Origin of the sequence: Flavobacterium notoginsengisoli (assembly GCF_014207905.1) — a bacterium.
In the GTDB taxonomy this organism is placed as follows: domain Bacteria; phylum Bacteroidota; class Bacteroidia; order Flavobacteriales; family Flavobacteriaceae; genus Flavobacterium; species Flavobacterium notoginsengisoli_A.
Genome location: NZ_JACHLB010000001.1, coordinates 752,347 through 810,017, shown reverse-complemented (window position 1 = coordinate 810,017; position 57,671 = coordinate 752,347). Strand labels below are relative to the sequence as shown.

The following is a 57,671-nucleotide window of genomic DNA, read 5'->3' as shown; positions in this document are numbered from 1 at the left end:
TCTTTTTTGGAAAAAGCTTAGGAAAAACAGTTTCTGGTGCAATCGGAACTATTGCCGTAGCGATTTCTTTTGTAGTTTCTCTTTTACTTTTTAATCAAATAACTTCAACTGGAAAAGGAATTGAAGTTACTTTATTTGATTGGATTCAAATTAGCAACTTAAAAATCAATCTTGGATTTTTATTAGATCAATTATCTGTTCTTTGGCTACTTTTTGTAACTGGAATTGGATCTTTGATTCACTTATACTCTATCAGTTACATGCATGATGATGAAAACATGCACAAATTCTTCTCTTACCTGAATTTGTTCGTTTTCTTTATGATTACACTTGTAATTGGAAGCAACTTATTAGTTCTTTTCATCGGATGGGAAGGTGTTGGACTTTGTTCTTACCTATTAATTGGATTCTGGCATAAAAACCAGGATTACAATGATGCTGCGAAGAAAGCTTTCATTATGAACAGAATTGGAGATTTAGGTTTATTAATCGGAATGTTTATCATTGGTTCAATGTTTTCAACATTAGATTATGCAACGTTAAAAACTGCAATTGCTGGAGCTTCTAACTTAAATTTACCATTACTTTCTTTAGCTGCTTTATGTTTGTTCATTGGAGCTTGTGGTAAATCTGCTCAAATTCCGTTATACACTTGGTTACCTGATGCGATGGCTGGACCAACTCCAGTTTCTGCATTAATCCACGCAGCTACGATGGTTACTGCTGGTATCTTTATGGTAACAAGATTAAACTTTGTTTTTGACCTTGCAACAGATGTACAATCTGTAATCGCAATTATTGGAGCAATCACTTCATTAGTTGCTGCTACAATTGGATTAGTTCAAAACGATATCAAAAAAGTATTGGCTTATTCTACAGTTTCACAATTAGGTTTAATGTTTTTAGCATTAGGATTTGGAGCTTATGAAGTAGCTGTCTTTCACGTAATAACTCACGCTTTCTTTAAAGCTTGTTTATTCTTAGGATCAGGATCTGTTATCCACGGATTACACGGAGAGCAAGATATGCGTAACATGGGAGGATTGCGTAAAGCGATGCCAATCACGTTCTGGACTATGTTGATTTCTTCATTAGCAATCTCAGGAGTTCCATTTTTCTCAGGATTCTTTTCTAAAGATGAAATTTTATTGACTGCTTTCCACCACAGTATCCCATTATATGTTGTTGGATCTGTTGCTTCAATCATGACAGCTTTTTATATGTTTCGTTTAATGTTCTTAACTTTCTTCAAAGAATTTAGAGGAACTGAAGAGCAAAAACACCATTTACACGAAAGTGGTTCATTAATTACTATTCCACTTATCATTTTAGCTATTTTAGCAACTTTTGGCGGATTAATTAGTTTACCTGGAAACAGCTGGTTAAATGAATACCTTGCTCCTCTTTTCACAAAAGTAGCTGGCGAAGAACACCATTTAGGCACAACTGAATACACTTTAATGGGTGTTGCAGTTCTAGGTGGATTATTAGGAATTTTAATTGCTTACGTAAAATACTTTAAACAAGATAATGTTCCAGAAGCTGATGAAAACATTACTGGTTTAAGCAAAGTGTTATACAACAAATATTATGTAGACGAAGTTTACGATGCTGTATTTGTAGCACCAGTTAACAGCTTATCTAAATTCTTTAGAGATTATATCGAAACAGGATTATCTGCTCTTGTATTTGGATTAGGCAAAATAGCAAACGAAATTGCTTTCCAAGGAAAAAAATTACAAACCGGAAGTATAGGATTATATCTATTTGTTTTTGTTTTAGGACTTTGTGCAATTGTTTCCTATATATTTTTAGCTCAATAATATTATTACTATGAACGTTTCTACTATATTAATTATACTTTTAATTGGTGCATTTGCCACTTATTTTTCTGGTGACAAACTAGCTTCAAAAGTTGCTTTACTTTTTAGTTTAGCGGCTTTAGGATGTTCAATTGTATTATTGAATAACTATTCAGCTGGCGAAAATATCAGCGTAATCAACAGCTGGATTACACAGCCAAAAATTTCTTTCGCTTTAAACGCAGACGGACTTGGACTTGCTATGGTTTTACTTACTGCAGCTTTAACTCCGATTATCATTTTTTCTTCTTTCGGAAATGAATACAAAAATGCCAAAGCTTTTTACGGACTAATCTTGTTTATGGCTTTTGCTATGACAGGAACTTTCTTAGCTGCTGATGGTTTATTATATTACATTTTCTGGGAGTTAGCGCTTATTCCAATTTACTTTATCGCTTTAATCTGGGGTAATGGCGATGCTGAAGAACGCAGAAAAGCTGTGGTTAAATTCTTTATTTACACACTTGCTGGTTCGTTATTCATGTTAACTGCCTTTATTTATTTATATACAAAAGCAGATTCTTTCTTAATTGAAGATTTATACAAATTAGATTTATCGGCTTGCGAACAATTATGGATTTTCTTGGCTTTCTTTTTAGCTTACGCTATTAAAATTCCAATTATTCCTTTCCATACTTGGCAGGCAAATGTGTACCAAAAAGCCCCAACGGTTGGAACAATGCTTTTATCTGGTATCATGCTGAAAATGGGATTATACAGTGTACTTCGTTGGCAGTTGCCAATTGCACCACTTGCTGCAAAAGAATACATGAATATCTTTATTGCTTTAGGAATTGCTGGAGTTATCTACGGATCAATTGTGGCATTGAGACAAAAAGATCTTAAAAAATTATTAGCATATTCTTCTCTTGCGCACGTTGGATTAATCGCTGCAGGTTCTTATACTTTAACTCTTGATGGTTTAAGAGGTGCTGTTATGCAAATGATTGCTCACGGTTTTGTTGTAGTGGGATTATTCTTTGCTGCTGAAGTAATTTTTAGAAGATTTGAAACTAGAGAAATTGATGCATTGGGAGGAATTCGTACTCAATCTCCAAAATTCACTTCGATGTTTTTAATCTTAGTTTTGGCTTCTGTTGCTTTACCAAGTACATTTAACTTTGTTGGAGAATTCACCGTATTATACAGTTTATCTCATGTAAACATCTGGTTTGCAATTCTAGGTGGAACTACTATTATTTTAGGAGCTTACTATATGCTGAGAATGTTCCAGCATGTAATGTTAGGCGAAACAAATTCGAAAACTTTTGCAGATGTTTCTCTTAACGAAGGAATTTCATTTGTGGTAATTATCGCTGTTTTATTGTTCTTTGGATTCTATCCAAAACCAATTACAGATTTGATTACACCAAGCTTGGAAAACATTTTACAAGTTATCAATAAGAACTAATATTTTAAACAAAAAATAAATTAGGGTTACATTCTTAAAATTGCAATCCTAACTCAAAAAGACAAAAATGAATACATTAATAGCTATAACAGGATTGGGTATTTTCTGCCTATTGTTTGAAATTCTTAATTTAAGAAAGGCAATCATTCCTATTACCATTTTGGGTTTAATAGGTGTATTGGCAATTAATTTCTGTGAATTTGGAACAGAACAAAGTTATTACAACAATATGATAGCAGTATCAAAGTTTTCTACAGCTTTTTCATCATTGTTTATCGTTTTGACAATCTTTCTTGTAGCATTAAGCCATAATTTTTATCAAAATCATCAAACAAAAATTTCAGATTACGTTGCTATTAAAGTCTTTTTACTTGCGGGAGCTGTAGCTATGGTTTCTTTCGGAAATTTAGCTATGTTCTTTTTAGGAATCGAAATTTTATCTATTGCTCTATATGTTTTAGCGGCAAGTGATCGTTTGAATATCAAAAGTAACGAGGCGGGAATGAAATATTTCTTAATGGGATCTTTTGCTTCTGGAATTATCTTATTCGGAATCTGTTTGATTTACGGAGCGATGGGAACTTTTGATATTAGTGAAATTCACGAAAGTGCTTTATCAGCAGAATTACCAATCTGGTTTCCTATTGGATTGATTTTAATGATTATCGGAATGTTATTTAAAGTTGCGGCAGTCCCTTTCCACTTCTGGGCTCCAGACGTTTATGAAGGTTCTCCTGCTCTAACAACAGCTTTAATGAGCACATTAGCAAAAGTTGTAGCTATTGCAACTCTTTTTAAGCTGATTTCTGGTATGAATGTAATTTCTTCTCTAGAAAATCAAGATCTTTTACACACGTTCGAAGTAATTGTTGTTATTATTTCGATAGCTTCAATGTGTGTTGGTAATATTATGGCATTAAGACAAGTAAATGTAAAACGTATGCTTGCTTTCTCTGGAATTTCTCATGCAGGTTTCATGTTAATGACATTATTAACGGTTTCTGCTTCAGCTGGCGTTCTTTTATATTACACAACAGCCTATGCATTGTCTGGAATTGCTGCTTTTAGTGTTATTTTGTATGTATGTAGAGATCAAGAAAATGAAGACATTACAAACTTCCACGGATTAGGAAAAACAAATCCATTGTTGGCTGCAATTCTTACAGCATCTTTATTGTCAATGGCAGGAATTCCAATTTTCTCTGGATTCTTTGCTAAATTATTTTTATTCAATCAAACGATTCAGGCAGGATATATTGGCTTAGTGATTGTAGCAGTAATCAACTCTATTATTAGTGTTGGCTATTACTTCAAATTAATTATCGCAATGTATTCTAAAGAACCAAATCAGGAAAGAACAGGAAAACCATTCCTTATTTATGCCGCGGCAGTAATTTCTATCGCATTAAACATTGCTTTAGGTTTATTCCCTTCATTGGTTTTAGATTTATTACAATAAAATAAAGACATATACTTATATATGAAAATCCATCAAATCAAGTTTGATGGATTTTTTTATGGCAAATAAGGAAGAGAAATTCATGTTAAAAAATTCTATCAAACAATTGCACTTCAAAAAAACTCCATATATTTGAGTTCAATTAAATGTAAAGATTATGAACTTTAATTCAAAAAATCCATTCTTAAACAGTAAGCGTTTTTCATCTAATGCTGAACCAAGAACCGAAGTACACCAAGCTCAGATCATTGATTACAATCAAGAAATGACGGTATCAGGAACAATTAACAAAACAGCTATTTTATTTCTAATTTTATGTGGTGCGGCTATGGTAACATGGTGGATGGCATTCAATGAAATAAATCCGATGTTACCAACTATTGGAGGCGCTATTATAGCTTTTATTCTTGTAATTATCTCTGCATTTAAACCTCAAGCTTCTCCTTATTTAGCTCCTGGATATGCCTTATTTGAAGGACTATTTATCGGAGGAATTTCTGCCATATTTGAATTAAAATTTCCAGGAATTGTAATTAATGCAGTTGGAGCAACTTTGGTTACTTTTTTAGTTTGCCTTGGATTATATAAATTCAAGGTTGTAAAAGTTACTGAACAATTTAAATCTGTTGTGGTAGCAGCAACATTGGCAATTGCAACTTATTATTTATTTTCATGGCTAGCTTCATTGATCTTCAATTTTCAGCCTATTCACTATGGAAATTCTACTATAAGTATTGGTATTAGCGTTTTTGTAATTGTAATTGCTGCTCTTAACTTATTCTTAGATTTTGATTTAATTGAAAAAGGAGCAAGAGAAAAAATGCCAAAATTCATGGAATGGTATGGGGCAATGGGGCTAATGATTACATTAGTTTGGTTGTATATCGAATTCCTTAGACTTCTACTAAAACTGTCAAGTAAAGATTAACAATCTACTTTATAAATAAAAAAAGCCTTTTTGAATAAATCGAAAAGGCTTTTTTTATTGCTTAATTCTAAATTTTGGATTGCTACAATATTTATTTTTTTCAGAATATTCTTTTTTAAAAAACACAAAAAGAATACATTTCCTACAAAAATTAAAATGTAATTTATGTAATTAAAAAATATTGTCATTTTGACAAAATAGACTTAAACATTTAATCGAATTATCAAAAGCCAACGAGTATAAGGATTTTTAAAACATTTTAATTATGTAATAAATTACAATTAGTGCAATTAATTACATTTTAATCAAATTAAAAGCTTTTTAAATAAATTATTCTCTAAAAATTTAGATTAAAATTATAATAATAAAAATTATTATATAATTTTGTGTAATCGATTACAATTAAACCACTTGTAATTGAAAGTAAAGCCACTTACTTATTATTAACTATCTTAAACAAACACTTATGAAAAAAAACCTACTTTTCGTAGCGGTCTTTCTCATGACCGTACAATTATGGGCACAAACCATTCAAATCAATGAAGCATCTGGTTGGCTCGAAACGGCATTTGTAAAATGGCAACCTGTGAGCGGAGCACAAACTTACAATGTTTATTATACTGGTAACGGATTTACCGACAAGAAAATAGACGATCAGCTTATTAGAAGTTATGGCTCGTATTTGCGTGCAGACATTCCTGGCCTTAAAGCAGGATCTTACACTGTGAAGGTAAAACCAGTTGTAAATGGAACAGAAGGCACAGGTGCTACAACAGGAACTTTAACCGTTTCTGCCCATGACAGAAACGGATTTGCTTTTGAAGGCGGACGTGTTCCTGGCGGATATAAATTAGACGGAACTCCAAAGGACAATGCCGTTATACTTTACATTACTCAAAACACCAAAAACACCATTTCTATGAATATTACTGGTGCAAGTTCAAATCCTTGTATCGGTCTGCAAAATATTCTTTATGCAATCAAAAAGGGAAAAGATACACGTCCTTTTATTATTCGTTTAATTGGAAATATAACCGATATGACCGTTATGGAAGGTGGCGATGTTGTTATTGAAAATTCAAACAATGCTTCAAGTTATGTTACTTTTGAAGGAATTGGAAATGATGCTGTAGCAAACGGTTGGGGAGTACGTCTAAAATCTGCTTCAAATATTGAAGTGAGCAACATAGGATTTATGAATTGTGATAGTACTGCTGGAGACAATGTAGGAATGCAGCAAGATAATGATCATATTTGGGTTCATAATTGTGACCTTTTCTACGGAAACGCTGGAAGCGATGCTGATCAGATAAAAGGTGATGGCGCTTTAGACAATAAAACTTCAACTTACATTACATTATCTTATAATCATTTTTGGGATAATGGTAAAGCAAGTTTATTAGGCTTAAGTGAAGGAACAACTTCTGGATTATATATTACGTATCATCACAACTGGTTTGATCATTCCGATTCTCGCCATCCACGTGTTCGTTATTATTCAGCACATATTTACAATAATTATTATGATGGTGTTGCCAAATACGGAGCAGGATCTACAATGGGCTCTTCTCTTTTTGTCGAAGGGAATTATTTTAGAAATAGTAAACATCCGATGCTAACATCGCTTCAAGGTTCTGATATTTGGGACGAAAGCAATCAAGTGAATAACGCCGGAACAATGGGAACTTTTTCTGGTGAAGCTGGAGGAAGCATCAAAGCATTCAATAATACTTTTGACGCTTCAAACGGAACAAATAATATGCGATTTGTAGCTTATAATGATCCGAATCCTTTATACAATATCTCGGGAAAAATTAGTTCTACAACAGATTTCGATGCTTATGTTGCCACAACAAGAGGAGAAACTGTAAGCAATACTGTAAAATCTAAATCTGGCGCAAACACTTATAACAATTTTGATACTGACGCTACATTATATGTAAAAAATTTAGTAATCGATCAGCCTGCTACAGCTAAAACCAAAACCATGCAATATGCTGGGCGAGTTTCTGGTGGAGATTTACAATGGACTTTCAATAACGCAACTGATGATACTTCTTCACTGGTTATTACAGCACTAAAATCGGCACTTACCAATTATACAGGAACTTTAGTTGCCGTACAAGGAGAAGGAAATCCTCCAGCCGGAACTCAAACATTAACTTTAACTTCTTCTTCAAACAATAATCAAACAGTTGTAAGTGGCACTGCAATTAGTTCAATCGTGTTTACATGGGGAGGAGATGCAACAGATGCAACTGTAACAGGATTACCCGCTTCAGGATTGACTTTTGTAAAAAATACTACCGCAAAAACTATAACTATTTCAGGTACGCCTACAGCAACCGTTTCTTATTCTGTTGCCACTTCTGGAACTAGTGGTTCCCCTGCCACTGGTTCAGGAACTGTGACGGTTACCGCGGCAGGTAATCAGACTTTAACTTCTACAGGAAATAATAATCAGAACGTTTCTTCTGGAACTGCAATTGCATCAATTGTATTTACTTGGGGCGGAAATGCAACTGACGCAACTGTAACAGGATTACCAGCTTCTGGATTAACTGTTGTAAAGAATTCAGCTTCTAAAACAGTAACAATTTCGGGTACTCCAACAGCAAATGTTTCTTATTCTATTACAACTTCAGGAACTGCAGGTTCTCCAGCAACAGCTTCAGGAACTATAACAGTAACAACTGGTTCTGGCGGAGGAAATGAAATTCATAATTTTACAACTTCTGGCAAAACGAGTAGCTTCTACTCTATCACTGGGAATATGAATTCTACTCCAGGATCTGTAACTTATAATGGATTGACGTTAACCGAACGCTTAAAAATTGAATCAAGTACAACAATCACGTATACAACAACAAGTTCATCGACGCTAACTTTAGTTTTCGATTCTAATTTTACAGGAACTATAAAAGTCGATAACGTCTCTTACACTGCTTCAGCTGGCATCGTTACCGCATCTATTGCAGCTGGATCTCACACTATAACTAAAGGTTCTGTTGCTAATCTATTTTATATCAGCACAGCTTACAGCGGAGGAACAACATTAAAAGTTGCTCCAGTAACCGATTCTGTAGTGATTGAAAACACTAAAATAGTATTGTATCCAAATCCTTTTTCAGATATTTTGTATCTCTCAGACGCCAATCAAAAAGTAGAAAAAGTACTTATTTACAACATTTCTGGAAACTTAGTAATGACTTCTGGAAAATCTGAAAGCATTGATACGAGCAGTTTAATTTCTGGAACTTACTTAGCCAAAATTTACACAGCAGACGGAACAATTAATCAAACACTTATTAAAAAATAAAACTAACTTAACTAAAAAAGGCTTCCAAAATTGGAAGCCTTTTTTCTTATAATTTAAATTTATAAATCAAATTTAATTCCCTGAGCCAAAGGAAGATTCGTTGTATAATTAATTGTATTGGTTTGACGTCTCATATAAATTTTCCATGCATCAGAACCAGACTCGCGTCCGCCTCCTGTTTCTTTTTCTCCTCCAAAAGCACCTCCAATTTCCGCTCCAGAAGTTCCAATGTTTACGTTTGCAATTCCGCAGTCAGAACCCGTTGCAGATAAAAATCTTTCAGCCTCACGCAAATTATTGGTCATAATTGCAGAAGATAAACCTTGTGCAACACCATTTTGAATTTCGATTGCATTTTCAACTTCTCCAGTATATTTAAGTAGATATAAAACCGGTGCAAAAGTTTCATGCTGTACAATTGCAAATGAATTTTCAGCCTCTGCAATAGCAGGCTTTACATAACAGCCACTTTCGTAACCTTGGCCAGAAAGCACACCGCCCTCAACCAAAATTTTTCCACCTTCGGCAACTACTTTATTCAAAGCTGCCGCATACATTTCAACGGCGTGTTTATCAATTAGAGGGCCGACATGATTGTTTTCGTCAAGCGGATTTCCTATTCGTAATTGCTTATATGCAGCCACTAAAGCGTCTTTTACTTTATCATAAATACTTTCGTGAATAATCAATCTCCTTGTTGATGTACATCTTTGACCAGCCGTACCAACTGCTCCAAAAACAGCTCCAATAACAGTCATTTTTATATCGGCATCTGGAGTTACAATAATTGCATTGTTACCTCCAAGTTCTAAAAGTGATTTTCCAAGTCTTCCTGCCACCGTTTGTGCTACGATTTTTCCCATACGTGTTGAGCCAGTTGCAGAAATTAGCGGAATTCGAGTATCTGTAGTCAATAATTCTCCAATTTTATAATCTCCATTTATAAGACATGAAATTCCTTCCGGAAGATTATTCTCTTTAATTACCTGAGCAATTATATTCTGGCAAGCAATACCGCAAAGTGGTGTTTTCTCAGAAGGTTTCCAAACACAAACGTCTCCAGAAATCCAAGCTAAAGCTGTGTTCCACGACCAAACTGCAACTGGAAAATTAAATGCCGAAATAATTCCGACAATTCCTAATGGATGATATTGCTCGTACATACGATGCCCCGGTCTTTCAGAATGCATCGTTAAGCCGTGAAGCTGACGAGATAAACCAACAGCAAAATCACAGATATCAATCATTTCTTGAACTTCTCCAAAACCTTCTTGCAATGATTTTCCCATTTCATAAGAAACCAATTTACCAAGCGCCTCTTTGTTTTGTCTCAATTTTTCTCCAAACTGACGTACAATTTCACCACGCTGTGGAGCAGGAATTAATCTAAATGATTTAAAAGCTTCTGCAGCAGTTTGAATCGTTTTTTCGTAATCTTCTGCAGTCGACATTTTTACCGAAGCTATTAATTTCCCATCAACTGGAGAATAACTTTCTAAGATTTCTCCAGAAGAAAAATTATTTATTCCTGTTGACGTTCCTTCATTTATTGCTTTGATGCCCAATTTTTCAAGAGCTTCCGTCATTCCAAATTGCGATGCTATTGTTGTCATTGTAACTTTTTTAGTTAAAATTGTTATATTATTAATGTAAAGATATTATTTCGAATCGAAATTTGATTCATTACCGCTTTTAAAAATTCTTTTATTTTTGAAAAATACTAGAATAAGCAGAAAAATCAGAATAAAATTCAATGCTGATAAAACATATATGATCATATCTTTTCTTTTCAATTTTTCTTCAAATGAATTTTTGACTAAATCGATTTGATATTGAATATTATTCTGAAATTGAATGATTTGTATTCCGTTTCTATTTTTTCTAGACTTTCTATATAATTCGTCTAATAATTTTAGTTCGTCACTTTGAATGTTTTGCAACAGATTCGTTCTTGAACATATAGAGCAACCCAAAGAGTTATGGTCTTTTTTTGCATAAATTAAATATTCTTTCCCATTTTCGAAATAATAGTCGCAAGAACCCATGTTAACTCCTAGAATTGTCCTAAAATATTGTTCTTTAAAAACTTCATCTTTATAAGTTTTCGATATTTTGACTGTATAAGAGTACATTTTTTGACCATATTCGGAATATAAAGAACTATCAATCTTAATTACTTTTCCAATAAAAACCTGACTAGCTAGCTCCCAATTCTCTTTTATTGATGGTTTTTCCGAACAATCGCAACAGTACACCCCAGAACTTATTAACATCAAAAACAGTATAAAAAGTACTTTTCTAGCCATGCAGTTTATTTTTAGTGAAATGTAAATTTAGGATTAATTAATATGATTTTTTTCAAAATTGCGTGCTTTATTTCTCTTTTATTCATGAAATTTGCATCTCTAATTTTTTTGATTATGAATAATTTCAACCGCTTTTTTCTTTGCCTTCTTTTAATTTCATCAAATGTTTTTTCTCAAAAAGAAAAATCATCATTTCAGGTAGTTCCATTAGGAGTTAAAGGCGGAATTAACGAAAAAAATCTTTCAGCTTATTTACTTGCTCCAATAAATACAAACGATTATATCTGTTTAGATGCAGGAACTATAAATGCCGGAATTGAAAAAGCCATCGAAAAGAAAACTTTTAAAGTTTCAACCAGCGAGGTTTTAAAAAAATATATAAAAGGATATTTGATTTCTCATGCACACTTAGATCATGTTTCGGGTTTAATTATCAATTCTCCTGCAGATTCTTCAAAGACGGTTTATGCAACTAGTAAATGTATGGAAATGATGGAAAATCATTATTTCAACGATCAAACATGGGCTAATTTTGGAGATGCAGGCCCAGGTTTTCCTTTAAAAAAATACCATTTTCAAACTCTGAATTTAGGAGAAGAAATTCCACTAACAAATACAAAAATGACGGTTAAAGCATTTCCGCTAAGTCATGTTAACCCTTTTGAAAGTACTGCTTTTTTAGTTAAAAACGAAAACAACTATGCTTTGTATTTGGGAGATACAGGACCAGATGACGTAGAAAAAAGCAATAATCTTCGTGATTTATGGACGGCAATTGCGCCATTAGTTAGAGAAAAACAATTAAAGGGAATTTTTATTGAAGTTTCATTTCCAAACGAACAGCCGGATAAGTTTTTGTTCGGACATTTAACGCCAAATTACTTAATGAAAGAGCTTCATGTTTTGGAAGATTTGGCAGGAAAAGGTTCTTTGGAAAACTTCAAAATCATCATTACGCATTTAAAACCTCCTGCAAAAAATATTGCAAAAATTAAAGGGCAACTAAAAGCTCAAAACGATTTAGGGCTGAAGATTATTTATCCTGAACAGGGAAAAAAGTTCGAGTTATAGAAATTATTTTGTAAGTTATTTTTTATATTTTTACCAGATAATCTAAACTTTATAATGAGAATTGTTTGGTCAAAAAAAGCGAATTATACATTTTATAACATTCAATATTATTTAGAACAATATTGGACTTTAGCGATATTACAAAAATTCATAAAGGATTCTTTGCATATTATCAATCTACTCGAAAATAATCCTGAATTGGGCAAATACAATGCAGAACTGGAATGCCGGGAAATTGTTCTTTCAAAACAGGTTAAATTATATTATGAAATAAACGAAGATGACATAATATTAATAGCTTTCTCAAATAATCGTCAAAAGCCTTTGAGTTTTTTAAATCTGCAAAATTTTAGATAAGATTCTTACTTTTTAATTCTGCAAGCATTTCTTCATGAGTTATATAATCTCCATTTATATAATCAAGTTTCCCCTGTGCAATGTCGGCTTTTAATTGTATTTTAAAATTTTCCTCTGGAGAAAGAATTTTTGCAATTGAAAGCATTTCATCAGGAGTAAATGAATGTGTTTTCAATTTTCTATAAAACGTTGGACTCGAAATACCAACTTTTTCAATAATATAGTTTCTCTTATAAGTTGATTTATCAATTAGACTCTCAATATTTTCAACTATATTTTTGTATGCGATAATTTCTTGTATCATTTGTGTTACTTTTTAATAACATTTATGACACAAATATATATCAAAAATGATACAAAATTCTCTCTTTTAACATAAAAAGTAAACCCGACAGGTTTTAAAAACTTGTCGGGTTCGATACTGTTATTAATCAATATATTACTTTTTAGCCACAAACCTTGGATCAGTTTCCATAACTGTTCCGCATTTATCGCAGGTTCTTAATTCTTCAGAATTATAAAAATGTTCGAAGTGCGGAAGAAAGTCTTTCTCTATATTATGCAATTCAAAATAGACTTCGTAAAGTTTATGATTGCAGTTGTCGCAATGCCAAAGCAAGCCATCTGTAAAACCTTGTCCTGCACGTTTTCTTTCAATTACTAATCCTATAGAACCTTCGGAACGAACAGGAGAATGAGGCACTTTGGCTGGATGTAAATACATATCGCCTGCATTGAGTTCCATTTCTTTACGTTCGCCATCTTCTTGAATGACTACTTTTATGCTGCCTTCTAACTGATAAAAAAGCTCTTCTGTTTCATTATAATGGTAATCTTTTCTCGCGTTTGGTCCTGCTACAATCATTACAATATAATCTCCAGAATCTACATACAGATTTTTATTTCCAACAGGCGGTTTTAATAAATGACGGTTTTCGTCAATCCATTTCGTCAGGTTAAAAGGTTTTGCTATAGCCATTTTTTTAATTCTAAATTGTGAAAAGCTAAGTTAATAAAAAGTACTCAGTCACAGTGACAGTTTTCAGTTTTACTGAGAACAAAAACTATCACTGAAAACTGCGACCGCGACTGAAAACTAATTAAAGTTCTTTTATCAAATAAATATAAACCGGAAGATGATCGCTAAAACCTGCTTCCGTAAGAGTATTTCGTAACGGATAACCTTTATATTTTCCTGAATTTTGAATGAGATAGGGCTTGTTGAAAATTCCTGCTTTCCAAAATTGATAACTTGAAAAATCAGATTTAATGAAAGAAGATGTCATTATAATTTGATCAAAAACATTCCAGGAATCACGATACGCAATTGTCCCAAATCCTTTATTTTCCAGTTCTTCAAACGGGTTAAAAAGATCAAATTCTTTCAATTCTGTTTTTTTGCTTTTTGCTTCTAATGCCAATTTGATGCTATTATTTAAAGGTCCGTCATTAAAATCTCCCATTGTTAAAACCTTTGCTTTTGGATTAATTTGTTGCAAAGAATCGATAATTTTCCTGTTCAATTTTCCGGCAGCTTCCCGAAACAAACTAGTCGCTTTTTCTCCACTGGATCTAGATGGCCAATGGTTGACTATAATATGTATTTCTTCATCTTCTAAAAATCCCGAAACCAAAAGCTGATCTCTCGTAAAAATACGATTATAATTTTCTTTTTTTATTTCTATTTCATCATCTTCAACTTCCAATTGTTCTTCCTTCTTTGGAATATTCTTTTTGTAAATAATCAACGGAATATTTGAAAAAGAAGTCGGACGAAAATATTTTTTCTGATAAAGCAATGCTACATCGATGCCACGTTTATCGGGTGAATCAAAATGAATAATTCCTAAATCTAGTTCTTGCAGTTTTGGTTCTTTTATCAAATCTTCCAAAACCCCACGATTTTCTATTTCAGCACCGCCAATTAAAACTGGTGCATTTGTGTTTTCTGGAGTTCCAATTTCAGATAAAACTCTCGCCAGATTTTTTAGCTTTTGCTGATATTTTTCGGCTGTCCAATGTTGCGCTCCATTTGGTGTCCATTCGTCATCATTTGTAAAAGCATCATCTACAGTATCATATAGATTTTCGAAATTATAAAAGGCAACAGTATGAATTTTATATTTTTTGGATTGAGAATGAACTTGAAATGAAAAAAGTATTGCAAACAAAAAACAGATTCTAGAAAACGGCATATATCTTAATTTAAAAACATTTTCAATATTATAACTTTTTTAAGTTATTTGTAAGAAATTTCAAATAATTTTAAAATCAAAAATGTCTATATTTGTTTTCCACACAAAATGAAAAAGAAGCAATAACGACTATGAAAACCAGTTTCAACATTAACAAACACATTATTCTTTATAAATTCCTATTTCTTATTTTTGCTTTACAATCATTCAACTGTCATTCTCAACAAATCATGATAACACCGCCTTATTTACAAAAAGGAGATACCGTTGCACTTTTAGCAACAGCTCGAAAAAATATCGACGACAACTTAAAACCAACAATTGATTTATTGCACAGCTGGGGTTTAGAAGCCGTTATAGGATCTACAATCGGATTAGATTATCATCAATTGGCAGGAACAGACGAACAAAGAGCAGCAGATTTTCAAAAACAATTGGACAACCCCAATATTAAAGCTATTTGGTGCGTTCGCGGTGGTTATGGAACTGTTAGAATGTTGGATTTATTGGATTTTACCAAATTCAAACAGCATCCAAAATGGGTTATTGGTTTTAGCGACGTTACCGTTTTACACAATCATTTAAATACTATGGGTTATAAATCACTTCATGGAATTATGCCTGTAACGGTTCCGAGAGCAACTCCAGATGCCGTTAGTTCTTTAAAAGCAAGTTTATTTGGAGAACCTGTTTCTTATTCTATTAGTCCAACTCCAATGAATCGTTTAGGAACTGCAACTGGAGAATTAGTTGGGGGAAATTTATCTATTCTTTATAGTTTATTAGGCTCGCCTTCTGCAATTGACTGCAGAGATAAAATTTTATTTATCGAAGATTTGGATGAATATCTTTATCATATTGATCGTATGATGATGAATCTAAAACGAAACGGATGCATCGAAAACCTAAAAGGAATTATTATTGGAGGAATGACGAGCATGAAAGATAATGAAGTTCCTTGGGGAAAAAATGCCTTAGAAATTATTGATGATGTAACTAAAAAATATAATATTCCTGTAATTTTTAATTTTCCAGCTGGTCACATTAGAGACAACAGAGCTTTAATTATGGGGAATACCGTTACGATGGAAGTTACTGCTACAGGAAGCACGCTTACTTTCAAAAAATAAAACTGTAATATTCCTTTATAAGGAAACTAAAAATACCACATAAAATCTCGCAAAGACGCGAAGTCGCAAAGTTTTAAGCACACTTTGTGACTTCGCGTCTTTGCGTACAAAAAACATAAAACCTGAAACTTGAAACTTGAAACTTGAAACAAAACAACAAAACCCATGGCTGAACATAATGATTTAGGAAAATTAGGAGAAGATCTCGCTGTAGCACATCTGGAAAAAAATGGATACACTATTCGAGATCGCAATTATGTTTTTCAAAAAGCAGAAATTGATATAATTGCTCAAAAAGATTCCATTTTAGCCATTATCGAAGTAAAAACACGTTCGAGTTTAGATTTTGGTTCTCCACAAGATTTTGTCAAGCCAAAAAAAATTCAATTACTCATTAAAGCAGTAAATGCCTACATAAACGATAGGGAAAAGGATTTTGAAGATGATTTAGAAATCCGTTTTGACATCATTGGCATCCATAAAAACGGCGAATCATTTGCAATTGAACATCTTACCGATGCTTTTTATCACTTTTAACATAATTTTTTATTGTTATAATTGTAACAATTTGTTTTTTTATTTATATTTGCAAAGAATTATAACATCGTAATGTTAAATTAACAACCAACCGAATTACAAAAAAAAAAAAAGAATTATGAAAACTGTGTCTTCTATTGTAGAAAACTACATTAAAACAAAACCATTTTTATTAAATGCCCTCTCGCTCGGAATTATTAATCTAACTTCACTTTCGCGAAATATTATGACCGAATTAGAAAGTGAGTTTGGAAAAGAAGTAAAACAGGGCGCTGTAGTGATGTCTTTAAAAAGACTGACAGAAGAACTAGATTTTAAATTGAACCACAAAATCAATAAAGTAATTAAAAATATAGGTGAAATTACCGTTCGTTCTGAACTTACAGATTACACTTTTGCAGCTTCAGAAACTGTTTTAAACAAACAGGCCGACTTAATTTCTGATATCAACGCTTTATCTGATATTTTTTATACCTCATCTCGTGGTGTAAATGAAACTAATATTGTCGTTAGTAGTAGTGTGAATCACTTAGTTGAGAAGCACTTTATGAGAGAGAAATTAATTCAGAAATTAGATAATTTAGCTTCAATTACTGTAAAATTACCTAAAGAAAACATCGTTGTTCCTGGTATTTACTACTTCATTTTCCAACGTTTAGCTTGGGAAGGAATTATCATCAACGAAGTTATTTCTACATCAAATGAATTTACCATTTTAGTTGGAGAAGATCAGGTTGATGTTGCTTTTAAAGTAATTAAAGACTTGAAAAACTAATCCAAAAATTAGAGTTATATAACGAAATCCTTTTGTTCTTTTTTAAGAAGACAAAAGGATTTTTTTTGGAATATACTCAGCGTAAATTTTCATTTCCTATTTCGTACATAAGAATATTCTCAAAAGTCAAATTCAAAATAAAAATTTATTTAGCAAAAGCGTCAATATGACACTTACTTGTAACAAAGCCACTTTAGGATGCATTTTATATCTTTCTCTAAAAAACTAACAAAAAATCCGAAATAAGTTTTTTTATATATGATTTGTTGCGAATATTATTTTTATATATTTGCCAAGAAGTCAAACACCAGACCTCTATTTTGATAGTTTAATACCATTAGAATTAAATAAAGCGAATTAAATTGTTAGAAGCAGCAAACCATAGTGAAAAATTATTGGTGAGTGAACTCAAAAATGGTAACGAAAAAGCTTTTCGACAACTTTTTGATTTATACCATCAAGATATTTATGGTTACAGCATTAGTCTTTTAAAATCAAAAGAGGCGGCAGAAGAGAATGTGCAGGATGTTTTTATGAAGGTTTGGCTCAACCGCGAAAGTTTAGATATAGAACAATCATTTAAAGCCTATATTTTTACAATTGCAAGAAATCAGGCTTTTAATGTTTTGAATAGAGCAGCAAATGAAGTTATTTTAAAAGAAGCTGTTTTTTACGAAAGTCAGAAATCACATGAATACGGAGATTATTCCATTCGGGAAGCCGATTGCAAAAAACTCCAAAAACAAGCTATAAAACAGCTTCCTCCTAAACGACGGCAGATTTTTAAGATGTCTCGGAAAAAAGGAATGAGCTATGAAGAAATAAGTCAGGAACTAGGTATTTCGATAAATACCGTCCGGAACCAGATGAGTAAAGCGCTCGAATCGATGCGCGGTTTTTTTCAACTTCACGATGAAATTATCTAACCAAAACCACAATAATGCCATTAAAATCACTCTTCGGAGTGATTTTTTTTTGATTATAATTCATAGCCTTTTTTAAAGCCACAGATTAGAAGATTCCCACAGATTGAAATCCTTTTAATTTGTTTAATCTGTGGCAAAAAATAAAAATCAATTGCCTCCAGTTTTAACTGGAGGTTCAAAAAGAAAGCTAGGCAGGGGCTTTAGCCAAATTAGTTGTTTGGCTAAAGCCTTTTCTAATGTAACATTTTATGACCTCCAGTTAAAACTGGAGGCAACTGAAGAGAAAATTTAATTTTTTACTTCAAAACAAAATAGAGTAACTCTCTTATAATCAGAAACATAAAAATATATAAATGTTAAAATTTAAAAATTTATAACGTTTGAGTAGTACTTAAATTATTCTCAGCTGTATTATATCAAGAACACAGATATAAAATCAATTCGTAATGAATTCAAATCCTGAAATAAAAAGTCTTTTACAAAAGTTTGTTTTAAACCAATGCACGCCCGAAGAAATAAACGAGGTAATTGCTTATTACAAAAAAAATCAGCTTACAGATGATTTTCCGACTGTTGAAGACGTTCAAAATCTTTTGGATGAAATGCCAAAAATGGATCAGCAAAAAGCCGACGCTATTTTCAATAATATTTTAACAGCTTCAAAAGAAGAAGAAACTGTTATTGAAATGCCAGCAAGAAAATCAAATTATAGAAAATACATTGCGATTGCTGCTTCTGTTGTTGTTTTATTAGGAATTGGATTTTTCTACAAACAGAATATGACACAAAACGTTGTGGAACAAAAATTTGATTTTAAAAGTTCCGACATCGTTTTACAATTAGAAAATGGTGAAACCCAAATTATCTCCGAACAGAATTCTTCTCAAGTAAAAGATTCTAAAGGTAATATTGTCGGAAATCAAAATGGAGATAAATTGGTTTATGAAAACAGTTCAGATCCTGAAAAATTGGTTTACAACACGATTAAAATTCCTTATGGTAAAAAATTCCGTCTTCAGTTATCTGATGGAACATTTGTTCACCTAAACTCTGGAACAACTTTAAAATATCCTGTAAAATTTATTGCTGGCGAAAACAGACAAGTGTTTCTTGACGGTGAAGCTTTTTTTGACGTCGCAAAAGATAAAAAACATCCTTTTATCGTAAATGCCGACGAATTGAATGTTCGTGTTTTAGGAACGCATTTCAATGTTACAAATTATCCTGAAGATGCTGTAACCGATGTTGTTTTGGTGGAAGGTTCTGTTGGAATGTATCAATCTAACCAAGAGTTTGATGCTGCTAAAAACACTATTTTAAAACCTGGATTTAAAGGAAGTTTCAACAAAGAAAATGCTAAAATTTCAACAAAAGCAGTTCTTACAGATATCTATACTTCATGGATAAATGGCGGATTGACTTTTAGAAATATGACTTTCAAAAACATCATTACCAAATTAGAAAGACGCTACAACGTTACAATCATCAATAAAAATGAAAAACTGGCTAACGAGAAATTCAACGCAAGTTTTAAAGAAGAATCTATAGAAAATGTGATGAGTTATTTCAACGAAATTCATGGCATTCATTACACGATAAAAAACAATCAAATACTAATTAAATAACCACTAAAACCAACTAAAATTTATGATGAAAAAAGCGTATTAAATAAAAAAATCGGAAAGAGCTGCGAACAATTTCCGATTAACTAAGTGATTGAATATAACGAATTAACTACAATCAATTAACAAAATTATGAAAAAAAAATCTAAGAATAATGGGTTTCTATACTCATTGTTCCAAAAAGACCTAAAATTGAAACTAACTACACTACTTATTTTGGTCGCCATGTTTAATATCAAAGCGAGTACTTATGCCCAAAAGACAAAAGTTACCCTTGAGTTAAACAATTCAACAATCGAAAAGGTTATTGAGACCATTGAGCAAAAAACCGACTTCAGATTTATTTACAAATTGAGCGACATCGACTTAGATCGAACAGTTTCAATTTCTGTAAAAGATCAGTCTATATATGTGGTTTTAGACCGAATTTTTAAAGGAACCCCAACCGAATTTAAAATTCGCGATACCCAAATTATCCTCAAGAAACCCGAACTCAAAACACAAGTAATCGAATTTCAAAAACAAACTGTTTCGGGTGTAATTACAGATGAAAACGGAATGCCATTACCTGGAGCTTCTGTCATTGAAGAAGGTACAAGAAACGGAATGGTAACCGATTTTGACGGAAAATACAAACTGACCGTAGAAAGCAGCCAATCTGTAATCGTGGTTTCTTTTGTGGGATATAAAGAGAAAAAAGTTACGGCAAATCAGAGCGTAATCAATATTCAACTTCTTCCAGATGCAACTGACTTGCAGGAAATTGTGGTTGTTGGTTATGGTGTAGCCACAAAAAGAGATGTTACTGGAGCAGTTTCTTCTATTGCTGCAAAAGACATGAATCAAGGTGCGATTGTGAATCCATTACAGTTGATTTCTGGTAAAGCTGCAGGTGTTAATATTACTCAATTAGGAAGCGAGCCAGGTCAAGGACCAAGCGTTCGTATTCGTGGAATTTCGTCTTTAATTGGAGGAAGTGATCCTTTGGTTGTTGTAGACGGAATTCAGGGAAATATGGACTTATTAAATCAAGTTCCGCCAAGCGAAATTGAAAGTTTTGATATTTTGAAAGATGCTTCTGCGACTGCGGTTTATGGTTCTCGCGGTGCGCCTGGTGTACTTATTATCACTACAAAAAAGAATAAAGCGGGTAAAACAACAATGGAATATATTGGTTCTACATCTTTAGATTTTATTCCAAAAAAATTACATATGCTAAATGCTGATGAATGGTGGGCTGCAGCACAAAGTGTTGGCGTTCCTGCATCTGCCAATCATGGTTCAGATACTGATTGGTACGGTATTTTGACGCAGACTGGAATTTCTCAAACTCATACTTTATCTTTTGGAGGCGGAACAGATAAATTCAGCTATAGAGCTTCTCTTACAGCTATTTTACAAGATGGTGTTGTTATCAATTCTAGTAACAAAAAATATATTGGTCGAATTCAGGCTACTCAAACGGCATTGGATGATAAATTAAAATTGACTTTCAATTTAAATACAGGAATTAACAATACAACTAGTATTATACAGAGCGTTGGAACAGCAGCTTATACTTCTAACTTAATTACAAATGCATATTTAGTTAGACCAACCGATCCTGTCTTTAATACTGACGGAACCTATTTTACAGATTCGAATGTTTTTCAATATTTAAATCCTTATGCGGCGGCACAAACTACTACAAATGAAGCTCAAAACGACAATTTATTCGGAAGTTTAAAAGCTGATTTGGATTTGGCAAAAGGTTTAACATTAAACTGGTTTGGAAGCTGGAGAAAAACAAATGTAACATACGGTTATTTCCAGCCAATAGAATCAACTGTAGCTTATGCAATTGATCAAAATGGTTTTGCCAATATTAAAAATGAAAGACAAAATGAAAGGTTAACTAACTTAAGTCTTAATTATAAAAAAACATTTGGTGTACACAGCATTAATGCTTTAGGTTTATACGAATGGCAAAATCAAATGTATCAAGGAAATTATGCACAGGCAAGAGGTTTTATGAATGATAAAACAACTTACAATGCCTTGCAATTGGGAGATTTGTCAAAAGTTCGTCCTGGAGATATAACATCTTATAAAAATGACAGAACTTTAGTTTCATTTTTAGCAAGAGTAAATTATTCTTTACTAGATCGTTATTTAGTTACAGCAAGTATTCGTCGAGATGGTTCGTCTGTTTTTGGAGCTAATAATAAATGGGGAAATTTCCCTTCAGCTTCTGTTGCATGGCAAATCGACAAAGAATCTTTCATGCAAAAACAAAATTTGTTTAATGAGTTGAAAGTTCGTTTGGGTTATGGAGAAACGGGTAATCAGCAAGGTCTTCTTCCACAGCAATCACTTTCATTAGTTGGAAACTCAGGAATTACTTATTTTGGAGGTCAGCCCATTACAAACTACAGCATTTACCAAAACTCAAATGCTGATTTGAAATGGGAAACTAAAAAACAAACCAATCTAGGTCTTGATTTTGCTCTTTTAGACAACAGATTAAGAGGAACTGTTGATCTTTATACTTCTAAAACAGAAGATTTATTGTTTGATTATACAGTGCCTCAGCCTCCATATCCTTACAACACAATTAAGGCAAATGTTGGAAGTATTTTAAATAAAGGTATTGAAGTATCTCTTGCTTATGATGTAATCAAATCGCAAAACAGCACACTTACTTTGGCAGGAAATGTTTCTTTTATGAAGAATGAAGTGCTTAACTTAAACGGAAGCATTAACGGAGTTCCTTTAAATACTGACTATGTGGGTTGGGGAGCAGCCAATTCTTATTTAGTTAAAGGAAAACCAATTGGAGCATTTTATATTTTAGAACATACTGGTAAAAACGAAAATAATGTTGAAACTGTTTTAGATCGTGATGGAAACGGTGTAATCGATCAGGGCGTTAAAAGTCCAGACCGTTACTATGCAGGTTCAGCTCTACCGACATATACTTTTTCATTTAATCCATCTTATCGATACAAAAACTTCGATGCTTCTATGTTAGTAAGAGGTTCTGGAGGAAATAAAATTTACAACGGATTACGTTCTAACTTGAGTAGACTGGAAAATATTGGTAAATCGAACGTTTTGGCAAGTGCGGTCGAAACAGGAATTTACACTTCGCCATATGGTTCTGATTTATGGTTAGAAGACGGTTCTTTTGTTCGTTTAGAAAATCTTACAGCGGGATATACTTTCCGTTTTACAGATAAATACATTGATACTATTAGACTTTCACTTACAGGAAACAATTTATTCCTAATTACTGATTATTCAGGAATTGATCCCGAATTAAATGTAAGCGGAAGTGGTAATCCGGCTGATAACTTTGGTGGCGATAGAGGAATTTATCCTCGTACGAGAAGTGTGGCGTTTGGCTTGACTGTAAAATTTAAATAGTAAAAGAAATGAAAATCAAAAATATAATATTAACAGGAAGTATTTGTTTCCTGACACTTTTTAGTTGTACAGATATCGAAGAAAACGTGTACGACAAATATCCTGCGGAAGATTTTTACGGAACGCCAGAAGGAGCTGACATTGCGCTTGCTGCCGTATATGCTCAAGTTCCTGGCGAATTTACAAGAGATGGAGCAAGTGGTGTTGGTTATGCTGGCGCAGATAATGGCTGGTACGACATGAACTGTATGTCTTCTGATGAACAGGTTATTCCGCATAGAAATACAGGTGACTGGCAAATGGATTTTGCACGTCTTCATAAACACGAATGGCTTCCAACAGATTTCATTATTAATAACACTTGGAATTGGCTTTACAAATCTATTTTCAACGCCAATCTAGCGGTAGATTTATTGCAAAAAGCAAATGCAGATGCTTCTAAAATTGCTGAAGCTAAAACTTTAAGAGCTTTCTTTTATTATTTATTGATTGATGATTACGGAGACGTTCCTTTCTTCACAGATAATAATATTACTGTTGATAAAATCCCACAGTCAAGTCGTAAAGAAGTTTACGATTTTATTGTAAAAGAATTGACTGAAAACGTTGATTTATTATCTGGAACAAGAGGCGGAAATTATTACGGAAGATTCAATAAATGGGCAGGTTATACTTTATTGGCAAAAGTATATTTGAACGCTCAAGTTTATACTGGAACTCCAAAATGGAATGAAGCTTTAGCTGCTTGTAACAAAGTTGCCGAGGGCGGATTTACACTTCATTCTGGTGCTGCAGATGCTGCAAATCCGTTAGGAAGTAAATATTATGAGTTATTCGGAGATGTTCTTCCAGAAGATGAAACTATTTTGCCTATTTATGCAACTTTAGATATTGTTTCTAGAAACGTTTATGCTGTAAGAAGCTTATATGGTGCACACGCTCAAGCTTTATTTGGTTTCAGCGGATGGAATGGTACAATTGTTCCGAAAGCTTTTTTCTTAAAATATGATGCAAATGATGTTCGTAGAAAACAGTTTTTATTTGGAGAACAGCCAGGCGGATTCAATTATACTCTTGATGTGGCTTCTTTAGATAATCCAGGTGCAGATCCACAAGCAGGAGTTCGAAATGTGAAGTTTTATCCTGTAGCACCAAGAACTGGCGGTGGAGCTTCTAACGACTTCCCTATTTTCAGATATGCAGACGTTATTTTAATGATGGCAGAATGTAATGCTCGTTTAGGAAATGCCGCTGCGGCAAAACCATTCATTGATCAAATCAGACAACGTGCGGGATTAAGTGCTTTAGACCACAATCCAAGTTTGGATGAGATTTACAACGAAAGAGGATTTGAACTTAACTGGGAAGGCCACAGAAGACAAGACATGATTCGTTTTGATAAATTTTTGTTAGCAAACGAGTTCAGACCTGCGTCTCCTGCATTCAGAAAATTGTTCCCAATTCCGACCTCAGCTTTAGATGCAAATCGTGGATTAAAACAAAACCCTGGTTACTAAAAACAAAACTATCATGAAAAAATATATCAATAAATTATTCATATTAGGCAGTTTGCTTTTCTTGGGTTCTTCCTGCGACAGCGATGCCGAATTAACAACATTAGAGGCAGTAAATTTTCCTTCAGAGATTAATGTGTCATCCACTAAAATTGTCTTAACAGAAGATACTGCAGAAGATCAGGTTTTGTTAGTTTCATGGCCTGAAGTTACTTTTCCTATCGAAGCTCCTGTAACTTATGCGATTCAATTTGATTTAGTTGGAGATACAAGCGGTGCAAATGCTTGGCAAAAAGCAAAACGAATTGAAGTCGGAACAGATGTTTTGAGCAAAACTTTAATTGGTGAGGAATTAAATAAAATTGCTGTCGATTTAGGACTTCCTATTGATGTTGAAGGAAAACTTGTCGTTCGTGTTGAAGCGGCGATGGATCGTAAAGTATTTTCAAATCCTATTACTTTGACGGTTACGCCTTACGAAAAAAGTGTTGTTTTTGGCGAAATTTATATGCCTGGAAGCTACCAAAATTGGGCTATAGAAACAGCCGCAGCTTTAACTGCTATTCAAAAAGGGGTTTACCAAGGTTACATGACAGTTGCTACTGGCGCAGGTCCAGGATTCAAATTGAATACAGAAAGAAACTGGGCACAATTTTATGGAGCGGGAGCAACTAACAGCGATTTACAAAACATGAGTGATACCGATTTTGTACTTCCGGGTGCTGGTTCTTATCAAATCAAAGTGAATTTAAATACTTTGAAATGGACAGCAACTCCTTATTCTTGGGGAATTGTTGGTGATGCAACTTCTGGAAGCTGGGATAACAGCACACCAATGAGTTACGATCATCAGACCAAAACATGGAAAGTTACCGCTGTTTTAGTTCCTGGAAATGTGAAATTCAGATTGAACAATAGCTGGACTATCAATTACGGACCTAAAAACACTACAGACGGAATTGTGTATCTAGATGATCAAGGTTCTCATTATGTGGGAGAAGGCGGTACTTACGAAATCACATTACAAATAAACGATGTCGATCCTGCAAGTACTGGATATCCTCCAACGGCAACTTACACTATCACAAAAAAATAGATAAAAATTAAGTTTAGTTTGGTTTGAGTTTACCTGTCTTTTTACTTCGAAAGGCAGGTTACTTCTCAGCCATTTTTAAAACATAAAAAAGTAAAATCATGAAATTCAATATAAAAATCGTTTACGGATTATTACTTGCATTAGCTTTTGTTTCTTGCAGTTCTTCTGATGACGAAAACAAAACTCCGCCATCTCCTTATACACAATATGGCGCTCCTTTTGATAAAATGCCAAAAAAGGAAGACGCTATAATTTATCAAGTAAACATTCGTGCTTTTAGTCAGGCGGGAACTTTAAAAGGAGTTCAAGACAGATTAACTCAGATTCAAGAATTGGGTGTAAATGTCATTTATTTAATGCCTGTTTTTCCTGTTGGAAAAGAAAGAGCAACTGGCGAATTAGGTTCTCCATATGCGGTAAAAGATTATAAAGCTGTAAATCCAGATTTTGGAACTTTACAAGATCTTCAGACTTTAGTAGAAGAAGCGCACAAAAAAAATATGGCTGTTATTTTGGACTGGGTTGCCAATCACACCGCTTGGGATAATGCTTGGATTACACAGCACAAAAATTGGTATCAGCAAGATGCAAACGGAAATATTATTATTCCTCCTGGAACCAATTATAATGACGTTGCGCAATTAAATTTCAATAATACTGAAATGAAAGACGCCATGATAGATGCCATGTCTTATTGGGTTTATAATGCCAATATTGACGGTTTCAGATGCGATTACGCTGATTTTGTCCCAAACAATTTCTGGTCAGATGCGATTACCAAATTAAGAAAAATCAAAAAGAACCAAAACATCTTAATGCTTGCCGAAGGTTCAAAATACAACCACTTTGCTTCTGGATTTGATTTCACTTTTGGCTTTAATTTCTTTTATACAATAGAACAACTTTTTAAAGAAAATAAATCTGCAACTACAATTCAGGATTCAAATGCAACAGAATATGCGAATGTTTACGATCCGTCAAACAAAGTGGTTCGTTACACAAGCAATCACGACGTAAACCTTTCTGACGGAACACCTTTGGAACTTTTTGGAGGAAAAAAAGGATCTGTTGCAATGTTTGTTGTTGCTGCTTATTTAAAATCTGTTCCAATGATTTATAACGGACAAGAAATTGGTTACGACAAAAGATTAAATTATTTCGCTAAAACTCCAATTGATTGGTCAACTGCCGATGCTTCAATGCTTGCGGAATACAAAAAAATTATTGCTTTTAGAAACACAAGCAACGCCATTAAAACAGGTGAATTTACAGGTTACAGCAGTAATTCGGTAAGTGCGTTTACAATGGTAAAAGATGCAGAAAAAGTATTTGTGCTTTCTAATTTAAGTGGTTCAACTGTTAAACATCTAATTCCTTCTACTTTAAAAGGAAACTGGAAAGATGCTTTTACTGGAGCTGCAGTAACAGTTGGTGCAGATATAACACTTCAGCCTTTTCAATATTTAGTATTGAAAAATTAATATTCCAAAGCAACTTTAAAACCTAAATTTGCACAAAACTAAATAACATGAATTTTCAATCCCAAAAATCATTGCTTCAAATACGTTTGAGCAAAAAAACAGCGCTTTTATTTTTTGTAATCTTAAGTGCATTTTCACTTAAGGCTCAAGAAATAACTTCGCCGGACAAAAATCTTACTCTAAAATTTGAATTAAAAGAAGGCGGAATTCCGTCTTACCAATTATCATACAAACAGAAACCAGTTATTAAGCCAAGTAATTTAGGTTTAGAACTTCAAAACAAAGCTTCGTTTATGGATGGTTTTACCATTACCAATACAGCGCAAACTTCTGTTGATGAAAATTGGAATCCAGTTTTAGGAGAAGAAAAAACAATTCGCAATCATTACAATGAATTGGTAGTCACTTTAGCTCAAGCAAAAAACAACAATCGATTTATCCGTATTCGTTTTCGTTTGTTCAATGATGGATTGGGATTTAGATATGAATTTCCTAAACAAGATGAGTTGAGTTATTTTGTAATTAAAGAAGAACGCTCTGAATTTAATTTGGCTGGAAATCATAAAATTTTCTGGATTCCGGGAGATTATGACACCAACGAATATGCGTATACAACATCAAAAATTTCAGAGATTCCTTCTTTGATGAAAAAAGCAACAATCGAAATCAATGCGCAGCAACCCATAAAAGAATTGTCTGTACAAACGCCATCGATGATGAAATCTGATGATGGTCTATATATCAATATTCACGAAGCAGGATTAATCAATTATCCAGCCATGTATCTTGAAGTTGATGCTGTAAACAACAAAATGATTAGTCATTTAGCTCCAGATGTACTTGGTGCGAAAGGTTATATGCAGACAGACGCACAATCTCCTTGGAGAACGATTATAGTAAGCGATAAAGCGACCGATATTTTAGCCTCAAAATTGATTTTAAATCTTAACGAACCAACAAGTTACAAAGATGTTTCGTGGATTAAACCAGTGAAATATATAGGGATTTGGTGGGAATATTTTGTTGCTGGAAGAAGTACTTGGGCTTTTGGAAAAGAAAACAACGTAAAAATAACAGATGACTTTACGAAACTTACTCCAAACGGAAAACATGGCGCTACTACAGAACGTGCAAAAGAATATATTGATTTTGCTGCTAAAAATGGTTTCGATGCGATTCTTATCGAAGGTTGGAACATTGGTTGGGAAGATTGGATTGGAAACTGGAAAGAAGAAGTCTTTGATTTCGTAACGGCTTATCCAGATTTCGATGTAAAAGCAGTTCATTCTTATGCGGCTTCAAAAGGAGTGAAAATTATTATGCACCACGAAACTTCAGGTTCAGCTACCAATTATGAGCGTCGTTTGGATCGTGCTTTTCAGTTTATGAATGATAACGGTTATGATGCGGTAAAGACTGGTTATGTAGGACAAATTATTCCGCGTGGCGAACATCACGATGGACAATGGATGGTGAATCATTACATCAACGTTGCCAAACGTGCAGCCGATTATAAAATTATGGTCAACAGTCACGAAGCCGTTCGTCCAACAGGATTAAACCGAACTTTTCCGAACTGGATTGCTCAAGAATCTGCTCGTGGAACGGAGTTTGAATCTATGGGAGGTTTAGCGCCAGATCATACTACTATTTTACCATTTACAAGATTAATGGGAGGCCCAATGGATTATACGCCTGGAATTTTCCAAACCGATCTTTCGTATTACGGAACAGGAAGTTCTCAACGTGTAAACACAACTTTAGTAAAACAATTGGCTTATTACGTTACGATGTACAGTCCGTTGCAAATGGCGGCTGATATTCCTGGAAATTACGAGCGTTTTCCAGATGCGTTTCAGTTCATTAAAGATGTTGCTGTAGATTGGGATAACAGTTATATTCTAGAAGCTGAACCTGGTGATTACATTACAATTGCACGTAAAGCAAAAGATAAAAACGAATGGTTCATTGGCGGAATTACAGATGAAAACTCAAAAACTGCCAACATTTCTTTTGATTATTTACCAACAGGAAAAAATTTCATTGCGACAATTTATGCTGATGCGAAAGAAGCGAATTGGAATAAAAATCCGCAGAAATATACCGTTACTAAGGTTGTTGTAAATTCAAAAAGCAAATTGAAACAGTATTTAGCTCCGGGCGGTGGTGTTGCTATTAGTATTAAAGAAGTAAATGCTTCTGAATTAAAAGGATTGAAGAAACTATAAAATCGGTTAATATAGTTTGTAATTTAAAAGGCGTATGAGATTTTCATACGCCTTTTTTATACTGTAATGTTTTTCTAAAAAGAATAATTAACGGCAAACCCAAAATCATTCTTTAATGTGATATCGTTTTTAATGACGGCAGGTTTAAAAGCCAGTTTTTCATCTACATTAAATTGCGAAAGTGCGGCATCAATATTAGCATCAATAATATTTAAAATATAAAATCCAGCAATAAATAAAGCCGATAAATCTCTATTTCTCTGATATATTTTTTGAGCGGAAATTAATTGGCTCTCACTTAAGTTGGCTAAAAATTGTGAATCACTTTTAATTCCTTCCAACCTGTTTTTATATTCATCTCTGTAAACATTATAATTTTTCTGATTATCAAGATACAAATACGTACTTGTTCCAATTGCACCATAAACTAAAGGAACTTTCCAGTATTTTTTATTGTAAATCTGTCCCAATCCTGGTAAAATCGCCGAATAAAATGCCGCTTTTGCGGGACGAAGCGGATTTATAGTTTCAGATTTTAAAGAATCTTTTAGAATAATTTTCGTTTTTTCTTGAGCAAATATTGAACTTAATCCCAAAAATAAAAATAGAAGTATGAATTGATTCTGCATATAAAGTTGACTTTGAAATTTTATCAAAGAAAACTTTTTAGTTCTAAGAATTTTCTTAAATTATAGATAAATAAAAGCTAATTTTTTTAGCCACGAATTCACAAATTTCTTTTTTAATAGTCAAAATTAATTCGTGAATTCGTGGCTAATATTTTTTACTCCTCAAACAACTCCATCAATTCCAACGCACGTTTTATCGACTTCACATTTTCGAAAGTCAATAACAAACGAAGTCCGTTTACGGTTTGTTTTTCTTTCATTTTACAAAGATTACTATGCTTTTGAATAAAGTTCAAGACATTTCTAAACTTAGAAGATTGATAATAATCTGATTGTTGATCTGAAACGAAATATCCAATCATTTTGCCTTGTTTCAAAACCAATTTCTCGATTCCGACTTTTGTAGCAATCCATTTTATTCTGATGCTGTTCAATAAAGCAACTGCAGGTTTTGGTAAAGGTCCGAAACGGTCAATTAATTTCTTTTCGAATTCCTGTAAACCAGCTTCGTCTTTTATAGCGCCCAATTCGTTGTATAAAACCAAACGCTCTGAAACGTTATTGATATATTCATCTGGAAATAAAAGCTCAAAATCGGCGTCGATTTGAATATCTTTGACATACTCTTTGGTATCGATATCATTTTCTTCTGGATACAAATCTTTGAATTCGTTTTCCTTCAATTCTTCAATCGCTTCATTCATGATTTTTTGGTACGTATCAAAACCAATTTCATTAATGAAACCACTTTGCTCGCCACCTAATAAATCTCCAGCGCCACGAATTTCAAGATCTTTCATTGCAATGTTGAAACCACTTCCTAATTCGCTGAATTGTTCCAAAGCCTGAATACGTTTTCTGGCATCTTCAGTCATTGATGAATACGGCGGACAAATAAAATAACAAAATGCTTTTTTGTTGCTTCGCCCTACTCGACCACGCATTTGATGTAAATCTGACAATCCAAAATTATTGGCGTTGTTGATGAAAATCGTGTTGGCATTTGGAACGTCCAATCCGCTTTCGATGATTGTGGTTGCTACCAAAACATCAAAATCTCCGTTCATGAAACCTAACATCAATTCTTCGAGTTTAGCACCGTCCATTTGTCCGTGACCAATTCCGACTCTTGCATTTGGAACCAAACGCTGAATCATTCCGGCCACTTCTTTTATATTTTCGATTCGGTTATTGATGAAGAAAACTTGTCCGTTTCGTTGAATTTCATAAGAAATCGCATCACGAATAATCTCTTCATTAAAACCAACCACATTCGTTTCAATTGGATAACGATTTGGCGGAGGCGTTGTAATTACCGATAAATCTCGTGCTGCCATTAATGAAAACTGAAGCGTTCTTGGAATTGGCGTTGCCGTTAATGTCAAAGTATCAACATTTGCCGCAATGGTCTTTAATTTATCTTTTACGTTTACGCCAAACTTTTGTTCCTCATCGACAATCAATAAACCTAAGTCTTTAAAAACTACATTTTTGTTTACTAATTGATGAGTTCCAATAACAATATCCAGTTTTCCTTCTGCTAAATCTTTTAAAGTCTGAGCTTTTTGTTTGGCTGTTCTAAATCGGTTTAAGTAACCGATAGAAACAGGCATATCTTTCAAACGTTCAGAGAAAGTTCTATAATGCTGATACGCCAAAATGGTTGTCGGCACCAAAACAGCAACTTGTTTGCTATTATCAACAGCTTTAAAAGCGGCACGAATAGCTACTTCCGTTTTTCCAAAACCAACGTCACCGCAAACCAAACGATCCATTGGTCTATCGCTCTCCATATCGGCTTTTACTTCTGCCGTCGATTTCATTTGATCTGGAGTATCTTCATAAATAAACGAACTTTCCAATTCGTTTTGAAGATAACTGTCTGGCGCAAACTGGAAACCTTTTTCCAATCTTCTTTTTGCATACAACTGAATCAAATTGAACGCAATATGTTTGACACGTGCTTTGGTTTTCTGTTTTAAAACCTTCCAAGCATTCGAACCTAGTTTATAGATTTTTGGAGGTGTTCCGTCTTTTCCGTTGTATTTTGAAATTTTATGTAGCGAATGAATACTTACGTAAACAATATCATTATCAGCATAAACCAGTTTGATGGCTTCCTGCGTTTTGCCTTCCACCTGAATTTTCTGTAAACCGCCAAACTTTCCAATTCCGTGATCTATATGTGTTACGTAATCGCCAACCGAAAGTGCCGTTAATTCTTTAAGCGTAATATTTTGCTTTTTAGAATAGCCGTTTTTGATATTGAATTTATGATAACGCTCAAAAATCTGATGATCGGTATAAGCCGTAATCTGATTTTCTTCGTCAATAAATCCTTGATACAAAGGCAATACAATAGTATTATATTGTTTGCGGATATTCTCAGAATTGGCTTCGTCTAAACTTTCAAAAATATCATGAAAACGTTTCGCTTGAGTGTCATTCGAACAGAACAAATAATTGATGTATCCGTTAAAATGATTTTCGCTCAGATTATTCAACAATAAATCAAACTGTTTATTGAATGAAGGCTGAGGCTGAATATGAAATTCGAATTTCTTAGTTGTTTTATAAACTGGTCTTGAGGCCAATTCTACAACTGAAAAGTCCAAAGATCTTTTTATAAATGACGCCTGATTTAAAAATAATTGTTCCGGCGTTGCATGTTTTATTTCTTTTGAAAGTTTCTCAAAAGCTTCTTCTGCCCTTGCAAACTGTTTGTCTAACTGACTAAAAAGTCCTTCTGTATTTTGAATAAAAAGAACCGTTTTTTCGGCAATATAATCTAAGAAGCTCTCTCGATTTTCCTGAAAAAGTTTGTTTTCAACATTCGGAATAATCGTGATTTTTTTATGCGTTTCTACAGATAACTGCGTTTCAACATCAAAAGTTCTGATGCTGTCAACTTCATTTCCAAAAAATTCAATTCTGTAAGGATGATCATTTGAAAAAGAGAAAACGTCGACAATCCCTCCACGAACTGAAAATTCGCCAGGTTCGGTAATAAAATCGACTCTTTTAAATTCGTATTCGAACAAAACTTCATTGATAAAATCAATAGAAATTTTATCATTCAAAGCTACTTTTAAAGTGTTTTTGTCTAATTCTCTTCTAGTAACTACTTTTTCAAAAAGCGCTTCAGGATACGTGACAATAACGGCAGGTTTCTTTCTCGAATTGATTCTATTTAAAACCTCAGCACGAAGCAAAACATTGGCATTGTCGGTTTCATCAATTTGATACGGACGACGAAAAGATGCTGGATAAAACAAAACATCTTGTTCTCCAATCATCTGTTCCAAATCGTTTAAGTAGTAAGCGGCTTCCTCTTTATTGTCTAAAATAATTAAAAAAGGTAATTCAGTTTTCTTAAAAACGGAACGGATTATAAATGAAACTGCAGATCCCAATAATCCGCTGATGTTCATTTTTATCTGATTTCCTTCCAGTAAATTTGTGGCAATCTGCTGCGCTTTCGGCAGATTATCGTAAGTTGTATATAGGGCGTTTTTACTCAAGTTTTGGTACTTTTTGATCTATTTGAGGCGGTGCTACAGTGTTCGGAATTGCACGCGTCGTATCTAACATTCTAAGGAAATCTTCTTCTCCTTCTTCTTTTGGAATTTTGGCTCTTTCGACAATTTTATCCATCTGCCTTTCTAAAGAAATCAGCTCTTTATTGATTTCTTGCACCAAGAAAACAACTTTATCATCTGGAATTTTATTCAAATGAATAAACAAATCCAACATTTTGATTTTAGTGATTAAAACAGAAATACGACTTTTTATAGCTGGCTGGTTAAATTCTGTTGGAATTGTATTTTCTAAAGCGATGGCTTTTTTAGAAATGGTTGCCGATTTTTTCTGAAAAGCTCCAATTGTTTTTCTTGGTTTATCTCCAATTTCCTTCATAAATTCACGCCATTCTGTCCATGAATTTATTTGCGATTCTGAAATTTCGTTAATCGGCTCATCTATAAACGTCCAGCCTTTATTTATATTATTAAAAATAGCTTCTTTCTTTTTAGCTTCTTTTGCATTTTCTGCGCGGCGTTTTTTATCTTGATTTTGGCAAGAAAACAATACAGCTGTCAAAAGCAGAAAAAGAGATATTTTATATTTCATTTGATAAAAACATTAAGCTACAAAGTTACAAAGTAAATTTACAATTACGAATTCTGTTTTTTGCTAAAGAATTTATAAATCAAGGTTATTTTTTTGCCGCTCGAAATAGTTATGGCATAAAAGATTTTAACGCAAAGCACGCTAAGATTTTTATTTTGCACTAATATAAAGACACAAAGTTCGCAAAGCTAGATGCTAAATCAGCTTTGCAAACTTTGTGTTTATAACATTGCCTTAATTCAAAATCTTAGCGTGCTTTGCGTTAAAAAAATATTCGCGAAACAGTAAAATTAGCAACAAAACCAATAGCAAAATTAACTTTTCAATTAGCGAATAATCCAACAAACAATCTTTTTAATTGTTAAATTTATAATTTACAATTCTAAATCGCACATGTAATTGCGAAAACGTTATATTTGTATTTCTAAAAAATCATCAAAAAATGAATCCAAAAATATTGATCATTGGCGCTTGCGGTCAAATTGGAACAGAACTGACCCAAAAGCTGCGCAAAATATACGGAACAGAAAACGTAATTGCTTCTGATATTCGTAAATTGAATACTGATGTTGTAAACTCAGGACCTTTTGAAGTGGTCAATGCTTTAGATTTTAATCAAATTGAACATTTGGTAGAAGTACATCAAATTACCGATGTTTATTTAATGGCAGCACTTCTGTCTGCTACGGCCGAAAAAAATCCAGCATTTGCTTGGGACTTAAATATGAACTCACTTTTTCATGTTTTAAATTTAGCTAAAGCAAAAAAGATTCAGAAGATTTTCTGGCCTTCGAGTATTGCTGTTTTCGGACCAACAACTCCAAAAGAAAATACTCCACAATATACTGTAATGGAACCTTCGACTGTTTACGGAATTAGCAAGCAAGCAGGAGAAAGATGGTGCGAATATTATCATAATATTTATGGTGTTGATGTTCGTAGTATTCGTTATCCAGGTTTAATTAGCTGGTCGACTCCTCCAGGCGGTGGAACTACAGATTACGCCGTAGATATTTTCTATAAGGCAATTGCCGACAAAAAGTACGAATGCTTTTTATCGTCTGAAACCAAAATGCCGATGATGTATATGGATGATGCAATTGATGCTACAATCAACATTATGAAAGCACCAGTTGAAGAAATCAAAATTCATTCGTCTTATAATTTAGCAGCAATGAGTTTTACTCCAACTGAAATTGCAGCAGAAATTAAAAAACATATTCCAGAGTTTGAAATTACTTATAATCCAGATTTCCGTCAGAAAATTGCGGACAGTTGGCCGGCAAGTATTGATGACAGTTCTGCAAGAGAAGACTGGAACTGGAATCATAAATTTGATTTGGAATCGATGACAAAAGATATGATTGAGCATTTGAGTTAAACTGTTTTCAATACAATTTGTTTACTATCTTACAAATGAAAATTTCAATTGCCTCCAGCTTTAGCTGGAGGTTTTTTATTTTAAAAGCGAAAGGGCTTTAGCCTAACTTGGATAATTAGCTAAAGTCTTATTAGTTTGTCATTTCGACGAAGGAGAAATCCTCGCAAGTAGCTCCGCAATAATAAGCCAATCTTTGTGGAGTTTCTCGTGAAGATTTCTCCTTCGTCGAAATGACAAGAATGGCGAGAATCTATAAAACAAGCCAATTATTTGTATCTAGCCCCGATGGAGGCGGTATCCTTGCTGGCCCGACGTCGGGCAACAGCGAGATATAGCCGAGAGCGGGAAACCATGTTTGTTAAAGTGCCTTTTGTGATGCTCCTGAAACTAAAAATGCCGCTTAGAAATTCTAAACGGCATTTTTTTTATTATCAATTTGAAGAATTACTTTACTTCAAAAACATTATTTGCTTGTTTCACATCAGCCATTAATCCGCTTGGATCGATAGTGATTTTTTTGATTGACGTTTTGTTTTTGTCGATTGTAAAACTATAGTTTTGCTGTGCCCAAGCCCAGTCTTCAAGAACTGTTCTTTTTTCGTTCGGGTTTGGATTGGGTTTAATGAAATTCATCATTCTTAACGGAATGTAGAATGTCTCAGAAGTTCCGTCTGTATAATCCACTTTTAAATCGATTGGCATTGGCATTCTTCCGATTCTTTCTAAAGTTACGGTTGTTTTTCCAGCGTTATCGGCAACGTCTTTAATTCCGTAATCGATTGTGTTTAATGTTTGCGTCCAATCAACTAAATACCAATCTAACTCAGCTCCAGAAACTCTTTCCGCTGTTCTTTTGATATCGTTTGGCGTTGGATGTTTGAATTTGAAATCGTTGAAATATCTTTTTAAAGTTGCATCAACATTCTCTTTTCCAATTACATAATCTAATTGAGAAAGGAAAAGACTTCCTTTAATATAAGATGAAATGCTATATGGACGATTTTCGTCATAACGATCTCCGTGAGTTGTTTGCGGCTGTTCTTTTCCAGAATTCACTAAACTGTAATAAGCAGCATAATTTCCTTTAAACGGATTAACTTCTTTTTTGTCTCCTTTTAATTCGTTCAAAGCGCTGTCTTCAATGTAAGTGGTAAAACCTTCGTCCATCCAAGGATGTTTTGACTCGTTTGAAGCCAAAATGTGTTGGAACCAAGAGTGTCCTAATTCGTGTGTTGCAGTTCCAAGAATTCCTTCAAGAGTTCCGTTTCCTAACATTAAAGTACACATTGCATATTCCATTCCGCCATCTCCACCTTGAATAAATGAATATTGTTTGTACGGATATGCTCCAACTCTTTGGTTGTAATATTCCATAACTTTTACCATTAAAGGCTCTAACTGTTTCCAGTTTTCTGCCACTTTTGGCGTGTTTTTGTAGAAGAAATGCAAATCGACATCATTTGGTCCTTTTACAATATCATGTGCATAATCTTTATCTGCAGCCCAAGTAAAATCGTGAACATTTGGCGCTATAAAATGCCATGTCAATGTTTTTGTTTTTTTAGGATATGTAACTGTTACACCTTCATCTTCGTAACCATGTCCAATTGAATTTTTGTCTTGCAAATATCCAGAACCTCCAATTGTATATTCTTTGTCGATTGTAATTTTTACATCAAAATTACCCCAAACTCCGTGAAATTCTCTTGCGATATAAGGATCTGCGTGCCATCCTTCGAAATCAAATTCGGCTAATTTTGGATACCATTGTGACATAGAAAGTTCGATTCCTTCAGAATTATTTCTTCCAGAACGACGAATCTGAACAGGCACTTGTCCGTCAAAATCTAGAGTGAAAGTTGTTTTAGAATTTGGTAAAATTGGTTTTGCCAAAGTCACTTCTAAAACGGTATTTGAAACTCTTGTTTGAGCCGTTACACCATCTTGTTTGAAGTTTGTAATTTTTAAGAAACCAATTTCATTTGGTTTTAAAGTTTCAATACGGCTTTGTTTTATTTCTTTTCCATCAGCCCCTTTTACTTTATTTACCATTCTCGCATCTGGATCTTTGATGAAATGAAGACGGGCATCCATTTCACTTCCAGGCTGGAAAGCATTTGGATATAAATGATAGAATACCTTTTTTAAAGTATCGGGAGAATTATTGGTATACACCAATTCTTGTTTCCCTTTATACTGATAGTTTTTTACATCCATTGAAACCTCCATTTTGTAATCGGCGTGTTGCTGCCAATATGGGGCGCTTTGTGCAAAAGCTGATGTAAAACCTAAGCTTAGGAAAGAAAGTAAAATAATTTTTCGCATGTAAGATATGTAATAGAAAATGGAAGAGCCTTCGCTCTTCCATTCGGTTAATAGTGTATTAATCTTTATTTTTTAGACATCTTTTCAGCCATTAATAAAGCGTTGTAAGCATTTACCATTTTTGCTGTTTTTGATGATTCTACCGAAGAAACTGCAACTGGTTTTTCTTGTGGATTTTCACTTTTTCCAAGAACAACTTTCGAAGGAAGCGCTACTCCAGAATCCATTAAAATCTTTTTAACTTGAGCTGCTTTCAATTTTGGATAATAAGAGCGAATCAATGCTGCTACACCCGCCGCGTTTGGAGATGCCATTGAAGTTCCTTGCAAATATTTGTACTGGTTGTTTGGAACTGTTGCATAAATTTCTTCACCTGGTGCAAAAACGTCTACGTTGATTTTCCCGAAGTTTGAAAAACTTGCCACTACATTTTCTCCGTATTCTTTATTGATTGCTCCAATTGTAATTAAATTATCAGCAAATTCTTTTACGTTATCTTCAGAATCGTTCGGATAGTTGATGTTTTTTGCTTCATCAATATTGTAACCATCATTTCCTGCAGCGTGAACAATTAATACATCTTTTTTAGCTGCATATTTAATCGCATCGTAAACCCATTGTTTGTGTGGGGAAAAGCTTTTACCGAAACTTCCGTTAATTACTTTTGCGCCATTGTCTACTGCATAACGAATTGCTAACGCGATATCTTTGTCATACTCGTCTCCGTCTGGCACGGCTCTAACGGTTAAGATTTCAACATTTGGCGAAGCTACTCCGTCTCCACCTAAATTATTTCCTCTAATTTGAGCGATAATACCGGCAACGTGAGTTCCGTGAAGTGCTTTTTCTTTATCTGGACCAAAAACAACGTTGTTACCGTATTTCGTGTTTTTAATATCTTCTGGATTATCGCCTACGATTTTTCTTCCGTCAAAATCTTTATTCAAATTGTAGTTCAACTGATCGTAAACCTGATCTTTGTATTCACCAAAATCAGCTTCTGGATTGAAAGTTGGTCCAGCATTTGTAAAAATCTGAGTCATGATAGCCTTACTTCTTAAAACATTTGGATCTGCTGAAGTAATTTTGCTTAAATCTTCTATTTTATAATCTGCTTTATTAAGCTCTTTTTTGATTGTATTGTGAACCTCAAGTAAAAAATCTACCTGTTCTTTATCTTTTAAAGCTTCTTCATACTTTTCATTATACTGTGCTAAAGCTTCTTTGTATTGAGCAGAACCGTCGTCTCCTTTTTTAACAACGCGAGTTAACTCAAGGTTTTCATGTACAGCATCTCCAAGGAAATTCCATCCGTGAATATCATCGATAAATCCGTTTTTGTCATCATCGATTCCGTTTCCTGGAATTTCTTTTGTGTTTGTCCAGATCATTCCTTTTAGATCTTCGTGCTCGATATCTACACCAGAATCTACAATACCTACAATAACTTTTTTACCTGTTTTACCTTGCAGTAATTCAGCCCAAGCTCTGTCTACACTCATTCCCGGAATAGAGTCTTTTACCAAATCAAGGTGACTCCATCTTTTTAATTCATTTTCACTAACTGGTGCTTTTTTTACAACTGCCAAAGGAGCAACAACTGGCTGTTTTGGAGCTGAATTTTGTGCTTGCAAACTTGCACTGCAACCTGCTAAAACAAGTAATGCAAAAGCAGATAATTTAAGAGGTTTTATATGGCTCATCTATCTATAAATATAAGTAAAGTTAAAAGATGGGCCTAAATTATGCTTTTTTGTTACAAAAAACTAACTGTTAACAATGTGTTATGAAATTTTAAGCAAAATTATTTCATCTTAAATACCACACAACCCTTTACAAATCAAATTCTTAGTTTTTATCTGACAAAAAAGCCAATCAATTATTTGAGTACTATTTTTCTTCTATAAAATAATTTTAGACGCTTACGGAATCACGTAAGGAATCTCCGAATTTATGCATTAAACTTGCGCGACCTAATTCTAAACCTATTCTATGAAAACAAAACTACTCTTGTTACTTTTATTGGTAAATTTTTCTTTTTATGCGCAAACAAACTTAGTCTCCAACGGAGATTTTGAAACTTGGACTCCAACGTCGCAACCAACAGATTGGTTCCGTATCTCAAATGGTCTTTTATATCAAGATTCTGATGCGCAAAAAGGCTCTTCAAGTACAAAAATGGAGATTACAAGTGGAACTATCCACAATATGTATAGCTCTCCATTTGCGACTCAATCAGGAAAAACGTATCGTGTTACGATGTATCACAAGCTTGTTTCGGGAACGATAACTTCTGTAGAATTAAGCTTAACAAAAACTGATGTTTTTAAAACACCTATTACAAAAAAAGAAGAAACAACTTCTTTAAATTCTGCTTGGCAAAAAATTGAATTTGAATATGTTGCCACAACTACTCAAAACGCAGAAATTAGCATTTGGATAAAAGGAACAACTGCAACTCAAATTTTGGTTGATAATGTTTCTATTGTTGATGTGGCAGAAATTGGACCAAAATATACGCTAATACCAGATGTTAATTTTGAAAATAAGTTAATTTCATTAGGTTATGACTCCGGAGCTCCAGATGGACAGGTGCATACGGCCAATATTTCAGGAGTAACAGATTTGTACCTTTCTTTCGACTCTATTACAGACCTGACTGGTATTGAAGATTTTACGTCATTGACTTCCTTAAAATCTTATTATAATAATATAACTACTGTAGATCTTTCTAAAAATTTGGCTTTAAAAGAAATCCGTTTTGACGGATTAAAACAAAGCACGTTAAATGTATCTTCAAATATAAATTTGGAAAAACTATCTTTGGTTAGAACTTCATTAAGCAGTATAGATGTTACCGCAAATGTTAATTTACAAGAATTAGTTATTTCTTCTGGCGGTTATAACACTGGAGAAGAAGGATCAGGATTATTTACAAGTTTAGATCTTTCTCATAACCCAAATTTAAAAATTTTCGAATGTAATGGTCAAAAACTCCCTAATTTTGATTTTAGCAGCCATCCGCAACTTGAATCGATTAGTTTTGATGCGTCCAGAGCTACTAGTTTTGATTTTTCTGCTAATATAGCATTGAAAAGTTTAAGTATAAACAATTCTTTTTTACTTGAAAACATTGATCTTTCAAATAATATTAATTTAAGAGAACTATATATTTCTAATACTAAAATAATAAATCTTGATCTTTCGCATAATCCTGCAATGAGATTGTTAAGATGTACAGATGCCAAATCTTTAGAAACTATAAATCTAAAAAACGGAAATAATGCTATTATAAATCCTTCTAATTTATATCTCACACAAACACCAAGTTTACACTGTATTTTAGTTGATGATCCTGTATATTCAGAATCTAATTGGTCTGTTAGTAAGGAAAGCTGGGTTCATTATTCTTCTGTATGTCAAACACCTCAATACACAACAATTCCGGACGTTGAATTTGAAAAAGTACTGATGTTAAAACGTTATGACGGCGTACTTGACGGTAAAGTACTAACATCACGAATCGCTAGTGTTAAAGAGCTTGATTTGAAATATTCAACATACGATAAAATTAGTGACTTAACCGGTATTGAAGGTTTTACTGCTTTAGAAAAATTAACTGTTCCACCACATGATTTGCTAAATTTAGATCTTAGTAAAAATATTGCATTAAAAACATTGAACTGTTCCGGTGTAAATCTAAATGCCCTGGATATTACAAACAACATAAACTTAGTTACTTTAGATTGCGGAAATAACAATTTATCAACACTAAACTTAACTAAAAATATAGCTTTGAATGAGTTAAATATTTCTAGTAATGAATTTAAGAATATTGATCTTTCTGAGAATAAAGCATTAGTAAAATTGATTTTAATGAACAACAATTTTACTACTGTAGATCTTTCTAAAAATACTAACCTAAATTACCTGGATAGTAGACTAAATTACCAATTAAAATGTGTTCAGGTTGCGGAAGTTGATTATGCTCTTAAAAATTGGTCAATTTATAAAGAAGCTATTACAAGTTTTAATTTAGATTGTAATGAATACACGTTAATTCCTGATGATAATTTTGAACAAAAATTAATTGATCTTGGAATTGATAAAGATGGTAAAAATGGAAAAGTGGTTACTTCTAGTATTGCTGGCGTAACTTCATTAGATGTTCAATCTAGCAGCATTAAAGATCTTACCGGAATTCAAGACTTTACTTCGTTAACTTACTTAAACTGTTCAACAAATGTTTTAACGAGTCTTGATTTGTCTAAAAATACTCTTTTAGAAAAATTATATGCTCAAAAAAATGAATTAACTTCATTAAATACAAGTGCCAATAAATCTCTTAAAGTTTTAAATTTAGGCACTAACAAATTAAGTTCTTTAGATATTTCAGCCTTGACAAAACTAGAACAACTTAATGTTAGCAGTAATGCTTTAACTACATTAAATGTTTCTGCAAGCAAAGCATTGGCAAGTCTAAATTGTGGAAATAACAAATTGACTAGCCTAAATTTAACAGCAAATACAGCTTTAACTACTTTATATTGTTTTAACAATCAAATTACAAGTTTAGATGTATCAAGCAACGTTCTACTAGAAAATTTTATGTGTCAAACAAATAAATTGACTACTCTTAATGTTTCTAAAAATACAGCGTTGATTATGCTTGATTGTTTTGAAAATCAAATTACAAGTTTGGATATTTCCAATAATCCAAAAATAACCGAATTGGCTTGTAACAACAATTTATTGACTTCATTAAATTTAAAAAATGGCAATAATACAAAGCTTGATTTGACGTTTTCAAATTTCAAAAACAACGCAAAACTTACTTGTATTGAAGTTGATAGTGAAAGCTATTCTACCACTAATTGGTCGGCTATTAAAGATGCAACAGCAAATTACAATGTAGATTGTAGACCTTACACTTTAATTCCAGATGCTGCTTTTGAAGATAAATTGATCGCACTGCAAATTGACAAAGATGGTAAAAATGGAAAAGTGGTTACTTCAAGTATTGCCTCTGTAACTTCATTAAATATTTCATCTAGCGCTATTAAAGATCTTACAGGAATTCAAGATTTTGTTTCTTTAAAAGCATTAAACTGTAGTACAAACCAACTGACAGCTATAAATCTTGTAAACAATCTTTCATTAACTGAATTAAATGCTTCTAATAATGCGTTAACAAATCTTGATATTACCAAAAATCTGTCATTAGCATCATTAGATTGCTCTTACAACACTTTAACAAATATTGAAGTAAGCAAAAACACGGCATTGGCAACATTAAATGTCTCTTACAACGCCTTAACAACTCTTGATGTTAGCAAAAACAAAGCATTGACGGCTTTAAATGTTTCAAACAATAATTTAAATTCTTTGAATGTAAAAAATGGTTTCAATACCAATATGGATTGGTTCAGTGTGAACTTTACTAAAAATGCTTCTTTGGGCTGTATTCAGGTTGATAATGCGAAATATTCTAATGATGAGTGGAATGGAAAACTAGACAAAACTTCTTATTTCACAGAAGACTGTAATACCTTTACGCTTATTCCTGACAGCAATTTTGAAGATGAATTGATTGCCTTGAAAATTGATATTGATGGTAAAAACGGAAAAGTTTTAACTTCAACTATTTCAAATGTAAAAGACTTAAATGTTCAATTGAGTGACATTAAAGACTTAACGGGAATTCAAGATTTTACTTCTCTAGAGTTTTTAAACTGCCAATTCAATCTTTTGACTTCATTGAATGTATCTAAAAATTCAAAATTAATTGAATTGTACACACACGGAAATGAATTGACAACACTGGACGTATCTGCAAATACTGCTCTTACAACTTTGCAAGCCAACAAAAACAAAATAACTGCTTTAGATTTATCTAAAAACAGCAAATTGGTTTACGTGAATGTGATGGAAAATGCATTGAAAACATTGAATCTTAAAAATGGAAATAACAGCAATTTCACAGGTGCATTATTAAATAAAAATACATCTTTGACTTGTATCACAGTTGACAATCCTTCTTTTGCGGCTTCGAGCAGTGTGTTCTTTAAAGATACTGCGGCTACATATTCTGCAACATGTACATTAGGAATTGAAGATTCTGTTTTCAGCAAAGCGACAGTTTTCCCTAATCCAACAAAAGGAGAAGTTAACATTAACAATGTTTCTTTAGAGAAGGCAACGGTTTACAATTCATTAGGACAATTGGTTAAAACGTTTGTCTTCAATAATGGCGAAACTAGTAACACTATAAATTTATCTGGTTTACCAAGAGGAGTTTATTTTGTGTATTTAATTAGCGGAGATGCTGCTTCTGCGAAAAAAATAATCGTTGAATAATTATTAATCGGCAAATTCAAATCCCATTTTCAGAATATTGAAAATGGGATTTTTTGGTTAAATAATTTCAATGTTTAACCAAAGGAAAAGTTGAATAATTTTCTTACGTTTGCGTTGCGATTTTTTTTTACTTTTTTATTCATTTGTATTTGTTCCAAATCTAACACATGACCCTAATATTTAGCCTATGAAGAAATTTCTACTTTTAATTTTAGTCTTTTCCTTTTCGCAAATTAATGCACAATGCTGGCAAACAGTAGTTGCTGGAAATAGCTATAATATCGCACTAAAACCAGATGGAAGTTTATGGGGATGGGGTAACAATTCAAGCGGACAGTTAGGAATAGGTTCTACGACAAGCAAAAATGTTCCAACAAGAATAGGAACTGCTAATAACTGGAAAATAGTTTCGGCTGGTTGGGGACATACAATGGCTATAAAAACCGATGGGACTTTATGGGCTTGGGGTTATGGCAAAATAGGCCAAATAGGTAACGGTTCAGGCTCAATGGGAGCTTACAATGCAATACAACAGGTAGGATCTGATAAAAATTGGAAAACTGTTACTACAGGATTACATCATACCATGTCAATTAAAAATGATGGAACTTTATGGGCTTGGGGCAATAATGAATTTGGACAACTGGGAGACGGTACAATAGTTGATAAAAACATTCCTGTACAAATTGGTTCTGACAAAGATTGGGAAATAATATCTACTGGATACAACCATACAGTAGCTTTGAAAAAAGATGGCTCTTTATGGGCTTGGGGAGATAATAAAAATGGAACACTTGGAGATAATAGTACCATAAGCAAAATTGTTCCTACACGAATTGGCAATGACTCAAACTGGAAAATTGTTGTTGCTGGATTTAACCACACAATTGCTATAAAAAATGATGGTTCATTGTGGGCTTGGGGCTTTAATGGAAATGGAGCAATTGGAGATGGCACTAGTACAACTAGAATCCTACCAGTACAAATCGGAACAGCACTAAATTGGAAGACAGTTGCGACGGGTTTTGATAGTACTTATGCGACAAAAACAGATGGAACAATATGGAGTTGGGGATATAATAATGCCGGAAAACTTGGCATTGGTACAACAGATAAAAGTTTTGTTCCCATACAAATAGGAATGTCAAATAATTGGGCTATGGGTATTGGTGGGAATAATCATGGAGGCGCTTTAACCTTAGATGGCGATATATATACTTGGGGAGGAAATTCTGCATCACAGTTAGGCGACGGAACCACAACTGATAGATATTCACCAGTGCTTGTAAATTGTAGCGAAAGTTTAACTGCCACAACACAAGTAATTGCTCTAAGCTGTTTTAATGACTCCACTGGATCTGCATCTATAACATCTGTAGTTGGCGGTACTGCTCCTTACACCTTTCTTTGGTCTAACGGAAAAACAACCGCAACTATTACAGGCTTAGCAGCTGGTACTTATACGTGCATTATAAAAGATGCAAAATCAGTATCAATCTCACAAAGCGTTAGCGTTCCGCAGCCAACACCTATTGTTGCTACAACTACTGTTATAAATTCCAGCTGTAATAGCACAAACGGAAGCTTAACTATAAATGCTTCTGGAGGAACACCACCTTACCAATACTCGATTTTACCTGCTGGCAATTATCAAAGCTCAAACGTGTTTTCTAATTTGCCTCCAGGAAATTATGAAGTAATGACGAAAGATAGCAAAGGGTGTTCAGTTCTAATTGCGGCAAACATAACTGCACAAGTTGCCCCGCCCGTAATAACAAATAGTATTCAAACTTTTAACAATTCTGCTACTGTCGCAAATATAAAAGCTTCTGGATCTTACCTTAGATGGTACGATGCGCTAATAAACGGAAAATACTTATTACCATCGACTTTACTAAAAACAGGTAAGTACTACGTTTCACAAACAATTAATAATTGTGAAAGTACAAGAGCTTCAGTAGAAATAATTGTGGAACAAATATCAGTTGGAGAACAAATACCAACGGATGGCCTTATTGCTTATTATCCTTTTAATGGAAATGCAAATGATGTTAGCGGAAATAAATCAAATGCACTTTCTTTTGGCGCTACACTAACATCAGATAGATTTGGAAAAGCTAATAATGCATACCGTTTTAATGGATCTACTGATTATATGAATGCATCTATTCCAAATATTCCTATTGGTAATTCTTCAAGGACAATTTCGGGATGGTTTAAAACCGACAATCCTTTTTCTAGCTCAAATAAACATGAAGTTTGCATATTTAATTATGGCAATTTGGAAAATGTACAGAGACTTGCCCTCTCAATTTATAGCAAAGGTTATCTTCAAACTATAACTGGAGCAGATTTTTCTAATAACGATTTCTACATAAATAATTATAACTACAGCAACAATGACTGGTACTTTTTTACACTTACCTATAATGGACGAAATCTTTCGATTTATGTAAATGGCAAATTTGTAGATGAAAAAACCGTAAATCTAAATACCACTACCAATAATCTTTTTAGAATAGGCGAAAGATTTCCAGATAATAAGAGCGAAGCTTTTAAAGGGTCAATCGATGATATAGGTATCTGGAATCGTGTTTTAACTCCTGAAGAAATTATGGGTTTATACACTTCACAAATGGATGACAGCCATTTTACCGCTATTCCAGATCCAAATTTTGAACAAAGATTAATTAATCTAGGTATTGATCTTGATGGCAAAAATGGAAAAGTACTCAATGAAAGCATCTCAAATTTGAAATCTGTCAATCTTAACAATAGTTCAATTAAAAACTTAGCTGGAATAGATGGCTTTATTTCTTTGAAAGGATTAAGGGTTTCAGATAACCAATTGACTAATTTAGATTTATCTAAAAATATCCATCTTGACACTTTGTATTGTAACAATAACAAACTTAGAAGTCTGAATTTAAAAAATGGAAACAATAAAAACTTTTATAACAAAGCATCAAATTTTACTGGCAATCCAGATTTAACTTGCATTCAGGTTGATGATGCAGCTTTCTCTAATTTAAATTGGGCAGCAATAAAAGATGAAAAAGCACAATATAATACAGATTGTGGTGTCGCTCATACCTTAATTCCTGACCCTAATTTTGAAAAAAAATTAATCGAACTAGGAATCGATACTGACGGTTTAAATGGGAAAATTACAATTGACAATGTGCTATCTATAACTTCTTTAGATCTTTCAAACAGTAATATTAAAGACTTGACTGGCATTGAATATTTTACACAATTAAGAACTTTAGACGTTAGTAACAATCAGCTAAAAAGTTTAGACCTTAGTCAAAATACGCTATTAGAAGTTTTAAATGCTTCTTTAAATCAAATTACTTCTTTAGATCTTTCTAAAAATGTAAATCTTAAGGTAATTTATGTAGTCGCAAATCCTCTAACTGATTTAAATGTTAAAAACGGAAATAATAAAAATTTTATTATCTCTTCTGTAACGAGCAAACAAACAGCTTCTAATTTAACAACCACTTTTTTAGGGCTTAAAACTTTGAGTTGTATTACGGTAGATGATGTAAATTACGCTAATGCAAACTGGTCTAATATTAAAGAATCTACAACAAATTATTCTGCAAAATGCACCTTAGGAATTGAAGATTCTGTTTTCGACAAAGCAATCGTTTATCCAAACCCAACAAAAGGTGAAGTTCATATTAACAACATTGTTTTAGAAAAAGCAACCGTTTATAATTCATTAGGACAATTGGTCAAAACGTTTGTCTTCAATAATGGCGAAACTAGTAATACTATAAATTTATCTGGTTTGCCAAGAGGTGTTTATTATATATACCTCATAAATGGAGATGCCGCATCCGCGAAAAAAATTATTGTAGAATAATTAGTCAAATAATAATCCCGTAGTCAATAGTTTGAAAACGGGATTTTAAAAGTTTTTAATAAAGTCAATAAACTGCCAAAAATTTTCAAATCTAGCCTATGAAAACAAAACTACTTTTAATTTTATTATTAGCACATTTCACTTTTTATGCTCAAACGAATTTAGTCCCAAATGGTGGATTCGAAAAGTGGACAAGCAAAACAGCATTGTCCGATTGGACAATTCAAAACAATGTTACTCAAAATGCTGCAGATTATTGGGACGGATTTAACAGCGCGATGCTATCTTTTACAAATAGTGCTCCGAAAATTACAACACAAGTTCCTTTAACCGCAGGAGTTACGTATGTAGTTAAATTCAAATATAAATACTTAAGCAGTAATTATAACACTTCTCACCCAATTGTATTAAACATCAACAAAAACGGAAGTGCAACACCCCTTTCTAGCAGTTATTTTGCCAAAAATAACAACTGGACAGCTGTTGAAACTACTTTCACACCAGATCAAAATTTATCTTACGATTTGAGTATTTCTTTAAATACTCTTGATAATATAGGGTTCAATGCCGCTATAGATTATGTACAGATTTATGCTAAAGGAACCGAGCAATATACTCTTATTCCTGATTTGAGTTTTGAAAAAAACTTGATTGCTCTTGGTTACGACTCTGGCTCAACAGACGGAAAAGTGTTAACATCTAATATTGCTACATTAACTTCTTTAAACATTATAGCTAATACTAATGGGGTTGGTTTAGTTAAAGATTTGACGGGAATCCAAGATTTTACAGCATTAACATTATTAAATTGTCAAGGCCAAGAATTGACAACTTTAGATCTGACTAAAAATACTGCTTTAGTTACTTTAAATTGCCAAAACAACTTGCTGACAAATTTAGATATTTCTAAAAACTCCTCTTTAAGTACTATTATTTGCAATAATAATAAACTAACAAATCTTGATGTTTCTGAAAAATTAGCCTTGACCAATTTACAATGTACATCTAATAAATTAACAAGTCTAAATACTTCAAAAAATACTGCTTTAATCACGCTACTTTGCGACAAGAACTCACTAACAGGTCTGGATATTTCAAAAAACATTGCTTTAGTCACTTTAGATTGTTCAACGAATTCATTAACAAGTCTGGATGCTTCAAAAAACATAGCTTTGACATCTTTATATTGTAAAGACAACTCTCTAACAAGTTTAAATGTAAAAAATGGAAATAATACTGCTTTTTACTGGAATTCTATTAATCATTTAAGTTTTTCTGGAAATAAAGATTTGAAATGTATCACTGTAGATGACGTAATTTATTCAAATAAAAATTGGACGGAAAACAAAGAATCTGGGGCTACTTATGCCTTAGCTTGTGATGGGAAGTACACCGCTATTCCTGATGTAAGATTTCGCCTAGAACTAATAAATCTCGGACTAGATTCAGGTTATCTTTCTGGAAAAGTACTAACATCAAACATTTCTTCCGTTAAAACTCTTGATTTATCTTCCAAAAACATCACAGATCTTACAGGAATTGAGGATTTTACTGAATTAACTTCCTTAAGTTGTGGTAATAATAAGTTGTCTTCAATAGATATTTCAAAAAATATTGCTTTAACAACATTTAACTGCTCAGCTAATTTTACAATAGATTTTCTTGATATTTCTAAAAATATTAATTTAAAAATCTTAAGTTGTCATAGCCTAAACATAAGAGATTTAAATCTAAAAAATAATTTAAAACTGACTGAAATAAACTGTAGTTATAATTCTTTGACTAGTTTAGAAATTTCTAATAATCTTGATCTTAATATTCTTAATTGTTCTAATAATCGATTGCCACTGATAGATGTTTCGAAGAATACTAAATTGGCTTACTTTGATTGCTCCAAAAATAAGTTAACAAATCTTGATGTTTCTAATAATGCTTCTCTAACTACTTTTTATTGCAACTCTAACAATCTGTTTAATCTGAATGTAAAAAATGGTAATAACCTTAAATTGAGTAAACGTAACTTTCTCGACAATCCAAACTTGACATGCATTAATGTTGACGCTTATAGCACTTCGAGTTGGGATGCTAATAAAGATCCAAAAGCTTTTTACAACTCAAACTGCAGTGGTGAAAATACTCCTTATACTCTTATCCCTGATCCCGCTTTTGAGCAAAAATTGATAGATATGGGAATTGATACTGACGGTAAAAATGGAAAAGTAATTACAACCAATATATCTTCACTAAAATCGTTAGATGTGTCTTCCAGCAATATTACAAATTTAACAGGAATTGAAGAATTTACATCTTTAACTTACTTAGATTGCGGTTCAAATAAAATCTCCAAAATTGATTTAACAGAAAATACTGTTTTAACTACTTTGTTTTGTCCTAAAAATGATCTGGAAGGTTTGAATCTTTACAAAAATACATTCTTAACTTATTTAGATTGCAACACAAATCGATTAAAAGGACTAGATGCATCTTACCTTAAAGCCCTAACTTATTTAGATGTAAGTCATAATTCTATTCCTACCGATTTTCAAGATCTATTTTTGTTTTACAATACTGCCTTAACAAATTTAAATTGTTCCTATAATAAATTGACGACTGTAGACATAAGTAGAAATGTAGCTTTAACCACTTTTAACTGTAGTAACAATCTACTGAGAACCGTAAATACGGGTAGAAACTCGGCCTTAGTGACTTTTATTTGCAATAATAATAACTTAGAAAATTTAGAGTTGACTTCAAACTTGGCCTTAGCGACTTTTATTTGTAATAATAATAAACTAGATTTTTTAAATTTAAGTAAAAATGTTATGCTAAGTAAATTCGATTGTCAATATAATGAGTTGCGATATTTGAATTTAAAAAATGGGAATAACAAAAATTTTGATTTGACTGTTTCTAATTTTACAAACAATTCGTCACTTACTTGTATTAATGTCGACGATGAAAATTATTCAAATGCAAATTGGGCAGATAAAAAAGATACAAAAGCAGTTTATTCAACAGATTGTAACTCTTTAGGTATTGAAGATTCTGTTTTTGAAAAAGCATTAGTTTATCCAAATCCGACGAAAGGTGAAGTTCATATTAATAACCTTGTTTTAGAAAAAGCAAACGTTTACAATTCGTTAGGTCAATTAGTAAAATCGTTCTCTTTTAACAATGGCGAAAGCAATAACAATATAAACTTATCTGGTTTGCCAAGAGGCGTTTATTATGTCTATTTGATTAATGGAGATGCCGCTTCTGCGAAAAAAATAATCCTAGAATAAACCATCCAATTTAGTTCAATTAAAAAATCCCATCTTCAATATTTGAAATGGGATTTTTTTATGTTTTGCTTTTCGTTTAAAAAATAGCTTCGCAAGTAAAAACGTCTTTTAAACGAACACCTTTTTCTGTATGTTCTACCGTTATAATTTGATTGTGTGCATCATGTTCTAAAAACAAATAATGATTATGATCTGCCGCAGCATTCAAAAATTTTGATTTTTCTGGCATTGTCAGTAGAGGTCGAGTATCGTAACCCATAACATAAGGCAACGGAATGTGTCCGGCTGTTGCCAATAAATCGGCACAAAAAACAATGGTTTTATCTTGGTATTTGATGTACGGAATCATTTGTTTTTCGGTATGGCCGTCAACGTAGAAAATATCAAAATTTAATTCTTTTGAAAAACCAAAATCAGTTTCTGGCCTTTCAATAAAATTCAATTGTCCGCTTTCTTGCATTGGTAATATATTTTCAGACAAAAAAGAAGCTTTTTCACGAGCATTCGGTTTTGTCGCCCATTCCCAATGATTTTCGTTTGTCCAGAATTTGGCATTTTTAAAAGCTGGTTCGTAACCCGTTTTAGCAGAATTCCATTGAACACTTCCACCGCAATGATCAAAATGAAGATGCGTCATAAAAACATCCGTAATATCATCACGGTTAAAACCATATTTTGCTAAGGATTTATCAATAGAATGAGAACCCCAAAGAGAATAATATCCAAAGAATTTTTCTGATTGTTTATCGCCCATTCCCGTGTCAATTAAAATGAGACGTTTTCCATCTTCAATTAATAAACATCTTGCGGCGATATCAATTAAATTATTAGCGTCTGCAGGATTTGTTTTGTTCCAAATAGTTTTAGGAACAACGCCAAACATAGCGCCTCCATCTAATTTGAAATTTCCAGATTCTATAGGGTAAAGTTTCATGAGAGTAGTTTTGTAAAAGAACAAAGCTAGGAAATCCCATCACTTTTTACTACAATTTTACCCTAAAAACTTTTGCTTTATTCTAATGTGATTGAAGTGCTTCCCATTATTTCCTGCTTGTCGAAATAATTCACAAAATAGGTGCCTTTCTTAAAATGATTTTCATTTGCATTTAAAATTCCGTACACATTTACAGATTTGCCCTGAAAATCTGATGCCACAATAAAACTATAAACCAAAGCCTTATTATTTCCAAATTCAATCAGTTTATCATCTCCTAAAACAGTATTTTTCTGATCTAATACTTGAATATAATATACTTTTTTTCCTGTTTTTGCTACAGCATTTCCGTTAATAGTAAAACTAATTTTAAGCTTATCCGCACTTTTAGATTTTGTGGTTTCCAGTTCTTTTCCAGAGCTTTTTTCGCGAAGTGCAACTACTTTAAAATTGCTTAAAGAAAGTTTAGAAGCATCTTTTAAAGTTGATTCCAACTTTTTTTGTTTAGAAACTAAAGTGTCATTTTCTGCTTTCTGCTGATACATGACAACATTCTGACTTTCTATTTCTGTTAAAAGATTCTTATTTTGAAATTTCAGCTTCTTAATTTCCTGCACTCTAGTATCTAAAGAGTTTTTCAAATCTAAAAGTTGATTTCTGTAGATTTTTATTTGAGCCGCCGTCGGATTTTGAGAAACTTTAATTAACTGCATTAAATTTTCGACATTTTTGCGTTCTAATTCCAGCTCTCTGGACATAGTGTTTTTTTCAAGAATAGCAACGTCGTAAGCTTCCTTTAAAGTATTTAAAGAATCTAAAATATTCATTTGCTCACTTAATTCCGGCTTGATAATAGGATTTGTTTTAGCGACAACTTCTTCTTTTGCCACTTTTTCTTCATTATCTGTTTCGCTGCTAAAAACCAATACTGTAGCACCTACTCCTAAAACAAAAATTAAAGCAACCATCGGTTTAAACCACTTTATTGTATTTTGTTTTTTCATAATTAGTCACAATTTTTCGCAAAAATACCAAATAATCATAGAGTTACATCAGTATAAATACTGGTTTTTTAACATTTAAAGTGTGTAATTATAAAAAAAAGTAAGAAAATAAATATTTTTAGTATTTATAGGGTCATTTTCGGGTCTGATTTTAGCAAAATAACTATTATCTATTTTAACATTTGTTATAATAATGTGAACCGTTATGGAAAAAGGTTTTTAAGTCGTATCTTTGCAGACAATTTCTATTTAACATTGAAAATTAGCGTTTTAAATCTGTACTAATTTCACTACAGAAGAAAAATGCTCATTAAATTAAACATCTAAGAACAATGATAAAAGTTTCAGATACTGCCAAAAAGAAAATCATCGACCTGATGACTGATGATGGTTTTGACGCTGCTAGCGACTACGTGAGAGTAGGTGTAAAAAGCGGTGGATGCTCTGGTTTGTCTTATGATTTAAAATTTGACAAAACCAAAGGAGAAGACGATAAAATATTCGTAGATAACGATATCCAAATTGCTGTTGAAAAAAAATCATTCCTTTATTTAGCCGGAACAATTTTAGAATTTTCTGGAGGATTAAACGGAAAAGGATTTGTTTTCAATAATCCGAATGCAAGCAGAACTTGTGGATGTGGAGAATCATTCTCTCTTTAGTCAAAAGCCGAAAGTCCTAAAGTCTTAAAACTGCTTTTTGACTTTCGACCTTTAGACTCCAAAACTTTAGACAATAAACAAAATAATGAGCAAATACACAGAAGACGATTTAAAAATCGAACTCGAAACTAAAGAATACGAATACGGATTTTATACTAATATAGAATCTGAAACATTCCCTGTGGGCTTAAACGAAGAAATCGTCCGCGCAATTTCTCTTAAAAAAGAAGAACCAGAGTGGATGACTGAGTGGCGTATCGAAGCTTTCCGCGCATGGAAAGAAATGATCGAACCAGAATGGGCAAATGTAAATTATGAAAAACCAGATTTTCAGGCTATTTCATATTATTCAGCTCCAAAACAAGTAGATCCTAATAAAACTTTGGATGATGTTGATCCGGAATTATTAGAAATGTACAAAAAGTTGGGAATCTCTGTAGACGAACAGAAAAAAATGAACAATATCGCTATGGATATTGTAGTCGATTCTGTTTCTGTAGCTACAACTTTCAAGAAAACATTGGCAGAAAAAGGAATTATTTTCTGCCCAATTTCTGAAGCTATTAAAGAGCATCCAGAATTAGTAAAAAAATATTTAGGAACTGTTGTACCTCAAAAAGACAACTTCTACGCAGCATTAAACTCAGCTGTTTTCTCTGACGGAAGTTTCTGTTATATTCCAAAAGGGGTTAAATGTCCGATGGAACTTTCAACTTATTTCAGAATCAACCAAGCGGGAACTGGACAATTCGAAAGAACTCTAGTTATTGCTGATGAAGGAAGCTACGTTTCTTACCTTGAAGGATGTACTGCTCCAAGCCGTGACGAAAATCAATTACACGCTGCTGTAGTTGAATTGATTGCACTTGATGATGCTGAAATTAAATATTCTACAGTTCAAAACTGGTTCCCTGGAAATAAAGAAGGAAAAGGTGGAGTTTACAACTTCGTTACAAAAAGAGGTTTATGCGAAACAAACGCTAAAATTTCTTGGACACAAGTTGAAACAGGTTCTGCTGTAACTTGGAAATACCCTTCTTGTGTATTAAAAGGAGACAATTCAGTAGGAGAATTTTATTCTATTGCTGTAACTAATAATTTCCAACAAGCAGATACTGGAACAAAAATGATCCATTTAGGAAAAAACACTAAATCGACTATTATTTCGAAAGGTATTTCGGCTGGAAAATCTCAAAATAGCTACCGTGGTTTAGTGCAGATTTCGCCAAGAGCAGAAAATGCAAGAAACTTTTCTCAATGTGATTCATTATTAATGGGTAACAATTGTGGGGCGCATACTTTCCCTTATATCGAAAGTAAAAATCCATCTGCAAAAATTGAGCACGAAGCAACTACAAGTAAAATTGGAGAAGATCAGGTTTTCTATTGCAACCAAAGAGGTATCCCGACTGAAAAAGCGATTGCCTTAATTGTAAACGGTTTCAGTAAAGATGTCTTGAACAAATTGCCAATGGAATTTGCTGTTGAAGCTCAAAAATTATTAGAGATTTCTTTAGAAGGTTCTGTAGGATAATTTGAAGATGGAAAACAAAAAAGTCATCATTTTAGGTTCTTCCCGAAAAAATGGAAACACAACAAAAATTGTAGATATCCTTTCAAAAGAACATAATATTGATGTCGTTAATTTAAGTGATTATAATATTTCGTATTATGATTACGAAAGCAAAAATATAGACGATGATTTTTTGCCTTTAATTAGAGGAATTATCGAAAAATATGACACCTTAATTTTTGCAACGCCCATTTATTGGTACAATATGAGCGGAATAATGAAAGTCTTTTTCGACAGGATTTCAGATTTGATCCGAATTGAAAAAGAAACTGGAAGAAAACTGAGAGGAAAGAAAATTGGTGTGATATCCAATTCACACGACAATGAAATTGAAGAGAGCTTTTACATTCCGTTTAAAAAAACCGCCGATTATTTAGGCATGGAATATTTAGGACACGCGCATTTTAATGCCAACATCCTAAACCAACAAACAAAAATAGAATTGACATTTATATAAAATAAAGAACAATGTTATCAATAAAAAACCTTCACGCCGCGATTGGTGATAAAGAAATCCTTAAGGGAATTAATATAGAAGTTAAAGCTGGAGAAGTTCACGCGATAATGGGACCAAACGGTTCTGGAAAAAGTACACTTTCTGCTGTTATTGCAGGAAACGAAAACTACGAAGTTACAGACGGAGAGGTAATTCTTGACGGAGAAGATCTTGCTGATTTAGCTCCAGAAGAAAGAGCACATAAAGGTGTTTTCCTTTCTTTTCAATATCCGGTAGAAATTCCTGGAGTTAGCGTTACTAACTTCATGAAAACGGCTATCAACGAAACTCGTAAAGCAAACGGACAGGAAGAAATGCCTGCTAACGAAATGCTGAAAGTAATTCGTGAGAAATCGGAATTATTAGAAATCGATCGTAAATTTTTATCTCGTTCTTTAAATGAAGGTTTTTCTGGAGGAGAGAAAAAAAGAAACGAGATTTTTCAAATGGCAATGTTAGAGCCAAAATTGGCTATCCTTGACGAAACCGATTCTGGTCTTGATATCGATGCTTTAAGAATCGTTGCAAATGGTGTAAACAAATTAAAAAGCGACAAAAACGCTATTATCGTGATCACGCACTACCAACGTTTATTAGATTATATCGTTCCTGATTTCGTTCACGTTCTTTACAACGGTCGTATAGTAAAATCTGGAGGAAAAGAATTGGCTTACGAATTAGAAGAAAAAGGATACGACTGGATCAAAGCAGAGAATTAGTCAGTCTGAAAGTCGAAAGTCAAAAGTCGTAAAGTCGAAAATACAATATGAGTAAATTCAAATCTTTTGAGGAAATAAATTCTTGGCAAAAATCTCGAATCTTCAATAAGAAAATATATTTGATTACTGAAAATTCTACTTTCAAAAAAGACTTTGATTTTGTTAGACAAATAAGACGTGCATCACTTTCTATATCATCAAATATAGCAGAAGGTTTTGAGAGAAATACAGATAAAGAATTTGTTTATTTTTTATATGTTGCCAAAGCCTCAGCAGGAGAAGTTAGATCTCAATTATATCTAGCTTTTGATTTAGAATATATTATAAAAGAAGAATTTGAAATGCTTTTAGAATCGATCACAGAGATTTCGAAACTATTAAGCGGTTTCATTAAATATTTGAGTCAAAAGTCATAAAGTCGAAAGTTGTAAAGTCTTTTTAGACTCAGCTTAATTTATGATTTTTTCACAAAAATAGTCGACAATCTAAAGTCTTTCGACTTTCGACTTTCGACTTTAAGACTAAAAAGAACAATGGATTTAAAAGAAAAATTAGTATCGTCTTTTATGGCTTTTGAAGAGCGTGTCGATGTACATTCAGATTTACATGACATACGCACAAATGCTTTAAAAAACTTCGAAAATAAAGGTTTCCCAACCAAAAAAGAAGAAGCTTGGAAATACAC

At 33.0% G+C, this 57,671-nt stretch carries 40 protein-coding genes (2 of these 40 only partly in view); 28 read left to right on the top strand and 12 right to left on the bottom strand.

Annotated elements, in window-relative coordinates; all coding sequences use genetic code 11:
• The 5 genes from nuoL to HNP35_RS03415 all read left to right on the top strand — a co-directional run.
• On the top strand, positions 1 to 1,823 hold the 3' portion of the coding sequence (nuoL, locus tag HNP35_RS03435) for an NADH-quinone oxidoreductase subunit L (protein WP_184158440.1). It extends 61 nt beyond the left edge of the window; only the last 1,823 of its 1,884 coding nucleotides appear in the window; the start codon falls outside the window, past its left edge; the stop codon is at positions 1,821 to 1,823.
• Between the two features lie 10 nt (positions 1,824 to 1,833).
• Positions 1,834 to 3,273, top strand: a complete 1,440-nt coding sequence (locus HNP35_RS03430) for a complex I subunit 4 family protein (RefSeq protein ID WP_184158442.1) — start codon at positions 1,834 to 1,836, stop codon at positions 3,271 to 3,273.
• A 67-nt stretch (positions 3,274 to 3,340) separates the two neighbouring features.
• Positions 3,341 to 4,732, top strand: a complete 1,392-nt coding sequence (locus HNP35_RS03425) for an NADH-quinone oxidoreductase subunit N (RefSeq protein WP_184158444.1) — start codon at positions 3,341 to 3,343, stop codon at positions 4,730 to 4,732.
• 157 nt (positions 4,733 to 4,889) lie between these two features.
• Complete coding sequence (locus HNP35_RS03420; RefSeq protein WP_184158446.1) at positions 4,890 to 5,660, top strand: Bax inhibitor-1/YccA family protein; 771 nt, start codon at positions 4,890 to 4,892, stop codon at positions 5,658 to 5,660.
• A 466-nt stretch (positions 5,661 to 6,126) separates the two neighbouring features.
• Positions 6,127 to 8,979: a T9SS type A sorting domain-containing protein gene (locus HNP35_RS03415; RefSeq protein ID WP_184158447.1), complete on the top strand. Its 2,853-nt coding sequence runs from the start codon at positions 6,127 to 6,129 to the stop codon at positions 8,977 to 8,979.
• A 59-nt stretch (positions 8,980 to 9,038) separates the two neighbouring features.
• Here the strand turns inward: HNP35_RS03415 and amaB are convergent, their stop codons facing one another.
• The gene (amaB, locus tag HNP35_RS03410; protein WP_184158449.1) at positions 9,039 to 10,592 is read right to left on the bottom strand and encodes an L-piperidine-6-carboxylate dehydrogenase; all 1,554 of its coding nucleotides are present in this window, start codon (positions 10,590 to 10,592) and stop codon (positions 9,039 to 9,041) included.
• A gap of 45 nt (positions 10,593 to 10,637) precedes the next feature.
• Positions 10,638 to 11,285 carry a hypothetical protein gene (locus HNP35_RS03405; protein WP_184158451.1) on the bottom strand — a complete coding sequence of 216 codons (648 nt, stop codon included), beginning with the start codon at positions 11,283 to 11,285 and terminating at the stop codon, positions 10,638 to 10,640.
• A 114-nt stretch (positions 11,286 to 11,399) separates the two neighbouring features.
• Between HNP35_RS03405 and HNP35_RS03400 the strand changes: the two genes are divergently transcribed.
• Together HNP35_RS03400 and HNP35_RS03395 are read left to right on the top strand one after the other, a co-directional pair.
• Positions 11,400 to 12,356 (top strand): MBL fold metallo-hydrolase, encoded by a 957-nt coding sequence (locus tag HNP35_RS03400; RefSeq protein WP_184158453.1) that lies wholly within the window; start codon positions 11,400 to 11,402, stop codon positions 12,354 to 12,356.
• A 54-nt stretch (positions 12,357 to 12,410) separates the two neighbouring features.
• Positions 12,411 to 12,713 carry a type II toxin-antitoxin system RelE/ParE family toxin gene (locus tag HNP35_RS03395; protein ID WP_184158455.1) on the top strand — a complete coding sequence of 101 codons (303 nt, stop codon included), beginning with the start codon at positions 12,411 to 12,413 and terminating at the stop codon, positions 12,711 to 12,713.
• On the opposite strand, the gene HNP35_RS03390 is transcribed toward HNP35_RS03395, so the two are convergent.
• The 3 genes from HNP35_RS03390 to HNP35_RS03380 form a co-directional block, all read right to left on the bottom strand.
• Positions 12,706 to 13,017 carry a hypothetical protein gene (locus HNP35_RS03390; RefSeq protein ID WP_184158457.1) on the bottom strand — a complete coding sequence of 104 codons (312 nt, stop codon included), beginning with the start codon at positions 13,015 to 13,017 and terminating at the stop codon, positions 12,706 to 12,708. The two genes, HNP35_RS03395 and HNP35_RS03390, sit on opposite strands and share 8 nt — an antisense overlap.
• Positions 13,018 to 13,152: 135 nt before the next feature.
• A complete protein-coding gene (locus HNP35_RS03385; protein WP_184158459.1) occupies positions 13,153 to 13,692 on the bottom strand; it encodes a 3-hydroxyanthranilate 3,4-dioxygenase in 540 nt (179 codons plus the stop codon).
• Between the two features lie 121 nt (positions 13,693 to 13,813).
• On the bottom strand, positions 13,814 to 14,908 hold the full coding sequence (locus tag HNP35_RS03380; protein ID WP_184158461.1) for an endonuclease/exonuclease/phosphatase family protein: 1,095 nt from the start codon (positions 14,906 to 14,908) through the stop codon (positions 13,814 to 13,816).
• A 230-nt stretch (positions 14,909 to 15,138) separates the two neighbouring features.
• Here HNP35_RS03380 and HNP35_RS03375 point away from each other — a divergent pair, with 230 nt between their 5' ends.
• The 11 genes from HNP35_RS03375 to HNP35_RS03325 all read left to right on the top strand — a co-directional run bounded on the left by HNP35_RS03375 (position 15,139) and on the right by HNP35_RS03325 (position 29,623).
• Positions 15,139 to 16,038, top strand: coding sequence for a S66 peptidase family protein (locus HNP35_RS03375; RefSeq protein ID WP_184159715.1), 900 nt, complete (start codon positions 15,139 to 15,141; stop codon positions 16,036 to 16,038).
• 165 nt (positions 16,039 to 16,203) lie between these two features.
• Entirely contained in the window at positions 16,204 to 16,575 is a 372-nt protein-coding gene (locus tag HNP35_RS03370) for a YraN family protein (protein ID WP_184158463.1), read from the top strand.
• A 118-nt stretch (positions 16,576 to 16,693) separates the two neighbouring features.
• On the top strand, positions 16,694 to 17,350 hold the full coding sequence (locus HNP35_RS03365; RefSeq protein WP_008466087.1) for a hypothetical protein: 657 nt from the start codon (positions 16,694 to 16,696) through the stop codon (positions 17,348 to 17,350).
• A 362-nt stretch (positions 17,351 to 17,712) separates the two neighbouring features.
• Positions 17,713 to 18,276, top strand: a complete 564-nt coding sequence (locus HNP35_RS03360; protein ID WP_184158465.1) for an RNA polymerase sigma-70 factor — start codon at positions 17,713 to 17,715, stop codon at positions 18,274 to 18,276.
• Positions 18,277 to 18,406: 130 nt separating this feature from the next.
• On the top strand, positions 18,407 to 18,568 hold the full coding sequence (locus tag HNP35_RS03355) for a hypothetical protein (RefSeq protein WP_184158467.1): 162 nt from the start codon (positions 18,407 to 18,409) through the stop codon (positions 18,566 to 18,568).
• Positions 18,569 to 18,722: 154 nt separating this feature from the next.
• Positions 18,723 to 19,901: a FecR family protein gene (locus tag HNP35_RS03350; protein ID WP_184158469.1), complete on the top strand. Its 1,179-nt coding sequence runs from the start codon at positions 18,723 to 18,725 to the stop codon at positions 19,899 to 19,901.
• Positions 19,902 to 20,091: 190 nt separating this feature from the next.
• A complete protein-coding gene (locus HNP35_RS03345) occupies positions 20,092 to 23,304 on the top strand; it encodes a TonB-dependent receptor (protein ID WP_246453319.1) in 3,213 nt (1,070 codons plus the stop codon).
• Between the two features lie 8 nt (positions 23,305 to 23,312).
• Positions 23,313 to 24,821 carry a RagB/SusD family nutrient uptake outer membrane protein gene (locus HNP35_RS03340; RefSeq protein ID WP_184158473.1) on the top strand — a complete coding sequence of 503 codons (1,509 nt, stop codon included), beginning with the start codon at positions 23,313 to 23,315 and terminating at the stop codon, positions 24,819 to 24,821.
• A gap of 13 nt (positions 24,822 to 24,834) precedes the next feature.
• The gene (locus tag HNP35_RS03335) at positions 24,835 to 25,914 is read left to right on the top strand and encodes a SusE domain-containing protein (RefSeq protein WP_184158475.1); all 1,080 of its coding nucleotides are present in this window, start codon (positions 24,835 to 24,837) and stop codon (positions 25,912 to 25,914) included.
• A 98-nt stretch (positions 25,915 to 26,012) separates the two neighbouring features.
• Positions 26,013 to 27,395: an alpha-amylase family glycosyl hydrolase gene (locus HNP35_RS03330; RefSeq protein WP_184158477.1), complete on the top strand. Its 1,383-nt coding sequence runs from the start codon at positions 26,013 to 26,015 to the stop codon at positions 27,393 to 27,395.
• Between the two features lie 47 nt (positions 27,396 to 27,442).
• The gene (locus HNP35_RS03325) at positions 27,443 to 29,623 is read left to right on the top strand and encodes a glycoside hydrolase family 97 protein (RefSeq protein ID WP_246453317.1); all 2,181 of its coding nucleotides are present in this window, start codon (positions 27,443 to 27,445) and stop codon (positions 29,621 to 29,623) included.
• Positions 29,624 to 29,697: 74 nt separating this feature from the next.
• Here HNP35_RS03325 and HNP35_RS03320 read toward each other — a convergent pair whose 3' ends face one another.
• From HNP35_RS03320 to HNP35_RS03310, 3 genes are all read right to left on the bottom strand, one after another.
• Positions 29,698 to 30,252, bottom strand: a complete 555-nt coding sequence (locus HNP35_RS03320; protein ID WP_184158479.1) for a DUF5683 domain-containing protein — start codon at positions 30,250 to 30,252, stop codon at positions 29,698 to 29,700.
• Positions 30,253 to 30,407: 155 nt separating this feature from the next.
• Positions 30,408 to 33,773, bottom strand: a complete 3,366-nt coding sequence (mfd, locus tag HNP35_RS03315) for a transcription-repair coupling factor (protein WP_184158481.1) — start codon at positions 33,771 to 33,773, stop codon at positions 30,408 to 30,410.
• A complete protein-coding gene (locus HNP35_RS03310; RefSeq protein WP_184158483.1) occupies positions 33,766 to 34,380 on the bottom strand; it encodes a hypothetical protein in 615 nt (204 codons plus the stop codon). Before HNP35_RS03310 ends, mfd begins: the two co-directional genes overlap by 8 nt.
• A 442-nt stretch (positions 34,381 to 34,822) precedes the next feature.
• On the opposite strand from HNP35_RS03310, the gene HNP35_RS03305 reads away from it, so the two are divergent.
• A complete protein-coding gene (locus HNP35_RS03305; RefSeq protein ID WP_184158485.1) occupies positions 34,823 to 35,761 on the top strand; it encodes an L-threonine 3-dehydrogenase in 939 nt (312 codons plus the stop codon).
• A 444-nt stretch (positions 35,762 to 36,205) separates the two neighbouring features.
• On the opposite strand, the gene HNP35_RS03300 is transcribed toward HNP35_RS03305, so the two are convergent.
• Both HNP35_RS03300 and HNP35_RS03295 read right to left on the bottom strand, forming a co-directional pair.
• The gene (locus tag HNP35_RS03300) at positions 36,206 to 38,086 is read right to left on the bottom strand and encodes a M1 family metallopeptidase (RefSeq protein ID WP_184158487.1); all 1,881 of its coding nucleotides are present in this window, start codon (positions 38,084 to 38,086) and stop codon (positions 36,206 to 36,208) included.
• 65 nt (positions 38,087 to 38,151) lie between these two features.
• Positions 38,152 to 39,789, bottom strand: a complete 1,638-nt coding sequence (locus tag HNP35_RS03295; protein WP_184158489.1) for a S8 family peptidase — start codon at positions 39,787 to 39,789, stop codon at positions 38,152 to 38,154.
• Between the two features lie 289 nt (positions 39,790 to 40,078).
• Between HNP35_RS03295 and HNP35_RS03290 the strand changes: the two genes are divergently transcribed.
• The 3 genes from HNP35_RS03290 to HNP35_RS03280 all read left to right on the top strand — a co-directional run bounded on the left by HNP35_RS03290 (position 40,079) and on the right by HNP35_RS03280 (position 51,598).
• On the top strand, positions 40,079 to 44,443 hold the full coding sequence (locus HNP35_RS03290) for a T9SS type A sorting domain-containing protein (RefSeq protein ID WP_184158491.1): 4,365 nt from the start codon (positions 40,079 to 40,081) through the stop codon (positions 44,441 to 44,443).
• Between the two features lie 187 nt (positions 44,444 to 44,630).
• Positions 44,631 to 48,314: a LamG-like jellyroll fold domain-containing protein gene (locus HNP35_RS03285; RefSeq protein ID WP_184158493.1), complete on the top strand. Its 3,684-nt coding sequence runs from the start codon at positions 44,631 to 44,633 to the stop codon at positions 48,312 to 48,314.
• 98 nt (positions 48,315 to 48,412) lie between these two features.
• On the top strand, positions 48,413 to 51,598 hold the full coding sequence (locus HNP35_RS03280; protein WP_184158496.1) for a T9SS type A sorting domain-containing protein: 3,186 nt from the start codon (positions 48,413 to 48,415) through the stop codon (positions 51,596 to 51,598).
• 76 nt (positions 51,599 to 51,674) lie between these two features.
• Here HNP35_RS03280 and HNP35_RS03275 read toward each other — a convergent pair whose 3' ends face one another.
• Positions 51,675 to 52,532: an MBL fold metallo-hydrolase gene (locus tag HNP35_RS03275; RefSeq protein ID WP_184158498.1), complete on the bottom strand. Its 858-nt coding sequence runs from the start codon at positions 52,530 to 52,532 to the stop codon at positions 51,675 to 51,677.
• Between the two features lie 77 nt (positions 52,533 to 52,609).
• Positions 52,610 to 53,536 (bottom strand): hypothetical protein, encoded by a 927-nt coding sequence (locus HNP35_RS03270; RefSeq protein WP_184158500.1) that lies wholly within the window; start codon positions 53,534 to 53,536, stop codon positions 52,610 to 52,612.
• A 332-nt stretch (positions 53,537 to 53,868) separates the two neighbouring features.
• Between HNP35_RS03270 and HNP35_RS03265 the strand changes: the two genes are divergently transcribed.
• The 6 genes from HNP35_RS03265 to sufD form a co-directional block, all read left to right on the top strand.
• Complete coding sequence (locus tag HNP35_RS03265; protein WP_012023267.1) at positions 53,869 to 54,198, top strand: HesB/IscA family protein; 330 nt, start codon at positions 53,869 to 53,871, stop codon at positions 54,196 to 54,198.
• An 85-nt stretch (positions 54,199 to 54,283) separates the two neighbouring features.
• The gene (gene sufB / locus HNP35_RS03260) at positions 54,284 to 55,732 is read left to right on the top strand and encodes a Fe-S cluster assembly protein SufB (protein ID WP_184158502.1); all 1,449 of its coding nucleotides are present in this window, start codon (positions 54,284 to 54,286) and stop codon (positions 55,730 to 55,732) included.
• A gap of 7 nt (positions 55,733 to 55,739) precedes the next feature.
• A complete protein-coding gene (locus tag HNP35_RS03255) occupies positions 55,740 to 56,228 on the top strand; it encodes a flavodoxin family protein (RefSeq protein WP_184158504.1) in 489 nt (162 codons plus the stop codon).
• Positions 56,229 to 56,239: 11 nt separating this feature from the next.
• A complete protein-coding gene (gene sufC / locus HNP35_RS03250; RefSeq protein ID WP_008466070.1) occupies positions 56,240 to 56,986 on the top strand; it encodes a Fe-S cluster assembly ATPase SufC in 747 nt (248 codons plus the stop codon).
• Positions 56,987 to 57,033: 47 nt separating this feature from the next.
• Positions 57,034 to 57,402 carry a four helix bundle protein gene (locus HNP35_RS03245; RefSeq protein WP_184158506.1) on the top strand — a complete coding sequence of 123 codons (369 nt, stop codon included), beginning with the start codon at positions 57,034 to 57,036 and terminating at the stop codon, positions 57,400 to 57,402.
• 117 nt (positions 57,403 to 57,519) lie between these two features.
• A protein-coding gene (sufD, locus tag HNP35_RS03240) for a Fe-S cluster assembly protein SufD (RefSeq protein WP_184158508.1) crosses the window boundary here: on the top strand, positions 57,520 to 57,671 show its 5' end (the start). Its footprint extends 1,165 nt past the window's final position; the window shows 152 of its 1,317 coding nt (coding positions 1-152); it begins with the start codon at positions 57,520 to 57,522; the stop codon falls past the right edge of the window.

Coding starts and splice junctions, on each gene's coding strand:
- HNP35_RS03300 (WP_184158487.1), bottom strand. CDS start 38,086: ATGCGAAAAATTATTTTACTTTCTTTCCTAAGCTTAGGTTTTACATCA.
- HNP35_RS03380 (WP_184158461.1), bottom strand. CDS start 14,908: ATGCCGTTTTCTAGAATCTGTTTTTTGTTTGCAATACTTTTTTCATTT.
- HNP35_RS03340 (WP_184158473.1), top strand. CDS start 23,313: ATGAAAATCAAAAATATAATATTAACAGGAAGTATTTGTTTCCTGACA.
- HNP35_RS03415 (WP_184158447.1), top strand. CDS start 6,127: ATGAAAAAAAACCTACTTTTCGTAGCGGTCTTTCTCATGACCGTACAA.
- HNP35_RS03295 (WP_184158489.1), bottom strand. CDS start 39,789: ATGAGCCATATAAAACCTCTTAAATTATCTGCTTTTGCATTACTTGTT.
- HNP35_RS03320 (WP_184158479.1), bottom strand. CDS start 30,252: ATGCAGAATCAATTCATACTTCTATTTTTATTTTTGGGATTAAGTTCA.
- HNP35_RS03285 (WP_184158493.1), top strand. CDS start 44,631: ATGAAGAAATTTCTACTTTTAATTTTAGTCTTTTCCTTTTCGCAAATT.
- HNP35_RS03265 (WP_012023267.1), top strand. CDS start 53,869: ATGATAAAAGTTTCAGATACTGCCAAAAAGAAAATCATCGACCTGATG.
- HNP35_RS03335 (WP_184158475.1), top strand. CDS start 24,835: ATGAAAAAATATATCAATAAATTATTCATATTAGGCAGTTTGCTTTTC.
- HNP35_RS03400 (WP_184158453.1), top strand. CDS start 11,400: ATGAATAATTTCAACCGCTTTTTTCTTTGCCTTCTTTTAATTTCATCA.
- HNP35_RS03325 (WP_246453317.1), top strand. CDS start 27,443: ATGAATTTTCAATCCCAAAAATCATTGCTTCAAATACGTTTGAGCAAA.
- HNP35_RS03290 (WP_184158491.1), top strand. CDS start 40,079: ATGAAAACAAAACTACTCTTGTTACTTTTATTGGTAAATTTTTCTTTT.
- HNP35_RS03365 (WP_008466087.1), top strand. CDS start 16,694: ATGAAAACTGTGTCTTCTATTGTAGAAAACTACATTAAAACAAAACCA.
- HNP35_RS03330 (WP_184158477.1), top strand. CDS start 26,013: ATGAAATTCAATATAAAAATCGTTTACGGATTATTACTTGCATTAGCT.
- HNP35_RS03255 (WP_184158504.1), top strand. CDS start 55,740: ATGGAAAACAAAAAAGTCATCATTTTAGGTTCTTCCCGAAAAAATGGA.
- HNP35_RS03385 (WP_184158459.1), bottom strand. CDS start 13,692: ATGGCTATAGCAAAACCTTTTAACCTGACGAAATGGATTGACGAAAAC.
- HNP35_RS03245 (WP_184158506.1), top strand. CDS start 57,034: ATGAGTAAATTCAAATCTTTTGAGGAAATAAATTCTTGGCAAAAATCT.
- sufC (WP_008466070.1), top strand. CDS start 56,240: ATGTTATCAATAAAAAACCTTCACGCCGCGATTGGTGATAAAGAAATC.
- HNP35_RS03420 (WP_184158446.1), top strand. CDS start 4,890: ATGAACTTTAATTCAAAAAATCCATTCTTAAACAGTAAGCGTTTTTCA.
- HNP35_RS03370 (WP_184158463.1), top strand. CDS start 16,204: ATGGCTGAACATAATGATTTAGGAAAATTAGGAGAAGATCTCGCTGTA.
- HNP35_RS03275 (WP_184158498.1), bottom strand. CDS start 52,532: ATGAAACTTTACCCTATAGAATCTGGAAATTTCAAATTAGATGGAGGC.
- amaB (WP_184158449.1), bottom strand. CDS start 10,592: ATGACAACAATAGCATCGCAATTTGGAATGACGGAAGCTCTTGAAAAA.
- HNP35_RS03280 (WP_184158496.1), top strand. CDS start 48,413: ATGAAAACAAAACTACTTTTAATTTTATTATTAGCACATTTCACTTTT.
- HNP35_RS03430 (WP_184158442.1), top strand. CDS start 1,834: ATGAACGTTTCTACTATATTAATTATACTTTTAATTGGTGCATTTGCC.
- HNP35_RS03425 (WP_184158444.1), top strand. CDS start 3,341: ATGAATACATTAATAGCTATAACAGGATTGGGTATTTTCTGCCTATTG.
- HNP35_RS03375 (WP_184159715.1), top strand. CDS start 15,139: ATGATAACACCGCCTTATTTACAAAAAGGAGATACCGTTGCACTTTTA.
- HNP35_RS03305 (WP_184158485.1), top strand. CDS start 34,823: ATGAATCCAAAAATATTGATCATTGGCGCTTGCGGTCAAATTGGAACA.
- HNP35_RS03310 (WP_184158483.1), bottom strand. CDS start 34,380: ATGAAATATAAAATATCTCTTTTTCTGCTTTTGACAGCTGTATTGTTT.
- HNP35_RS03350 (WP_184158469.1), top strand. CDS start 18,723: ATGAATTCAAATCCTGAAATAAAAAGTCTTTTACAAAAGTTTGTTTTA.
- HNP35_RS03270 (WP_184158500.1), bottom strand. CDS start 53,536: ATGAAAAAACAAAATACAATAAAGTGGTTTAAACCGATGGTTGCTTTA.
- sufB (WP_184158502.1), top strand. CDS start 54,284: ATGAGCAAATACACAGAAGACGATTTAAAAATCGAACTCGAAACTAAA.
- HNP35_RS03395 (WP_184158455.1), top strand. CDS start 12,411: ATGAGAATTGTTTGGTCAAAAAAAGCGAATTATACATTTTATAACATT.
- HNP35_RS03390 (WP_184158457.1), bottom strand. CDS start 13,017: ATGATACAAGAAATTATCGCATACAAAAATATAGTTGAAAATATTGAG.
- HNP35_RS03405 (WP_184158451.1), bottom strand. CDS start 11,285: ATGGCTAGAAAAGTACTTTTTATACTGTTTTTGATGTTAATAAGTTCT.